At 45.4% G+C, this 57,671-nt stretch carries 50 protein-coding genes (1 of these 50 only partly in view); 17 read left to right on the top strand and 33 right to left on the bottom strand.

Annotated elements, in window-relative coordinates; all coding sequences use genetic code 11:
- Window positions 1–2 precede the first annotated feature (2 nt).
- Window positions 3–536 carry a bifunctional pyr operon transcriptional regulator/uracil phosphoribosyltransferase PyrR gene (gene pyrR / locus NCI00_RS23110; protein ID WP_114460445.1) on the top strand — a complete coding sequence of 178 codons (534 nt, stop codon included), beginning with the start codon at window positions 3–5 and terminating at the stop codon, window positions 534–536.
- A gap of 104 nt (window positions 537–640) precedes the next feature.
- On the top strand, window positions 641–979 hold the full coding sequence (locus tag NCI00_RS23105; protein WP_253531836.1) for a nucleotide pyrophosphohydrolase: 339 nt from the start codon (window positions 641–643) through the stop codon (window positions 977–979).
- 46 nt (window positions 980–1,025) lie between these two features.
- Here NCI00_RS23105 and NCI00_RS23100 read toward each other — a convergent pair whose 3' ends face one another.
- Entirely contained in the window at window positions 1,026–1,817 is a 792-nt protein-coding gene (locus NCI00_RS23100; protein ID WP_253531738.1) for a hypothetical protein, read from the bottom strand.
- A 252-nt stretch (window positions 1,818–2,069) separates the two neighbouring features.
- Between NCI00_RS23100 and NCI00_RS23095 the strand changes: the two genes are divergently transcribed.
- The 3 genes from NCI00_RS23095 (at window position 2,070) to NCI00_RS23085 (ending at window position 5,155) form a co-directional block, all read left to right on the top strand.
- On the top strand, window positions 2,070–2,582 hold the full coding sequence (locus NCI00_RS23095; protein ID WP_253531736.1) for an NUDIX domain-containing protein: 513 nt from the start codon (window positions 2,070–2,072) through the stop codon (window positions 2,580–2,582).
- A 399-nt stretch (window positions 2,583–2,981) separates the two neighbouring features.
- Complete coding sequence (locus NCI00_RS23090; protein WP_253531733.1) at window positions 2,982–4,361, top strand: sulfatase; 1,380 nt, start codon at window positions 2,982–2,984, stop codon at window positions 4,359–4,361.
- Window positions 4,362–4,504: 143 nt separating this feature from the next.
- A complete protein-coding gene (locus tag NCI00_RS23085) occupies window positions 4,505–5,155 on the top strand; it encodes a YggS family pyridoxal phosphate-dependent enzyme (RefSeq protein WP_253531731.1) in 651 nt (216 codons plus the stop codon).
- A 268-nt stretch (window positions 5,156–5,423) separates the two neighbouring features.
- Here NCI00_RS23085 and NCI00_RS23080 read toward each other — a convergent pair whose 3' ends face one another.
- Genes NCI00_RS23080 through NCI00_RS23070 form a run of 3 tightly spaced genes read right to left on the bottom strand, consistent with a single transcriptional unit; the run spans window position 5,424 to window position 6,964 of the window.
- On the bottom strand, window positions 5,424–5,747 hold the full coding sequence (locus NCI00_RS23080; protein ID WP_253531729.1) for a cupin domain-containing protein: 324 nt from the start codon (window positions 5,745–5,747) through the stop codon (window positions 5,424–5,426).
- 29 nt (window positions 5,748–5,776) lie between these two features.
- Complete coding sequence (locus NCI00_RS23075) at window positions 5,777–6,304, bottom strand: DinB family protein (protein ID WP_253531727.1); 528 nt, start codon at window positions 6,302–6,304, stop codon at window positions 5,777–5,779.
- Window positions 6,305–6,328: 24 nt separating this feature from the next.
- Window positions 6,329–6,964, bottom strand: coding sequence for a pyridoxamine 5'-phosphate oxidase family protein (locus NCI00_RS23070; protein ID WP_253531725.1), 636 nt, complete (start codon window positions 6,962–6,964; stop codon window positions 6,329–6,331).
- A 115-nt stretch (window positions 6,965–7,079) separates the two neighbouring features.
- Between NCI00_RS23070 and NCI00_RS23065 the strand changes: the two genes are divergently transcribed.
- The 3 genes from NCI00_RS23065 (at window position 7,080) to NCI00_RS23055 (ending at window position 10,652) form a co-directional block, all read left to right on the top strand.
- Window positions 7,080–8,513, top strand: a complete 1,434-nt coding sequence (locus NCI00_RS23065) for an amidohydrolase (protein WP_253531723.1) — start codon at window positions 7,080–7,082, stop codon at window positions 8,511–8,513.
- 9 nt (window positions 8,514–8,522) lie between these two features.
- Complete coding sequence (locus NCI00_RS23060; protein ID WP_253531721.1) at window positions 8,523–10,001, top strand: aminotransferase-like domain-containing protein; 1,479 nt, start codon at window positions 8,523–8,525, stop codon at window positions 9,999–10,001.
- A 63-nt stretch (window positions 10,002–10,064) separates the two neighbouring features.
- Entirely contained in the window at window positions 10,065–10,652 is a 588-nt protein-coding gene (locus tag NCI00_RS23055; protein WP_253531719.1) for an HD domain-containing protein, read from the top strand.
- Between the two features lie 85 nt (window positions 10,653–10,737).
- Here NCI00_RS23055 and NCI00_RS29635 read toward each other — a convergent pair whose 3' ends face one another.
- From NCI00_RS29635 to NCI00_RS23040, 4 genes are all read right to left on the bottom strand, one after another.
- Entirely contained in the window at window positions 10,738–10,938 is a 201-nt protein-coding gene (locus NCI00_RS29635) for a DUF7716 domain-containing protein (RefSeq protein WP_445508845.1), read from the bottom strand.
- 202 nt (window positions 10,939–11,140) lie between these two features.
- On the bottom strand, window positions 11,141–11,392 hold the full coding sequence (locus NCI00_RS23050) for a DUF2442 domain-containing protein (protein WP_253531717.1): 252 nt from the start codon (window positions 11,390–11,392) through the stop codon (window positions 11,141–11,143).
- The gene (locus NCI00_RS23045) at window positions 11,389–11,673 is read right to left on the bottom strand and encodes a DUF4160 domain-containing protein (RefSeq protein ID WP_253531714.1); all 285 of its coding nucleotides are present in this window, start codon (window positions 11,671–11,673) and stop codon (window positions 11,389–11,391) included. Before NCI00_RS23045 ends, NCI00_RS23050 begins: the two co-directional genes overlap by 4 nt.
- Window positions 11,674–11,813: 140 nt before the next feature.
- Complete coding sequence (locus NCI00_RS23040; RefSeq protein WP_253531712.1) at window positions 11,814–12,845, bottom strand: alpha/beta hydrolase family protein; 1,032 nt, start codon at window positions 12,843–12,845, stop codon at window positions 11,814–11,816.
- A gap of 147 nt (window positions 12,846–12,992) precedes the next feature.
- On the opposite strand from NCI00_RS23040, the gene NCI00_RS23035 reads away from it, so the two are divergent.
- Complete coding sequence (locus NCI00_RS23035) at window positions 12,993–13,589, top strand: Pycsar system effector family protein (protein ID WP_253531710.1); 597 nt, start codon at window positions 12,993–12,995, stop codon at window positions 13,587–13,589.
- Here NCI00_RS23035 and NCI00_RS23030 read toward each other — a convergent pair.
- The 5 genes from NCI00_RS23030 to NCI00_RS23010 form a co-directional block, all read right to left on the bottom strand.
- Window positions 13,586–14,707 (bottom strand): hypothetical protein, encoded by a 1,122-nt coding sequence (locus tag NCI00_RS23030; RefSeq protein WP_253531708.1) that lies wholly within the window; start codon window positions 14,705–14,707, stop codon window positions 13,586–13,588. The genes NCI00_RS23035 and NCI00_RS23030 overlap by 4 nt on opposite strands.
- A gap of 9 nt (window positions 14,708–14,716) precedes the next feature.
- Window positions 14,717–16,942, bottom strand: a complete 2,226-nt coding sequence (locus tag NCI00_RS23025) for a sensor histidine kinase (protein WP_253531706.1) — start codon at window positions 16,940–16,942, stop codon at window positions 14,717–14,719.
- A 20-nt stretch (window positions 16,943–16,962) separates the two neighbouring features.
- Window positions 16,963–19,170, bottom strand: a complete 2,208-nt coding sequence (locus NCI00_RS23020) for an ATP-binding protein (RefSeq protein ID WP_253531704.1) — start codon at window positions 19,168–19,170, stop codon at window positions 16,963–16,965.
- A gap of 161 nt (window positions 19,171–19,331) precedes the next feature.
- The gene (locus tag NCI00_RS23015) at window positions 19,332–21,395 is read right to left on the bottom strand and encodes a tetratricopeptide repeat-containing sensor histidine kinase (protein WP_253531701.1); all 2,064 of its coding nucleotides are present in this window, start codon (window positions 21,393–21,395) and stop codon (window positions 19,332–19,334) included.
- A 14-nt stretch (window positions 21,396–21,409) separates the two neighbouring features.
- Window positions 21,410–22,789: an ATP-binding protein gene (locus tag NCI00_RS23010; protein ID WP_253531699.1), complete on the bottom strand. Its 1,380-nt coding sequence runs from the start codon at window positions 22,787–22,789 to the stop codon at window positions 21,410–21,412.
- A 100-nt stretch (window positions 22,790–22,889) separates the two neighbouring features.
- On the opposite strand from NCI00_RS23010, the gene NCI00_RS23005 reads away from it, so the two are divergent.
- Window positions 22,890–26,006: a cyclic nucleotide-binding domain-containing protein gene (locus NCI00_RS23005; protein ID WP_253531697.1), complete on the top strand. Its 3,117-nt coding sequence runs from the start codon at window positions 22,890–22,892 to the stop codon at window positions 26,004–26,006.
- Between the two features lie 61 nt (window positions 26,007–26,067).
- On the opposite strand, the gene NCI00_RS23000 is transcribed toward NCI00_RS23005, so the two are convergent.
- From NCI00_RS23000 to NCI00_RS22975, 6 genes are all read right to left on the bottom strand, one after another.
- Window positions 26,068–27,003 (bottom strand): bestrophin family protein, encoded by a 936-nt coding sequence (locus NCI00_RS23000; protein ID WP_253531695.1) that lies wholly within the window; start codon window positions 27,001–27,003, stop codon window positions 26,068–26,070.
- A 173-nt stretch (window positions 27,004–27,176) separates the two neighbouring features.
- Window positions 27,177–30,539 carry an SNF2-related protein gene (locus NCI00_RS22995; RefSeq protein WP_253531693.1) on the bottom strand — a complete coding sequence of 1,121 codons (3,363 nt, stop codon included), beginning with the start codon at window positions 30,537–30,539 and terminating at the stop codon, window positions 27,177–27,179.
- Between the two features lie 44 nt (window positions 30,540–30,583).
- Complete coding sequence (locus tag NCI00_RS22990) at window positions 30,584–31,591, bottom strand: bestrophin family protein (RefSeq protein WP_253531691.1); 1,008 nt, start codon at window positions 31,589–31,591, stop codon at window positions 30,584–30,586.
- Window positions 31,591–32,223, bottom strand: a complete 633-nt coding sequence (locus NCI00_RS22985) for a TMEM175 family protein (protein WP_253531689.1) — start codon at window positions 32,221–32,223, stop codon at window positions 31,591–31,593. Before NCI00_RS22985 ends, NCI00_RS22990 begins: the two co-directional genes overlap by 1 nt.
- Window positions 32,224–32,382: 159 nt before the next feature.
- On the bottom strand, window positions 32,383–33,432 hold the full coding sequence (locus tag NCI00_RS22980) for an adenylate/guanylate cyclase domain-containing protein (RefSeq protein ID WP_166560041.1): 1,050 nt from the start codon (window positions 33,430–33,432) through the stop codon (window positions 32,383–32,385).
- Window positions 33,429–33,803 (bottom strand): response regulator, encoded by a 375-nt coding sequence (locus NCI00_RS22975; RefSeq protein WP_253531687.1) that lies wholly within the window; start codon window positions 33,801–33,803, stop codon window positions 33,429–33,431. The genes NCI00_RS22980 and NCI00_RS22975 overlap by 4 nt, the downstream gene beginning before the upstream one ends.
- Before the next feature lie 118 nt (window positions 33,804–33,921).
- Between NCI00_RS22975 and NCI00_RS22970 the strand changes: the two genes are divergently transcribed.
- Together NCI00_RS22970 and NCI00_RS22965 are read left to right on the top strand one after the other, a co-directional pair.
- On the top strand, window positions 33,922–35,076 hold the full coding sequence (locus NCI00_RS22970; RefSeq protein WP_253531684.1) for an iron-containing alcohol dehydrogenase: 1,155 nt from the start codon (window positions 33,922–33,924) through the stop codon (window positions 35,074–35,076).
- Window positions 35,077–35,218: 142 nt separating this feature from the next.
- Window positions 35,219–36,310, top strand: a complete 1,092-nt coding sequence (locus NCI00_RS22965) for a DUF6544 family protein (protein WP_253531682.1) — start codon at window positions 35,219–35,221, stop codon at window positions 36,308–36,310.
- 26 nt (window positions 36,311–36,336) lie between these two features.
- Here the strand turns inward: NCI00_RS22965 and fucP are convergent, their stop codons facing one another.
- Together fucP and NCI00_RS22955 are read right to left on the bottom strand one after the other, a co-directional pair.
- Window positions 36,337–37,554 (bottom strand): L-fucose:H+ symporter permease, encoded by a 1,218-nt coding sequence (fucP, locus tag NCI00_RS22960; RefSeq protein ID WP_253531680.1) that lies wholly within the window; start codon window positions 37,552–37,554, stop codon window positions 36,337–36,339.
- Between the two features lie 121 nt (window positions 37,555–37,675).
- On the bottom strand, window positions 37,676–38,467 hold the full coding sequence (locus NCI00_RS22955) for an L-fucose dehydrogenase (RefSeq protein WP_253531678.1): 792 nt from the start codon (window positions 38,465–38,467) through the stop codon (window positions 37,676–37,678).
- A gap of 578 nt (window positions 38,468–39,045) precedes the next feature.
- Here NCI00_RS22955 and NCI00_RS22950 point away from each other — a divergent pair.
- The gene (locus NCI00_RS22950; RefSeq protein WP_253531676.1) at window positions 39,046–39,888 is read left to right on the top strand and encodes a hypothetical protein; all 843 of its coding nucleotides are present in this window, start codon (window positions 39,046–39,048) and stop codon (window positions 39,886–39,888) included.
- A gap of 92 nt (window positions 39,889–39,980) precedes the next feature.
- On the opposite strand, the gene NCI00_RS22945 is transcribed toward NCI00_RS22950, so the two are convergent.
- From NCI00_RS22945 to NCI00_RS22930, 4 genes are all read right to left on the bottom strand, one after another.
- Complete coding sequence (locus tag NCI00_RS22945) at window positions 39,981–41,003, bottom strand: radical SAM/SPASM domain-containing protein (RefSeq protein ID WP_253531673.1); 1,023 nt, start codon at window positions 41,001–41,003, stop codon at window positions 39,981–39,983.
- 79 nt (window positions 41,004–41,082) lie between these two features.
- Window positions 41,083–42,009 (bottom strand): sugar phosphate isomerase/epimerase family protein, encoded by a 927-nt coding sequence (locus NCI00_RS22940; RefSeq protein WP_253531671.1) that lies wholly within the window; start codon window positions 42,007–42,009, stop codon window positions 41,083–41,085.
- A 91-nt stretch (window positions 42,010–42,100) separates the two neighbouring features.
- A complete protein-coding gene (locus NCI00_RS22935; protein WP_253531669.1) occupies window positions 42,101–42,529 on the bottom strand; it encodes a putative toxin-antitoxin system toxin component, PIN family in 429 nt (142 codons plus the stop codon).
- Window positions 42,513–42,731 (bottom strand): DUF8507 family protein, encoded by a 219-nt coding sequence (locus NCI00_RS22930; RefSeq protein ID WP_253531667.1) that lies wholly within the window; start codon window positions 42,729–42,731, stop codon window positions 42,513–42,515. Before NCI00_RS22930 ends, NCI00_RS22935 begins: the two co-directional genes overlap by 17 nt.
- 307 nt (window positions 42,732–43,038) lie before the next feature.
- Here NCI00_RS22930 and NCI00_RS22925 point away from each other — a divergent pair, with 307 nt between their 5' ends.
- A complete protein-coding gene (locus NCI00_RS22925; RefSeq protein ID WP_253531665.1) occupies window positions 43,039–44,259 on the top strand; it encodes a DUF418 domain-containing protein in 1,221 nt (406 codons plus the stop codon).
- A 114-nt stretch (window positions 44,260–44,373) separates the two neighbouring features.
- On the opposite strand, the gene NCI00_RS22920 is transcribed toward NCI00_RS22925, so the two are convergent.
- The 3 genes from NCI00_RS22920 to NCI00_RS22910 form a co-directional block, all read right to left on the bottom strand.
- Window positions 44,374–48,003 carry an ABC transporter permease/M1 family aminopeptidase gene (locus NCI00_RS22920; RefSeq protein ID WP_253531663.1) on the bottom strand — a complete coding sequence of 1,210 codons (3,630 nt, stop codon included), beginning with the start codon at window positions 48,001–48,003 and terminating at the stop codon, window positions 44,374–44,376.
- 43 nt (window positions 48,004–48,046) lie between these two features.
- The gene (locus tag NCI00_RS22915) at window positions 48,047–48,406 is read right to left on the bottom strand and encodes a four helix bundle protein (RefSeq protein ID WP_253531661.1); all 360 of its coding nucleotides are present in this window, start codon (window positions 48,404–48,406) and stop codon (window positions 48,047–48,049) included.
- A gap of 76 nt (window positions 48,407–48,482) precedes the next feature.
- Entirely contained in the window at window positions 48,483–49,364 is an 882-nt protein-coding gene (locus tag NCI00_RS22910; protein WP_253531659.1) for an ABC transporter ATP-binding protein, read from the bottom strand.
- A 154-nt stretch (window positions 49,365–49,518) separates the two neighbouring features.
- Between NCI00_RS22910 and NCI00_RS22905 the strand changes: the two genes are divergently transcribed.
- A complete protein-coding gene (locus NCI00_RS22905) occupies window positions 49,519–50,046 on the top strand; it encodes a GNAT family N-acetyltransferase (RefSeq protein WP_310586787.1) in 528 nt (175 codons plus the stop codon).
- A gap of 72 nt (window positions 50,047–50,118) precedes the next feature.
- Here NCI00_RS22905 and NCI00_RS22900 read toward each other — a convergent pair whose 3' ends face one another.
- Window positions 50,119–53,100, bottom strand: a complete 2,982-nt coding sequence (locus NCI00_RS22900; RefSeq protein WP_253531657.1) for a prolyl oligopeptidase family serine peptidase — start codon at window positions 53,098–53,100, stop codon at window positions 50,119–50,121.
- Window positions 53,101–53,327: 227 nt separating this feature from the next.
- Here NCI00_RS22900 and smpB point away from each other — a divergent pair, with 227 nt between their 5' ends.
- The gene (gene smpB / locus NCI00_RS22895) at window positions 53,328–53,765 is read left to right on the top strand and encodes an SsrA-binding protein SmpB (RefSeq protein ID WP_114069375.1); all 438 of its coding nucleotides are present in this window, start codon (window positions 53,328–53,330) and stop codon (window positions 53,763–53,765) included.
- 222 nt (window positions 53,766–53,987) lie between these two features.
- Here the strand turns inward: smpB and NCI00_RS22890 are convergent, their stop codons facing one another.
- From NCI00_RS22890 to NCI00_RS22875, 4 genes are all read right to left on the bottom strand, one after another.
- On the bottom strand, window positions 53,988–54,491 hold the full coding sequence (locus NCI00_RS22890) for a hypothetical protein (RefSeq protein ID WP_253531655.1): 504 nt from the start codon (window positions 54,489–54,491) through the stop codon (window positions 53,988–53,990).
- Entirely contained in the window at window positions 54,484–55,518 is a 1,035-nt protein-coding gene (locus tag NCI00_RS22885) for an AAA family ATPase (RefSeq protein ID WP_253531653.1), read from the bottom strand. Before NCI00_RS22885 ends, NCI00_RS22890 begins: the two co-directional genes overlap by 8 nt.
- Before the next feature lie 187 nt (window positions 55,519–55,705).
- Window positions 55,706–56,470, bottom strand: coding sequence for a bacteriorhodopsin-like (locus tag NCI00_RS22880; protein ID WP_253531652.1), 765 nt, complete (start codon window positions 56,468–56,470; stop codon window positions 55,706–55,708).
- Window positions 56,471–56,852: 382 nt separating this feature from the next.
- Complete coding sequence (locus NCI00_RS22875; protein WP_253531651.1) at window positions 56,853–57,044, bottom strand: hypothetical protein; 192 nt, start codon at window positions 57,042–57,044, stop codon at window positions 56,853–56,855.
- A gap of 283 nt (window positions 57,045–57,327) precedes the next feature.
- Between NCI00_RS22875 and metG the strand changes: the two genes are divergently transcribed.
- Window positions 57,328–57,671 carry the 5' portion of a methionine--tRNA ligase gene (metG, locus tag NCI00_RS22870; protein WP_253531650.1) on the top strand. Its footprint extends 1,720 nt past the window's final position, so only the first 344 of its 2,064 coding nucleotides appear in the window; its start codon is at window positions 57,328–57,330; its stop codon lies beyond the right edge, outside the window.

Here is a 57,671-nt window from a genome sequence, read left to right as displayed (position 1 = left end):
TAATGAATCAACGTCTTATATTAAGCAGCCCACTGTTTGAAATCATGGTCAGTCGTTTGTGTCAACAGCTCATCGAAAACCACGGAGATTTTGCCGATTCGGCGGTGTTGGGCTTGCAGCCGCGCGGAATTTTCTTTGCCGAGCGGGTCGTCACCGAACTGCGTAACATTACGGGCAAAAATATTCCGTTGGGGTATTTGGATGCTACTTTCTACCGCGATGATTTTCGCCGCCGCGAGCAGTTGAAGCCCAACGCCACCAAAGTCAATTTTGTGATTGAAGGAAAAAAAGTCATTTTGATTGATGACGTGCTGGCTACGGGGCGCATGGTCCGTGCCGCGCTGGATGCAATGCAAGCGTTTGGGCGTCCGCGCAAGGTGGAGCTGCTGGTGTTGATTGACCGTCAATACAGCCGAGAAATTCCCGTCGAGCCTGATTATACGGGCATGAAAGTCAATACATTGGACACCCAACGCGTGCAGGTAGAATGGCGCGAACAAGGCCACGAAGCCGACCGCATTTGGTTGGTAGATTAAGCCTTTTGGTGGCGTTTTTGCCGCCAAATATTTATAAGTACCACAATAATGTTTGTAAAAAAACATCCTATTCATCCGCTTTAGATGCTTACAGCATGACAAAATTGACCATCGAACAAGCCCAACAGGAAGTAGATAACTGGATAAAAACCTACGGCGTACGCTATTTTAGTGAATTGACAAACTTGGCCATTTTGACCGAAGAAGTAGGAGAAATGGCACGCATTATGGCGCGCACGTACGGCGACCAATCGTTCAAAAAGTCAGATTTAGATAAAAATTTAGCCGACGAAATGGCCGATGTGCTGTGGGTGCTGATGTGCCTTGCCAATCAAACGGGCGTAGATTTAACCGAGGCGTTTCAGAAAAATTTGGAAAAAAAGACAAAACGCGATGCCACTCGGCACCTCGAAAATGAAAAACTGAAATCTAATGACGAATGACAAATTTGGGGATGCTGACATCCTATTTCTGACTTCATGCTTCTGATTACTTACAGTCAAGAGCGTACGAATAGACTGTCTCTCTTAAGAGGTTGTCATTGGATTTAACCCTGATTATCTGGCGGATAGGGACACGCTTTGTGTTGTATTCATAGACAACATCTACACGTTGCCTCAATAGGTAATAATTCAATGGATTACGTTTGCTGTGGGCGCGTCCGTTGAGCATGTTGAGCACTTGCATCGCTGGCGAGAAAGTATAAATATTCACCTTGTCATCATAGTTGCCGTATTCGGCCACTAAGCTATCGGTGGTTCGATTGGCATACTTCAATACCCATTTTTTGACATTGGTCGCGGTGTCATATTCCCATTTTGAAGTGACTCCCGTATTGGATTTCATTTCTGAAACTCGCTGATTATCATTGTTATATACAAATTTTAGCGTGTCATCAATCACGGGCCCCGAGTTGAAAACCCTGAAGGAATAAATACTGGTTAGTGTAGTTGAATTGTCGTAGTTTAGCTCATAAATATAACTTCTGTCGCGGGTTTGCAGGTTGGTTTCCCGCAGGCGAATCAACAGGTTGTCTTTGTTATATTCAAATGTATACCGTTTTGTGACTTGATGGGGCCCACCCGTTGAATATTCTAGCATTCGGATAAGTTTGCGAGTTGAATCATATTCATAGGCCCGGTACAAAACGTTATTGATACGTTCAGCAAGTAAAATACAGGAGGAAATGGCGGTTGAATCGACGGCAGGGGTAGGGGGCACTTCATTTCCTTTGGGACGGCAGCCTTTGAAGGTACCCAAACCCATTAACAAAAGAAGCATTCCCCAATAAATAGTAGATTTATTAAACATATCAATTCAATAATAACGAAGTTGGAGCGTGACAAAAAAATGCGGCAAAAAAAATGCCAACTTAATTGTATACGCAGTTTGGGTATTTTTTTGAATCAAAAACAATTTAATTTCAAAAAATACCGTTCGAACAACGAACTTAATACATTGTAGCAAAAAAAGTGCCTGATTTCTAAAATCCCTTTTTTTATCAAGCAACAGCCATTTTTAACAACCTAAATCATGTCATCCTTTCAATTTTGTCCTAAGTGCGGAAATACCCTTGAAGCCGTCCAATTAAATCAGCGAGAGCGTTTGGTTTGCTCAGAGCGCTGCGGCTATGTTTATTGGGATAACCCACTCCCTGTGGTGGGGGCCATTGTAGAGTACGACAATGATACCGTCATTTTGATTCAGAACAAAGGTTGGCCTGCCGAATGGTTCGGGATTGTGAGCGGTTTTTTGGAAAAGGGAGAGTCGCCGGAAGAAGCAGTGTTGCGCGAAGTAAAAGAGGAAATAGGGCTGGAGGCCGAAATGGTGGAGCAGGTGGGCGTGTATCCTTTTTTTAAACGCAATGAGCTTATCATCGCTTATCATGTACGCGCAACGGGTGAGATTCGGATGGATGAAAAAGAGCTACAAGCTTATAAAGTGGTGCCAATTCATAAGCTACGCCCTTGGCCGTTTGGTACGGGCGTAGCCGTGAAGGAATGGCTGGCAAAGAGAAAAACAGAAAATGGCGAAAACAAAAATTAATTAACCCCGCCTAAATTCTCCCATACGAGGAGGGCTTTAATGCACTGATAACAGAATTTTAGCTTTATCTAAATACACGAAAACATACGCTATCCAGCTTTTTTTGGATTCCGCGCCGCGGCCCGCTCCATTTTAGTTTGTTTCAGTGGCCTTCGCAGCAACTCGACTTCCTGCTCTAAGCTAACCATTTGTTGAGTATCAGGGCTATAGGCTAAACCTTGTAAAGACAAAAACGTACTCACTCAGGTGTCACAGACTTGGGCTGAACAATCTTGGTGGTCGAAATGAAAAATTCTGAGGACGCCATCATAAATAATGGAAAATAACCCACGATAAAAAGGACAGAAGAGCCTTTTAAAAAGGTAATGAATAGTATAAACCTTTCTTGGGGTACGTAAAATGAATAAATCAACGATTTTCTTGGTTGTGGCTACCGTGGGTTTTTTGTTGAGTCAACAAAGTGTGGCCCAAACCAAGCGGCCCAACATCATCTTCATTTTGGCCGACGATTTGGCACAGGCAGATTTGGGGTGCTACGGCAATCCATTCAACGAAACTCCCAATATTGACCGAATTGCCAAAGGCGGTATAAAATTCACCCAAAGTTATTCGGCTTGTCCAGTATGCTCTCCTTCGCGGGCCGCTATCATGACGGGCAAGCATCCTGCTCGACTCAAACTGACCAATTTTTTGGTGGGCGAGCGTACCGATTCATTGTCGCCGCTGTTGCCTGCCAAATGGACAAAGTACCTTGGGGCATCAGAGATAACCTTGGCCGAGCGGCTCAAAACCCAAGGTTATCGTACTGGCTTTGTGGGAAAATGGCACCTAGGCGGTGGCGATTCGTTGGCTCCCTGGGGGCAGGGGTTTGATTATTCCCGAATGATTGGTAAAAATGGACTGGATTACTACAATTACGGTATTTATGAAGATAGTTTCCAAAAAACGTTTGAAGACAAAGGAACCACTTACTTAACCGATAAACTTACTAATTACGCCCTTGATTTTGTCAAAAAATCGGATAAAAACCAGCCTTTTTTCCTTTACCTCTGCTATTCGGCACCGCACGTATTTCTGATTCCCCGGGGCGATAAAGTGAGCAAATACCTCAAGAAATACGAGAAATTTCAAGGGAAGTATAACCCCTATTACGCCGCGATGATTGAAAGCATGGACGATGGCGTCGGCGAAATTATGAAGGTGCTGGAGGCGCAAGGCTTGGCCGAAAATACCCTCATTATTTTTACTTCCGACAACGGCGGCGTGGGAATTCCTGAGCTGGGGCCCATTCCTACTACGGCGGGTAACCTGCGTAAATGGAAAGGATTTACCTACGAAGGGGGTATTCGAGTTCCTACCCTTATTTCGTGGAAAGGCACCCTGCCTGCGTCGCAGACGTGTGACCGGTATTTTATCAATACGGATTATACGCCCACGCTGCTGGAAATGCTCGGGCAAGAGCCCAACGTATCTCCTGACGCCAAAAGTTTTTATGCCCTGCTCAAAAACCCCAACGCCGCGTTTGACCGGGGATTAATTTTTTGGCATTATCCGCATTTCAGCAATCAACTTAGTCGACCATCGGGGGCGGTGCGGCTAGGAGATTGGAAGTTGGTAAAAAGCTACGAAACCAACGAAACGGCGCTGTTTAACCTCAGAAATGATGAATCCGAAACCACCGATGTCAGTAAAGCAAACCCTGATAAAGCCAAGGAGTTACACCAAAAGTTGACCGAATGGCTGACGAAGATTGATGCCAACATGCCCATAAAAAAATGAGCTGTTTTTCTGTTATTCGTTGTTATGTTTGGAATCGGGTTGAGAAGCGTTGCCGTAACTCGTCAAAACCTTTGCTTTTTCGATAAATCACTTTTTTTCAGCGCCTGAAAGAGGTAATTTTACGGGAAATGATTCAATGAGTTATGTCAATTGCCGAGAATATACAACGAATAAAGGCGGAGATTGCCCCCAATGCCCGCCTGATTGCCGTCACCAAAACCAAGCCCGTTGAAATGCTCATGGAAGCCTACGAGGCGGGCTTTAAGCGGTACGGAGAAAACAAAGTGCAGGAAATGGTGACCAAATACGAACAAATGCCCAAAGACATTGAGTGGCATTTGATTGGGCACTTGCAAACCAATAAAGTGAAGTACATTGCGCCGTTTGTGGCCCTGATTCATTCGGTCGATAGCTTTAAGTTGTTACAGGAAATCAATAAACAGGCGGCAAAAAACAACCGCATCATTGATTGCTTGCTTCAGATTTTTATCGCCCAAGAAGAAACCAAATTTGGCCTTTCGGAAGACGAAGCCAACGAATTGCTGGCGTCGGATGAATTTAAGGCTTTGAAAAATGTGCGTATTGTAGGACTTATGGGGATGGCTTCTAATACCGAAAACGAAGACCAAGTTCGCCATGAGTTCAGGGGATTGAAGCAGTTTTTTGACAGCCTCCGGGCGTCTCATGCTTCAATGACAGAATTGTCGATGGGCATGAGCGGAGATTATCTCCTCGCCGTACAAGAAGGCAGCACGCTGGTGCGCGTAGGCAGCGCTATTTTTGGCTCAAGATAACATAACCGTCAGACGGGTGTATTTTGAGTAGTTGTACCCGTCAGACGGTTGGAATTTAAAAACCGTCAGACGGGTGTGTTTTGAGTAGTTGTACCCGTCAGACGGTTGGAATTTAAAAACCGTCAGACGGGTGTGTTTTGAGTAGCTGTACCCGTCAGACGGTTAGAATTTAAAAACCGTCAGACGGGTGTGTTTTGAGTAGTTGTACCCGTCAGACGGTTAGAATTTAAAAACCGTCAGACGGGTGTGTTTTGAGTAGTTGTACCCGTCAGACGGTTAGGACGGGGCCGAAAAACAGGACCCAAGTCGAAAAATCTTCACTAAATGTCGTGAATTTGTGGGCGGCGTAGGCGGGTACGAATAAAAAATCGCCCGTTGTGACGTCGGTGGTTTTGCCTTCCAATTCAAAAGTAGCCTCGCCGGTAGCAATAATATACACCTCGTCGCGGTCGTGCGGGGTTTGCTTATCGACAAGATGAGGTTTATACAACTCTACTTCCAACGTACCGTTTTGAAAAAACAACAAGAACTCTTTGTGGTGTTGGCTTAACTTTTCGCTGGCATCGGCGAGGCTTACTTTGTTGGCGAACATGGCTGTATAGGTTAAAATAATGTTGAAATCTACGCTTGAATCAAGGGGAAATAACGCTCCTTCAGAACCTTCAAGTGGTGAATCGGGTGCCCAATCAGCACAAATCCCAACGCCAACGGACTGATGCGTTGGTTGAAACTAATGCCTTCGCGGTGCAGCATTTCGGGGCTGAAACTTTTGAAAAGAGCAATCGTGGATTGACGCACCAACGAGAATTCCTCCAATAAATCGTCGATACTGCGTTGGTTGGCCGTTGTATTGGCCCCAAACAACTCTTCGTCGTAACCGGGAAGCGCAGTTTTATCGTTGCGGGCAAAGCGCATGGCCCGGTACGACATAATGCGCTCGTTGTCAATGAGATGTTGTAGAATATCTTTGGCTGTCCACTTGCCTGGAGCGTACACTTGGTCGCCTAGTTGAAGCATGGCCTGCCGGATGCCCTCATCATGGTATAGATTGGCCGTTTGTTTGAGTCCTTCCACCACGTCGATGTCGTCGGCGAGGAGGATATAACGGTCAAAAAATTGGGGCATGTGCTGAATATCAGAACGTTTCATATTGATTATTTCTGTTTGTAACATTTAGGATAAATGACTCAGATGCTCAGGCAAAGGTACATTTTTACTGAAATCATCGGCAATGGGAATCCCTCGACCGCTCCGCAACGGAATCAAGCCCGACCAAATCTGTAAGTCCAAATCCTCTTTTTCGTCGTTGGGCATTCCAGTGCGGGTCTTGGCCGATGCTTCCTCAATTTTGAAACCCAAAACGGTCGTTTTTCTTACTTCGCTTTCGGTCATGGGGCGGAGATACTCCCAACTGTTCGGAACCATTTTTTCGGTAATCCATTTCAAAACTTCTACTTTTTTATCGTATTCTTCAATTTTTTCAGCGTTAGAAAACAGGATAACCGAACGATAATTAACGGAGTGGCTAAAGGCCGATTTTGCCACCACGAGCGCATCGGTCAGCATCACCGTAATGCACACTGGAATGCCTTTTTCGATTTCACGAATGAAATGACTGCCCACCGAGCCGTGCAGATAAAGCACGTTTTCGTAGCGGGCAAAGGCCGTCGGAATGGAAAACGGTTGGCCATTGATGACACAACTGACGGTGCAAAAAAGCGCTTCGTCCAGAATGGAATAAACGGTTTCTTCGTCATAATGCGCGCGTTTGGCGGAGCGACTAGGGATGGTACGGGGAGTGGGCTGCATGGGTTGAGTATTTGGCTTTTTTTTGACAAAATTATACCTTTACTGGATTGCTATACGTATCCACTTTTGACAAATTAAGTAGTCCACTTTTTTTACCTAAAACTAAAAACCGACGATGAGAAAGTATTTTGCATTTGTCTTATTTCCGCTCATGGGGAGTGTGTTAGCTCAAACGCCGCCCAATAAAGCCCACGAAAACGCCATCAAAGAAATCAACCAAAAAGAAAAAATGTATGGTGCGATGGCCAAGCAGATTTGGAACTACGCCGAGGTCGGGTATCAGGAAGTAAAAAGCTCCGCATTGCTTCAGCAACAACTTCAGAAAGAAGGCTTTAAAGTGCAGGCTGGCGTGGCCGATATTCCTACGGCGTTTGTGGCGACCTTTGGCGAAGGAAAACCCGTCATCGGAATTTTGGGAGAATTTGACGCCTTGCCGGGCCTTTCGCAAGACTCCATCCCTGTCAAAAAAGCCATTGGCGGTATTGCAGGTCATGCTTGCGGGCACCATTTGTTTGGCGTGGGTTCGATGGCGTCGGCGATTGCCGTCAAGAATTGGCTCGTTCAATCAGGGCACAAAGGTACGATTCGCTTTTATGGAACACCCGCCGAAGAAGGAGGCTCGGGAAAAGCCTACATGGTGAGAGAAGGTTTATTTAAAGATGTGGACGTGGTATTGCATTGGCACCCAGGCGATTCCAACAGCGCCAGCTCGTCGTCGTCCTTGGCAAATAAATCGGCTAAGTTTCGTTTTAGGGGCATTTCATCCCACGCGGCGGGAGCCCCCGATCGTGGGCGCTCGGCCTTGGATGGAGTAGAGGTAATGAACTACGCGGTCAACATGATGCGCGAACATATTCCTTCGGCTACCAGGATTCACTACGTCATTACCAACGGCGGTAAAGCGCCCAACGTCGTTCCTGATTTTGCCGAAGTGTATTATTATGTAAGGCATCCAAGTCGTCAGTACGTGGCCTCTATTTGGGAACGCCTCCAAAAAGCGGCGCAGGGAGCGGCGTTGGCCACTGGTACTACCGTAGAGGAGGAGGTCATTGGCGGAGTATACGAACTGTTGCCCAACGATGTGTTGGCCCAAACCATGCACAACAACCTCAAAGCCATCGGTGGGCTAAAATACACCCCCGAAGAAATGAAATTTGCCGAACAAATCCTCCCCACACAAGGCATGGGGATTCGGGAGATATCCTCGGCTGAAAGAATAGAATCCCTAGAAAATGAGGGACTTACGAGCGCATCTACCGACGTGGGTGACGTAAGCTGGAACGTGCCAACGGTGGGTCTGCGCACCGCCACTTGGGTGCCGGGCACCCCCGCGCACAGCTGGCAGGCGGTAGCTGCTGGCGGAATGAGCATCGGGCGGAAAGGCATGATAGTAGCCGCCAAAACCTTGGCCACGACAGCCATTGATTTGTTCCAAAACGAAAAAACCATTGCCGATGCCAAAGCCGAATTTGAAAAACGGCGGGGAGCTGATTTTAGCTATAAAGCATTGCTCGGCGACCGCAAACCAGCGTTGAATTATCGTGATTAAAAAGCCAAAATGATTGCTTATCAAACCCTTTTGGCCATTGACAAAACGTCAAAACTGCCCGCGTATCTCCAACTGGCGAACCAGCTGATGAATTTGGTTCGCGGGGGAGAGTTGCGGGCGGGGCAAAAACTCCTCGGGACACGCCAATTGGCGCAGTTTTTGGGCATTCATCGTAAAACTGTGGTGCAGGCCTACGACGAATTGTTGGCGCAAGGATGGCTCGAAAGTAGAACTGGCAGCGGCACTTATGTCGTGGAGAATTTGCCCGAAATAAAACCGCAACAACTGGTTGATGGGCAACAAGAGCGCAGAAACCCCACCAAAACAGCGGGGTTTTCTTTCGAAACATTGCCGCATTTATGGCGCCCCGTGTTGGTTTCAGGGCAGGAGCTTCATTTAGACGACGGCTTCCCTGACCCTCGGTTGGCCCCGCTAAACGAGCTAACGAGGGCGTATCGTAGCAATCTTTTACAGGGGAATCAGTACGTGCGGCTAGGGTATGGAGATACCAAAGGCTCGGTGTGGCTGCGGCGGGAGCTTGCTCTGTATCTGAACGAAACCAGGGGTTTGAAAATCACCGAAGAGAATGTGTTGATTACGCGCGGCACGATGATGGGGCTGTATCTGGTGGCCACAGGTTTAGTAAAAAAAGGGGATAATGTGGCGGTAGGAGCACTGAGCTGGTCGGGGGCCAACATGAATTTTTTGCAGGCGGGGGCAAATCTGCTCCAACTTCCCATTGATGAGCACGGATTGGTGGTGGAAGAGTTGGAGCAACATTGTCAAAAACGGCCCGTTCGTTTGGTGTATCTTACATCTCATCATCATTATCCTACGACCGTTGCCTTGCGGGCCGACCGCCGCCTGAAACTCTTGCGCTTGGCCGAAGAATACGGTTTTATCGTTTTTGAAGATGATTATGACTACGACTTTCATTATTTGAGCAAACCGCTTTTGCCATTGGCGAGTGCCGACCCTGCGGGTACGGTGCTGTACTGCGGCTCATTTACCAAGGCTATTTCGCCCGCGTTTCGGGTGGGCTATTTGGTTGGACCCGAAAATGTTATCAATCATTTGGCCCAATTGCGGCGCATTATTGACCGGCAGGGGGATTTGATTTTGGAAAACAGCTTTGCCGAATTGCTCCAAAACGGCGTTATTCAGCGGCACCTGCGTAAGTCATTGCGCGAATACCGCGAGCGGCGCGATGTATTTTGCGAATTACTGAAAACACAGCTGGGCGATTACCTTGATTTTCAGGTTCCTGACGGCGGTATGGCCGTATGGAGTAGGTTTAGTAAAGAAATTAATTTGGAACTTTTGTCCGAAAAAGCCTTCAAAAAAGAACTGGTTTTTTCAAACGGAAAACACCATAATTCGCCTGGTAATGTACTGAATTCCACCCGTTTGGGTTTTGCATCGTCGACGGTAGAAGAACTTGAAAAGTGTGTGAATATTTTGAGAAATATAATTTTGAAGGGGGCATAAAACGTTAATAATTGGAAATCTCAATCTTTTCCTAAAAATTGTACCTTTATTTTTTCGGCACCAATGAATATTGAAGACGTAGAAAATTATATACTTGAAAAGCTTCGTAAAAGCCTTTCGCCTACGCTCTATTATCATGGGGCTCATCACACCGACGATGTTGTGGCTTCGGCGCTTAAAATCGCGGAAGCGGAGGGGATTGTGGATGAAGAATCCTTGATTTTGCTCAAAACAGCGGCCCTTTATCATGATTTGGGCTTTATTACTACTTACCGCTGCCACGAAGAGGAAGGTTGTCGCATTGCGCGGCTTATGTTGCCTCATTTTGGGTACGATATGGTTCAGATTGAAAAAATTTGCGGAATGGTGATGGCCACCAAAATTCCGCAAACTCCCCATACGCACTTGGAACAAATCATTGCCGATGCCGACCTTGATTATTTGGGGCGCGATGATTTTTGGCCGATTGCCAACTCCTTGTACGAAGAACTTCGCGAACGGGAAATGGTGCCCGATATACAGGCTTGGAACAAAATTCAGGTGAGTTTTCTAACGGCGCATACCTACTGGACCGCGTCGGCCCAAGCAGGGCGAAATGCGCAAAAACAGGCTTATCTGGATGAACTCACTGAGATCATAAAAACGTATTGATTGAAAATACTTAATCATTTGGTTTTAGGTAGTTATGAAAAAACTGTGCATTCGGTATTATATAGTGTAAAACGTACCATTGTTTTCAATTGAACGTGATTGGTAAATACGCATCATTCTTCGCATAATAAATGACAGCTTCGCATTTTTGTTGTAGTGTTGGAGTTTTGCCATTTCGGGCGTAAGACCACACTTGTATTATTTTAGAAATTAGATTTACTTCTAAAAAGTAGGTATATCCGTCTATTTCAGTTGTGCTGTTATATTCTTCATCATTCTCAAAGATGACTTCAATAGTCTCTGAGATTTTTGTCTAATTTTCTGTTTTTTTATAAATATAACTGATTCATTATCAGTCGATTCAAGATTTTGGATGGTTTGTTGGATAGAACTTTTAAAACCTATTTTCATAATCGTTACAGTTTCTCACTTTTCTGCTGTTTTGCTTTCAGGATTTACTTCATCATCAATAATTTCGATGTATTTTGCTATTCATTTTTACCAAGTAGCTGTGAAACGTGGTAAACTTCATCACAATCCACAAACGAAAACATAACCCCGTCAATGATTTGCCATGCTTTACGCTGTTGAGCTGATAGTTTTTCGATAGAAGGGAAAGGAGTTAAGGGCGTTACTATTTTCCGCCCGTCCAAAAGTTCTACCGACATTTTGCCCTGTGGTGTAAAACCTATTTTTTTGATTGTAGGCTGTATTCCGATGTAGCCTTGTAAGTGTGTCATATCCTGCGAATGTTTAAAATATCTACTTTTTCACCATTCTTAAATCGTTCAATCTGTTCCAAGATTTGCGGTAAAAATTCCGTAATAACTTCTAAGGCTGTACTCATTTCTGAACTTGTCAAATCTCCTTGTTCAAAAGCTTCTATTCCGTTCTCTATCCAAATCTTAGCGGCTCGTTGATAACCTTTCTTACCTTTAATAACGTGCAAATGTAAACGCTCTTGTAAATCATACGAATAAAAAAAGAACTGTAAAAATCGGTAAATTATTAGTTTAGGCATATTTATCTTTCATTTATTGTATCAACCATTTTGAGAAGGCAAAAAAGCAAAAAGGATAACATGCTCCCAAACACTACGTTTTTGAACTTCTCGTTCCTATTCCAAGGTCTTATGCTCACCATAAGACCTTGGAATTATAACTACTTCACGGGGTTGGGCGGTGTGAGGTGCGGCGCCAGAAAACGGTAAATTTCCTCGCGTGACTCACGGGCCAATTTGGTATCAATCCGGTTGAAAATGTGCCCTCCTGGAGCGTCCTGATAAATTTTATAGTCAAATTTCTTGCCGTGGGCTTTTAGTGCGTTGATAAGCCCTTCTACTTCCAGCACATTTACGTCTTCATCGTTGGTATTGGTATGCACCAAAAGCGGGGTTTTGAGCTTGTGGGCATTCCACATTGGCGACCGCCGCCGGTATTCGGCCACGTTTTCGGAGGCATCCTTGCCGAGGTGAGTTGCGGCCGCAAATTCATTGCGATAGGTCTGGGTTTTGTACCCCATCCTGGCAATCAAATCACTGACGGGCACACCCGCATAGGCCACGCGGTAGTCTTCTGGATGGTCAAAAATATTCATGAGCGTAATCATCCCGCCGTGGCTCCAACCCATGATTCCTACCCGCTCGGCATCTACCTGCGGCATGTTTTCGACGGCCCAACGTTTGCCTGCCAATACATCGTCGTTTTCGTAATCGCCATAATCAATTTGGCGGTGAAACACGCTGCCGTAGCCCGTACTGCCTCGGTATTCGGGGGCAATGACGATGTAGCCTTGGTCAATCAATTCCTTGACAATGTGCGCATTAGATGTATTAAAATCACCGTGTATTCCGCCATGAATGAGTACCATGAGCGGCAGTTTTTTGGAAGAAGAAAATTTCTTTGGGACAAAAGTGTACGCAGGAATGACCACGGGATTGTTGGCACCCTGTCCCGTCGGATTTCTGACCACGTGCGGGGGCTTACTGGCGTAGCGTACCTTGTCGATGATGGCTATATCGCCCAATTTTTGATACCAAAGTAAGTCGTCGATGTTTTTGGTCAGGGCTTGGTCGCTAAAACGAATGTTGTCTTCGAGTGCTTTGAGGCGGTCGGCGAGGTCGGTTGGGGGAGTTTGGGTCATCGCCGTTTTGAAAATGAAACTCAAGAGCAAAATAAAGTAATATTTACGCATGGGCATAGAGGGTTTGTTGATGAAAATAAAAGGGAAAAATAGTAGGTCGACGATGAAAACAACGCGTGTATTCTTCATTGATGGCTATAAGTAAATATATTCTTAAATTGCGTATTCACAAAATTAGCATAGACACAATCGACATTTATGGAGCAGGAACCGATGGAGTTTGCCAAACCTGAAAAAATCAAGGACAAAACCAAAAAAGAGAAAAAAAAGAAAGCTGACCGGACCGTTGAAACGATGTACCGCTCCACCTTGGCCAATCACATGCAACTGAGCACCTTGGCCGATCAGAAAGCGGGCTTGCTGGTGTCGGTCAATGCCATCATTATTTCGATTATGGCCTCCTTTATGGTGCGCGAATCGTTTGACAACGCTTACCTGATTATACCTACGTGCCTGCTCGTGGTGGTGTGTTTGTCGACCATTACGGTGGCGCTTTTGGCGACGCGTCCTTCGGTAAAGTCCCAATCGCAAAAACTGGGTGCGGAGCATGTGCACAAGATGGATTTGCTGTTTTTTGCCGATTATACGGCCCTCACGTTGGAAGAATACCAAAAAGCGATGAAAGAAATGATGGTCAAAGAAGACCGATTGCACGACAGCCTCATCAAAAATATTTACGCCCAAGGCAAGGTCATGGAGCGTAAATACCGACGCATAAAAATCGCCTACACGATTTTTATCTTTGGGTTTCCGATGGTGTTGATTTGTTATCTCATCACCTTGTATTGGGCTTAGTTGCCGTTTTTGATGGTGGGTTTGGTGCCGTATTCTACGGTAAATACCTCTTTGATTGATTTGGGATTGTCGATGGTTTTATAAAACTCGTCGAGGTAGTTGATGGTGCGCTTGATGTAGCCTTTGTCGAGCTGAGGATTGTTTTCGTACAAGGCGTAAATCTGCGGTTTTACCCGCCTGAAATTATCAAATACCTGCTGATACACCGCGGTTGAATACGTGATGCCTCGGTAAATGCGCTGCCGTACTGAGTATAGGTTAAGGGCTTGGGGCGGGCGGGCGTATTTGGCTTCAATAATGCCCGAATGGTCAAAATCATAAGGAACCGCCGTGATGTAAGTGGTTTTGTCCAGCAGTTTGATGTTGTGCAAATACGGCACCGACCAGTCTGAATTACCAATCATGTATTCAAAAACCGCCACCGTAGCCATGCTGACCGAGTCGATGAGGTACATAGGAATTTGTTTTCGGTACATATTCTTGGCTTTGTTGCGTTTGGCCAGAAAAGTTTCATCTTCGAGCAAAAACGCAAATCGGGTTTCGGTTTCGCGTTTGCCAGCCGAATCTTTATAAGTGACCCTGGCCAAACGGGCGTCAAAACTATCGTCGGTGAGTAAGTTATACATTTTATAGACCAAATATTCCTGAAAAATGTACTCTTCATTTTGGCAATGCGTCACCAGTTTCAGTAGATTCTGACGCTCAAAGATGGTGTTTTTATCTTTCTTGCTGGGAATATTTAGCAACAACGGAGGAAACGTACAGTTGGAGGGAGAGCGCCGAAAATTTCCCCGTACCTTCACCCTGATATTAAGGGCTACTTCCCCTTTTTTCTTTCGATTGTATTCCAATTTTGCCCATCGGTAAGGCTGCTTGGCATTTTTCCGGTCTTTCATGAGGGAGCTGAAATTGGTCGTGAGATTAAGCTCCAACATATCTTCTTTTTTGAAGAGAGGCCCCAGCTTGACCTTGGTGGAATCTTTGGGTTCTTTTTGCGTAAAGCCCTGAAAACTAAACAGAAACAGGGCGACGGCGATGAGGCTACGGTAGAATGAATGAGTCACGGAGAAAGAGCGTTTTTGGTTTTGGCTGATGTACTTTCGGATAAATGATTGCAAAAGGTAAAATTACGTTTTTTCGTATGGCAATTTAATCACAAACGTGGTACCTTCACCTTCTGTGCTGATGACGTCGATACTGCCGCCGTGGCCTTTGGTGATGATGTCGTACGCTAAACTCAGACCCAAACCCGTGCCTTCACCGGTGGGTTTGGTGGTAAAAAAGGGCTGGAAAATCTTTTCTTTGACCGCGTCAGGAATGCCCGTTCCGTTGTCTTTTATCTTGATTTCAACCCGATTCCCCTTTTTTCGGGTAGAGACAGTAACCATTGGGTGATAGGGAGCCGACAAATCGGTCGGGTTTGCCCCATTTTTTTGCTGAACGGCATAAAAAGCGTTGTTGATTAGATTCAGTAATACGCGCCCGATGTCTTGCGGCACCACCTTGATGGGGGGCAGGTTTTCGTCAAAATCTGTTTTGAAATCGGCGTTAAATCTACCCGCCGCGTTGCCTTTGTCTTTGGCGCGGAGGCCGTGGTAGCTCAAGCGCAGGTATTCATCGGCGAGGGCGTTGAGGTCTGTGAGTTGTCGTTCGCCTGAGCCCATACGCGAGTGTTCGAGCATTCCCTTCACGATGGAAGAGGCACGTTTGCCGTGGTGGTTGATTTTCTGTAAGTTTTGTTCAATATCTCCCAAAAGTTCCGCCTCCAATTCATCGGCTTGTGCTTCTTCGCCTTTGGTCTTTTTGTCTTCTTTGATTTCTTTCAGTTCATCCAACAATTCGATGCTTATCTCCGAAAAATTATTGACAAAATTCAGTGGATTTTGAATCTCGTGGGCAATCCCCGCCGTCAGCTCGCCCAAGCTAGCCATTTTTTCTTTTTGAATGAGCTGATTTTGGGTGGCTTTCAGTTCTTCCAACGATTCTTCCAACTGCGCCGTACGCTCTTTTACCTGCCGTTCGAGGGTTTCGTTTTGGACGGCCAGCAAGTGCTGTTTTTCCTGTTCTTGGGCTAAGGTCTTCTTACTGAGGTCATTGTTTTCGCGAAGTTTCTCAATCAACTCTTTGTTGGTTCTGGAAAAACTGATGGCCAAATACAGCGAAATGCACAAGGGAACGCACAAAACCGCAATTTGGTATGTAATAATACCGCCCAACCATTGCTCAAAAAGTGGGTTGGGACCATGGTTTTTGAGGAATAAATTAAGGTAAAATAACAAAAACATCACCAGCGAAATCCCCATTCCAATCATGATGAGCCGCGCTCCTGGTTGGTGGCGGCGTAGTGCCAAGGCCGTGACTCGAATAACCTCGGCGGTCATCAACAACTCAGTACCTAACTCGGCCCAAACTGAGCCCAACGAATAAGGAGTAAATAATGAAATAACCACCAATACCCCAAACACCACAATCAACCAAAACAGAATGCCTGTGGGCTGATGGTAAATCTCATAAATGGCCCGAATCAAAAACAGATAAGCAATGGGAAAGGCAATGGTCTGCACAAATTCGGCTACGAAGTAGTCGGAAAGGTTCTCAAAATAATCGAACGTCAACGGGATGCAGAGAAAAGCGAGGCCCAAAAAAAAGGTCGTAAATGAAAAATATAGGTTGGCGCGGCGGGTAGGGTAGAGTAAGTAAAATGATAAATGCAGAAACGTAAGTATAAAAAACACGCCTACCTGAAACCAGCCGTAGTAGGTTTGGTGGCGTTGATATTTATTGACATCGCTGGCGTAGGATGTTTCGATAACGGTGGCCTTGAGGCAGTGGTTTTTGCTGAAACCAACGCGGTTGTAGAAAGAACTGTGTTCGTATGCAACCCGAATAGAAATCTGAACAAATGGAAAACTCACTGAATAGGGGAGGCCAATGACGTTGGTCTTGAAAATATTGACGGCTCGGGTGGCTTTGGAGTCGGTGCTGACGGTGCCGATTTTGCGGGCGGGCAGTCCGTTGATGTAAATTTCAGAAGCCACGCTCTGGCTAATCAGCAGGGTGGTCAGCTTCTGGGCCACCAGAGGCGAAAGCTCCAGCGTAGTTCGAAACCAGCCGATATTCTTTTGCGTCAGTTGGGGAATGTTGCCCACATCGTCGGTGGGGTTGACATCCGACCATCCACTGTCGTCAAACTCGGGGTCGGCCCAAGCGGGATTATCTCCCGCGTGCCATTTCCAATTTTTGTCGAGCACAAAGCCTTTTTGGGGCAGGGTATCGATGGTGATAATGCTTTGGGCGGCAACGTGGAAAAGGGGAATGAACAGAAATAAGATAACGAATAAGCGATTTTTCATGGGTTGGCTGTTAATTATTCTCAAACGGGTAATTTAACAATAAATTCCGTTCCTTCGCCTTGGTGGCTTTCCACGTCAAGTGTACCGCCGTGGCCTTTGGTGACGATGTCGTAAGCCAGACTTAATCCTAGTCCAGTACCTTGTCCGGTGGGTTTGGTGGTAAAAAAAGGTTGGAAAATTTTATCCTGAACTTCTTCAGGAATGCCCGTTCCGTTGTCTTTGACGTGTATTTCGACCCAATCTGCCGCATTTTTGTCGGTGATATACTGTGTACTGACCCACACCGCAGGTTGATAGTTTTGGGATAAGTTTGCTGCTTTTTTTTGCTGAACGGCATAAAAAGCGTTGTTGATAAGATTGAGTAAAACACGGCTTATATCTTGCGCAACAACGTTGATTTTAGGCAGATTTTCGGCAGCTTCAAGGTTAAAATCAGCATTAAAACACTTGTCTTTTGCGCGTAGCCCATGATAGGCTAAGCGCAGGTATTCGTCGGCCAAGGTGTTGATGTCGATGGGCTCTTTCTTGCCTGAGCCTGTGCGGGAGTGTTCGAGCATTCCCTTCACGATGGAGGACGCGCGCTTGCCGTGGTGGTTAATTTTCTGCAAATTTTGCTCAATATCCCCCAAAAGTTCCGTTTCCAGTTCGTCGTCTTTTGGCCCTTCGCCTTTTGCCATTTTCTCTTCTTTTATCTCGTGCAATTCTTTCAAAAGCTCAATGCTGACTTCTGAAAAGTTATTGACAAAATTTAATGGATTCTGAATTTCATGGGCAATCCCCGCCGTTAGCTCACCCAAAGAGGCGAGTTTCTCGGACTGGATGAGTTGGTCTTGGGTGGTTTTGAGGTGTTCGATGGATGCTTTGAGCTCAGTGGTCCGCTCGGCTACCTGCTTTTCGAGGGTTTCATTTTGGACCGCCAAAATGTGTTGTTTTTCTTGTTCTTGCGCCAGGCTTTTGGCCGAAAGGCTTTCCAGTTCTTGAATTTTTTTACGCAACGACTGATGGGTACGGGAGTATTCGCGCACCAAAGAAAATGATAAGCCCACGGGGATGCTGAAAAGCATCACAAAGATGAGCAGCATAGCGATAACCACGACAAATTCTATGTAGCCGTTTTGGGTGTTATTAAAACCTACAAAAGCCCCCGCAATGGCAAAAAATACAATGGCTAAGACCAGACAGCCCGCCGCCACAACCAGCGAATAAATCGGCACTTTGGCGTTGGAGTCTTTGCGTCGTTCGGCCAAGATGCTTACGCGGATAAAATCCATGAAAATCAGCAGAAAAGGGGGCCATACCGCCAGTCCATACGGTACATCTACTTCCATGGCCATGCACACCAAACTTACCGCTATCAATATCGCCTGTATAAAGAAAAAATACCTGAAGGGTTGATGTAGGTAGTGATAAAGCGATACGTTGATGAGGATTACGCCCAGATAAAACGTGATGAAGGTGGTCAACTCGCCGATTTGCTGATGGCTTGAACTTTGCAGTTGGTTTTCTAAACTTTCAGCCACAAATGCAAGCGCAAAGGTAAGCATGGTAAACCCAAGGGTGAGACTTACCGTTTTTGAGCGGTTTGAACGATAAAACAAAAAATGTAAAATACTGAAAACCAGAAAAAGACCGATGCTAAAAAAAAGAAAACCTGAGGTTCGGCTGGAGGTTTTGCGAATCCAAGAGCCGAGGGTTTGTGTTTCAAAAACTTTAAGCGTAAACGTTTCTTGATCAGAGCCAGGGTAGTAAAAATTGCCTTTGGTAAATGAAAACCGCACCGCGATGGTGTGTTGGTTGGTATCTGACAAACTGAATGGTATGACTTTGGCAATGGAGTACGTCACTTCTTGGGAAGGAGAGCTGCTCACAACCCCCAAGGTATCTAGGAGCTTTCCGTCCAAATAGATTTCGGCGGCGCCTGCCTGCCGAATATAAAAACATAGGGGTTTATTGACCAACAAAGCATTGACGCGGATAGGGCGCCGCAGCCATCCGAGCTGCGCTTGGCGTATTTGGGGCAAATGGTGAATGCTTTGGTCGAGCTGAATGTCAGACCATTTTTGGTCATCAAATGTCGGTAGCGCCCATTGAGGGTTGTCGCCAGCGTGCCACTTCCAATATTTACTCAAAGTGCTGCCATTCTCAGAAACGGGACGTAGCGCGGGCACTTGCTGTCCAAAAATCTGACTGCAACATAAAAGCACGAAAGAAAGGAAGGCATACTTCATTCAAAAAACGCCGTTTTGAGTTGGAAATGGGTTGTTTTTAGACAAATGTAATGAAATACGAGGAGGATTGTTTTATGGCCCGACGGTTTTAGGACGCGGATAAGGTTAGAATTTCTGAAAAATGAAGAGATAACGTGGGCGCACATATACAAAGCGATTTTTTAGTGAATCGGCAATTGTACCACAAATGTTGTACCCTCATTTTCTACACTTTCTACTTTCATTGCCCCTCCATGTCCTTTGGTTATGATATCATACGCCAAGCTCAGCCCTAGTCCAGTGCCTTCGCCCGTAGGTTTGGTGGTGAAAAAGGGTTGAAAAATTTTTGCTTTTGTGGCCTCCGACATGCCGTTGCCGTTGTCGGTGACGCGGATTTCAATATGGCTATTGGTGGCGGTGGTGGTGACGGTCACCTTGGGCCTATACTTATACTCGTCAGACGGTTTATTAACGTCGGCAGCGTTTTGAACGCTGCCGACGTTGACATTTTGAACATGGCCGACGTTGACCGCATAAAAAGCATTGTTGATTAGATTCAATAATACCCGTCCTATTTCTTGCGGGATGACTGGGATTTTTGGGAGGTGTTCATCCGCAATTAGCTCATAATCAGACTCAAAGTTCTGGTTTTTTGCTTTCATGCCGTGATAAGCAATGCGGAGGTATTCATCGGCCAGTTGGTTTATATCAGTCAGTTCGCGCTCGCCTGTCGATGTACGTGAATGCTCCAGCATCCCTTTCACAATGCTCGACGCCCGTTTGCCGTGAAGGTTGATTTTTTCTTGGTTTTGGATAAGGTCATCCACTAATTCATTTTCTAATTCTTCGTCCCTTTCTTCTTTGCCCTTCAACCTTTCAACTTTTAGCTCCTTGGCTAGTTCAATGCTCAGTTCGGAGAAATTATTGACGAAGTTTAACGGATTCTGAATTTCGTGGGCAATTCCCGCCGTTAGCTCTCCCAGAGAGGCTAGCTTTTCGGATTGGATTAATTGATTTTGGGTGGCTTGCAGCGCAATGAGGGCTTTTTCGGCTTTCTCATGTTGGCGATTTATTTCTTCTTTTTGACGGTGTAAAAGATTGTTGGCTTTTTGTTTTTGGCGATTGTTGCGGAATAGAATAAACGCCAATAATGCCACCACGCCCAATATGCCCGACAAAGCATACACTTGGAGTTGACGCTGAAAAGCGGCTTGATTGGCTTCAATCCGCCGTTTGGTACGTATTTCCCGTTCTTCTTCTTCGTAGGCCAGCTTTTTGATTTGACTGTTTTTTTCTTGTATGGTGAGGCTGTCTTTGGCAGCCATTGCTATTTTAAAGTAATGAAAAGCTTCGCGCTGGTTGTTTTTTTGTTCATATACTTGCGACAACAGGGTGGATGCCTCAATAAGCGTGGGCAGGTGGTACGCGTGGTTCCCGTTTTCTTCGATGGCTTTTTTCCCGTAAAAAAGGGTGGAGTCCAACTGATTTTTGTCCTTGTACACTGTTGCTAATCCCTGATACGCCCGTGCATTGACCCCTGCAATGTTGAATTTTTGATTCCAGACCAGCGTTCGGCGGTAGTAGACCATCGCACTGTCGGTTTGACCAGAGGCGGCATAAGCAGTTCCTAAAAAATAAGCCGAAGAAGTAACGTAGGTCGGTAACTGGTATTTTAGCCCAGTTTGATAGGCCTGATGTAGATAAACGAGTGCGGTATCAAGGCGGCCCATTTCTTGGTAAATCACGCCGAGCGTTAAGTGAATGTCGGCAACGGGGTGGGTTTTTTGGATGATTTTTGCTTGTTCGAGGTATTCAGCCGCCTTTGTATTGTCTTTGCTCATGGTATAAATGAACGCAATGTTGGCCAAAATGACGGCGGTTTCTTGGGGCGTTCCGAATCTTTCAGCAAGGCGTCGGGTTTCCATCAAGATGGCAAGGCCACTTGCGTACTCGTTGGTATGCGCCAAAATAAATCCTTCTGCAATACCGACGGCAATCTTTCCTTTCACAAAATCAAGGCGATTGGCCAGGGCTTTTGCCTGCCGGGCATATTGCAAGGCCACATCGGAATCAATAGAGGTATAACAGCGGGTCAGTTCGACCAGAAGCAAGACCTTGTTGGTGTCTTCTTTGGCTTGGGTCAAGGTTCGTTTCAGACTGTCGGCAAGGAGTGGGCTAATGTTGGGTTGAGAAAAAGCCGCGTGCGTGATGAGCGACAACAAAAATAGACCAAGCCACTTTTTCATGTTTGTTCTGACCTTTAGTTAATAGGTAACCTCACCATAAACGTAGTTCCTTCCCCCTCGATGCTTTCCATTTCCATTTCACCTCCGTGGCCTTTGGTTACGATGTCATAGGCCAATGAAAGTCCTAAACCCGTACCCTGACCCGTAGGTTTGGTGGTGAAAAAAGGCTGGAAAATCTTAGACTGCACTTCTTCAGGAATCCCCGTGCCGTTGTCTCTCACTGAAACATGTATTTCGTCTTCTATCTTTTTTGTGGTTACCCAAACTGTTGGCTCATAGTTGGCTAAGCCTAAGGCGTTTTTTTTATGAACGGCATAAAACGCGTTATTAATCAAATTTAAAAATACCCGCCCTAAATCTTGCGGAACGACTTCGATATTGGGAACCTGAGGGTCTAAATCGGTTATCAAATGGGCATTAAACGACTTGTCTTTGGCGCGTAAACCGTGATAGCTCAGGCGGAGGTACTCATCGGCGAGGGCGTTGAGATCTGTTAATTCTTTTTTGCCCGAGCCCGCGCGCGAATGTTGCAACATACCCGTGACAATGCTGGCGGCGCGCTTGCCGTGGTAGTTGATTTTTTGAAGATTCTGCACAAGGTCATTAAGGATTTCTTCTTCCAATCCAGTGTCTCGTTGGGCTTCGTCTTTGTCTCTTTCGCCTTTCAATTCTTCTACCAACTCGGCGGATACTTCCGAAAAATTATTGACAAAATTGAGTGGGTTTTGAATTTCGTGCGCAATCCCCGCCGTAAGTTCTCCCAAAGAAGCCAGTTTTTCGGACTGGATAAGTTGTTCTTGCGTGGCCTTCAGGTCGTCGAGGGCGTGTTGTAGCTCTTCTTTTTGCTGCATAATTTCGGCGGTCCGGGCCGCCACCTGCGATTCCAAATCCAGTTTTTTGGCTTCCAAAATCCGATTGGTTTCTTCTTCCTGTTCGCGTTTGAGTCGCTCTTCTTTGATGGCTTTATCAAAAGATTTTTGTTGGTTTCGGGCTACCAACGCCAAAATAAAACTGGCCGTAAGGGCAATGCCTTTGAGTGACTCAAAAAAATTATGGTGCTTTTTATGGAATTTCGGTACCCAATATTCGCCCAAATTATCAATCAAAAAAGCCAATCCCAATGGCACAATCATCCAGAGCAGCAAACGCGACGCGGAGCTTTGATTTCTTAATAAATAGGCTGGAATAGACGCAATGATTAGGAGAAGAAAAAAAACGGGGGGCGAGATAAAATCAGTACCTGCTGCCACTTCAACTGCCAACAAACCAAACGCCGCAAAGCGTCCGTATTTGAGGCGTTTGTCCCACTCAGGGAGGCGCTCTTTGGTCTGTAAAAATTTTTGAATAAATGGCAGTAAGAACAAAGCAACCATGAAGGGAGTGATAAAATTCATAGCTGAAAAAAGGTTTTGAAATGATTAAGCGTCATAAAACGACTCTTGCCGTTGTTTTTTCTCCAATATCTGTATTTTTGTCGAATATTGATTACTTTTTATGTCTTCAGCTTCCCTGTACCGTTCGTTAGGAGTTCGAGCCGATGAAATTCGTACCGTTGGTTTGTTCTTTTTACATCATTTTTTTCTGGGTTTCGGCACGATGCTGATCTACGTATCGGCCAACGTAATCTTGCTCGAAAACCACCCTGAGAGCAGTCTGCCGCTGGCCTATATGGCATCGGCAGTAGGGATGATGGTTATCGGAAAAGTGTATACCTATTTTGAGCACCACCTTCGACTCAATCAATTAGTTATCAGGGTTTTGTGGGCTGTTATTGTGCTTACAGCCGTTATTCTTCTGTTGGTCATATTTGGCCATTCGGTCACGGCGGCGGTGGCCATTATGGTGGGTTTTCGCGCTATTTATTTGCTCACCAATCTTGAATTTTGGGGACTCTCAGCGGTGGTTTTTGACGTGCGTCAAAGCAAACGCTTGTTTGGTGTAATCAGCGCTGGCGACATGCCCGCCAAGGCACTCGGTGGGATGCTGGCGGTCTTGATTCATGGTCATACCGAACTGATATTCATGCTGTTTTTGGCATTTGGTTTCTTTTGGGCGGCCATGTATACGGCAGTTTTGACTTTTCGTTCGCACCACGTAACCACCGCGCACGGCAGTGCGGCTCCCATTCGGCGGCGCCCTATGCCCCGTCTAATCACCCAGTTGTTTGGCGGGAGTGAGTTGATTTTTGCCATGTGCCTTAGCCTTACCGCCGTTGCAATGATGGCAACGGGCGTTGAATACGCTTTTTTTATCAATGTAAAATATAAACTTCACAGTCAGGCCGAAGTGATGACTTACCTCGGCGGCGTGCTGACTTTGACTTACTTGTTGGCAACGTTTGTGAAGCTGGTCGTGTCGCGGCAGACTATCGACTACTTTGGTATCAACAAAGTACTGGCGTTGCTGCCCGTAGGTGGCTTGGGGGTGGCGGCCAGTTTGGGCGTTATTTTCTTGATGGGATATGATGAATCGGTTCAATTGGTGGCTTATTGCTTTGTGTATCTGGGTTTTGAAGTAGTACGAAGAGCACTTTTTGACCCCGTTTTCTTGGTGCTTTTTCAGCCGCTTTCTCCCCACCAACGCTTGCGCGGACATACCCTTGCCAAGGGGTTTTATGAACCGTTGGGGCTTGGTTTAGGGGGGCTGATGCTTTATTTAAGTCACCATTGGTGGCAGGGAGGACAGTGGTTTTTGGTGGAAGAAATTGTGGTGGGGGCGGTTTTTGCGCTTTGGTTTTTGCGCCGTACCTACCTTCAGTACGTGGCCACGTTGCAGGAAGCACTCAGTAAGCGATTTGTGGCCGCCGAAGATTTGGCAATTCCCGACGAGGCCATAAAAGCGGTGTTGAAGAATCTTCGCAGCGATAAACCCAAAGAAGTCATCAATGCGGTAGAATGGCTTAGTAGCACGCCGGCGCACGGGGTTCCGCACTCTAAATTGCACGATTACATCACCGAACTATTTACCCACCGCGACGACCGAGTACGGTTGGTGGCCCTCGAAGCCGTCGATAAACTGGGGCTAGAACTAAAGCCAGCGCAATTAAAGAAGTTGGCTCTGGAAGATTATTCTCCTCTTATTCGGGAAGTTGCCGCGCGGATTGTGAGTAAAAATACCCCGTCAATTGGTAATGAGTTGTTATATACGCCCGACATGGCCGTTAGGAAAGGGGCTATTTTGGGGCTTTTGAATAATGAGCCAAACCATTCTTTTGCCCTGACCGCGCTAGAAGCCATGCGTCAGAATTCCAACGCTAACAGCCAACTAGCTAGTCTGACAATTGTACGTTCTCTGAAACTGACGCGCTACATTGACTTTGTTAAAGCGTCGTTTGAACATCCTGACGCCGAGGTTGTTCGGGCTGCCATCGAGACCTCTGGGGTATTGCCAAGTGAGGTATTGAGCGCTCAACTGGTAGATTTTCTGTCGGAAAAGAACTATTGGCGCTTGGCCGCTAAGAGCCTGGCCAGTGTAGAAAAAGAAGCGTTGCCGCTCTTGACCGAACGACTCACAAAAATTACATCACCTGATTTGGAACGGCGCATTGTGGCGGTGTGTGCCCAAATGCAGTCCAAAGAAGCGTATCGGTTGTTGTTACAATTGCTTCAACGGCCGCATGTTTCGGTAAGGACAGCGGCTTTGCACGCATTGCGAAATTTTGATACTTCAAAAGAGGCATCGTTGTTTGAAAAACTACTTCACGAAGAACTCTTGCTGGCTCAGCGCCTACTTCACGGACAGGCAGAACCCATTGAGGCTGATCTTAAGAATAGCCTTATGTATGAACAAGAGGTGACGATTCAGCGTATTTTTGGCCTTTTGATGCAGCGCTATGACCCCGATTTGATTGCCAGTACCCAAAACAGCGTGCTGCACAGCTCGCGCGAGCGGCGTGCGAATTCGCTTGAATTACTCGAAAACAGCGTGCCCCGCCAGGTGTACGGGAGTTTGCACGCGTTGCTCGATGATGTGTCGGATGCGGAGAAAATCAACCGAATTGATGTTCAAATGGGGGTGTTTTCAGCAAAAGATTCCATTAAAGATTATATTCTTCAACAAGGGACGCGGCACTTTACGGACTGGACCATTCGCCTTACCTTGCGTGGTGTATCGCCCGCTCAATTATTCAATTATCCCGATTTACAACTCATGAGTCATTCATCTGCCACCGCCAAAGTTTCAATTACGGAGCGTGTTATGGTCTTAAAAAATACCGATCTTTTTGCCGAAACTCCAGAAAACGTATTGAGCAGTATTGCGCCAATCATGAAGGAAGTGAACTACCTTGAAGGGCAGACCATTTTTGAAAAAGGCGATTTAGGTACGAGTATGTTTGTGATTTATGAGGGCGAAGTGGGCATCTACGACGGGCAGGTACAACTAGCTACTTTTGGCCGGGGAGATGTGTTTGGGGAGCTGGCATTGCTAGATGCCGAACCGCGCTCGGCGGCGGTGGTTTCCCTATCTGATGTTCAACTTTTTCGGGTAGACCAAGCTGATTTCTACGATCTTATGGATGAGCGAGGAGAAGTATTGCGTAACATCATCCGGATTCTGTGTCAGCGTATTCGTAACCAAAATACCAAGCTGAGAATGATGGCGGCGAAGTAAGTGCTATTTTTCACCATATAAGACATTATATGGTGAAAAATAGGGAGTATTGCTTCACAGCTTAAAAAAGGAAACCTTTAACAGGTTCGAGTTTTACGGGCAAATCGGTCTCGCCCAATTGCTCCTTCAAATCGCGCTCAATGGTGTTGCATAGGGCAGTCATCGGAATGTCCTGAATTCCGTTTTCGAAGGGTGCTTCATTGATTTCTCCCACGCGATTCATCACCGAAAACACAAAACAAAGGATAAAACTTACGGGAGCAACCATGTAATCAACCTCCATTTTTTTTAAATCACTCACCAAACAAATGGGAAGAACAAAAATGAAGGTGTACAAAAAGAGCCTCGTGAAATAGTGATAATTGCGCGGTAAGGGCGTGTTTTTGATGCGTTCGCAAGCGCCTTGCCAGTTGTTGAAGGTGGCTAAGTTGGGCTCCATCGTAAAATTGTCAACAATATCCAGCGCGCCTGTTCTCATGCCTTCTCTCAGGCGAATTCCCTGCGTGTTGAGGAGGATGTTGGGCTTGTTTTGGGCCTTTAAAAAGGACTCAAATTCTGCTGGACTGAGTAAATGCTGTAACTCACTCCACTGAGTTTGCCGCCTCAAATGAAGGCGCAAAGCGTGCGCAAAGGCAATCTGACGATGCACCATTTCTTTTTTGTAGGCTTGGGCGGCTTCTTGGCTTATTTTACCGAGGGCGGTGGCGTTGTCGGCATTGGCGATTACCTGCCGGGCAAAAATCCGACTGTTATTGATGATTCCGCCCCATATTGTTCGGCCTTCCCACCAGCGCGCGTACGCACTTTGGTTTCGAAACGCGATAAAAATGGCCAGTGCCGAGCCTAGAATAGCCGCTACACTAAATGGGAGAACAACTTCGATGGCGCCGTATTTGTGCAGCAGCCAAATAATAATTGAGACAAAAAGGGTAATGCTTGTTTCGTAACGAATGTTCCAGAAGACAATGCGGAGGTCAAAGTTTTTCCTGAGAATCATGGGGTTGAGCGAGATGGTTTTGGTGAAGGGTTGTCGGTTTTACTTTTTCAAGTACGTCATTTTCATGAGCGTAAAGGTATTAAAGGTTGGTTGATAATCCTTCCTAAATGGTCAATTCTACGCAAAAAATGACTTTTTGGGGATATTTTTGGGGGTCGCAAAAGGGCGTCAGGCTACCCCAATAAACCCAGCAAATCGTCTCTCGAAAATGATTTTAGGATGGATTCATCGGATTTTAGTAAGTTTCCAGCCAATTTGGTTTTTGATTCCTGCAATTTCACGACTTTTTCTTCAATCGTGTTGGGGCAAATCAGCCGTACCGCAATGACATTTTTGGTTTGCCCGATGCGGTAACTGCGGTCAATCGCTTGGTTTTCGACGGAAGGGTTCCACCACGGGTCGATGAGGTACACGTAATCAGCTTCGGTCAAATTGAGCCCCGTGCCGCCCGCTTTCAAACTGATGAGAAACACGCGTACGGTGTCGTTGTTCTGAAATTCATTTACTTTGGTGGCGCGGTTTTTAGTTTGTCCTGTAAGGTATTCGAAGGCAATTTCTTTGGCTTCCAGCTCTTTTTTTACCAAATCAAGCATGGAGACGAATTGTGAAAATACCAAGATTTTGTGCTGAGATGATTTGTTCTCAATTTGCTCTACCAATACCTCAATTTTCGCCGAATGATTGCCTTTAAACTCTTCGTCTTTTAGCAGCGCGGGCGAATTGCAAATCTGACGTAATTTGGTCAGGCCCGTCAGTACGTGCATACTGCTGCGGGTGAGGTCGTCTTGGGTTTTGCCCAAAATATACTCCCGCAATTCTTTCTCGCAAGCATCATAAACCTTGCGTTGCTCTTCGCCCATTTCGCAGTAAATCACCATTTCCGTTTTGTCGGGAAGTTCGGTGGCTACCTGTTTTTTTGTTCTTCGCAGAATAAAAGGCTCAATTCGTTTTTGCAGTTCATTGGACCTTTTGCGGTCTTCAAACTTGTCGATGGGCATCGAATAAATGGCCTTAAAATATTGTTTGCTCCCCAACAACCCTGGGCAGGCAAAAGAAAGTTGCCCGAAAATATCAAAGGTATTGTTTTCAATCGGTGTACCCGTGAGTACCACTTTGTTGCGGGATTGGAGCATCCGAACGGCTTTATAGCGCTGCGATTCGGGGTTTTTGATGGCCTGCGATTCGTCCAAATAAATGTAATTGAACCGGTATGATTTCAGAAAATGAATATCGGAAAGCACCATGCCGTAGGTCGTCAAAATCACTTCGTAGCGGTCAAACTCACCGACAGATTTCAGCCGATTGGGGCCATAATGCGTAAACAACCGCATGGACGGCGCAAATTTGGCAACTTCGTCTTGCCAGTTGAAAAGCAGCGACGTAGGCACCACAATCAGGTTGGTGGTGTTGGGGCGCTTGGTACGTTGCGAAAGAATAAAGGCGATGATTTGGATGGTTTTCCCCAAGCCCATGTCGTCGGCCAGGCACGCGCCAAAATTATGCTCGTCCAGAAAATTTAACCAGTTGAGCCCCTGCCGCTGATAGTCGCGTAGGGTGGCGTTAAGCTCGGGTGGTACAGGTACTTCTTTGAGGTTTTTGAGAGAAGAGAATTTTGTCGAAAAAAAAGCCAGTTCGTCTTTTACTTCTTGGCTTAAGGATTCATTTTCAAAGAGTTGGTCAATTTGTGTAAAATTATTCTTCGGAATTTTTAGGACCTCTTCTTCCACTTCGCCCGCCTGAAAAAAGGCGGCAATTTTCTTCATCCATTCGTCCGGCAAAATGCCCATTGTACCGTCGTCGAGTTGTACAAATTTACTTTTATTACGAATGGATTTATGCAATTGTTTTAACGACGCTTTTTGCTTGCCGTACTTGATTTCTAGCGATGTATCAAACCAATCCGTACCACTCACAACGCTGATAGAAACCCGTGCTTTGTGCTGATTGAGTCGGTTATTGGTTAATTCATTAAATCCTAAAATGGTAATATTCTCATTTTTCCACACCTGAAAGGCTTCCAAAAACCAATCCTCATCCAAGAGCCGATTTTTGTGCAGATAGAAATAATCCATCTCCTGAAGCTGCTCCTGAAAATCAGGATGCTGTTGCACGACCACCGCCGTAAACTGAATTTCTAGCTCCTCATCTCGCTCAATCTGAAAGACATTGCCGTTTTGGTCCGTATCATAAATTTGTTTGCGGGACGAAACTGGAATCTCGATGCTGCCGTACTTGACCACGGGCGTTAGCACTACGTAATTATTGCGGTCGGAGAGGTAAATGATTTTTTCAATGGTGGTTTCGGCCTCACGTTCAAGGAGTTGCTTTTGAGTGGCGGGGCGGAGGTAGGCGTATCGGATGCTGATTTGATGTTCGAGTTCGGCAAGAATAGTCTCCTTAAACTCATCGTATTTGGAAGCATGAATGAGCAAAATAGGGTTGCTTTTTTTGAAAAACTGAATTACGCGGAGCATATCGGGGTTGCTGACCAAATACAAGGTTTCGCCGATGTGGACAAAATAATCGTATTTCAAGGTCAGGTTTTTTAACGGATACGCCTTGTCATTCACGACCAGTTCGCTGGTGATTTCGTAAAACTGTTTGCGCTGGTCGACCGATAATTTTACGTCAAGCGCCGTTTTTCGCAGCTGAACTTTCACAATCGAACTGGCCGTGACGTTGTCAGATTGGCCAATTTCGTGGGAATAAACGTCCAGATTGAGCGGATTTTTAACGATTACTTTTAAGGCTTCGAGCACCGATGCCGATTTGTCGGTCGTAAAATGTTGCTGAAATTTTGAAATAGCGGTATAGAATTTCGCATCTTCCAGTTTTTCAGTTTTCCAGATAAGATTTAGCGGGTCTACGGGGCTAAAGGGGTTTTTGAGTTTGCCGTCGCGGCTTACTTGCCCTTCAAAAAGCTCCACCACAAACCGTTCGTAGTACTTATGTTTCCGAAACACAATGGCCATTTTGGAGTTAGATTTCTCATCGACGATGCCGGGCAGGACAAGGTTTTTTTGCGGCAATAAATGTTCTCGAAAATAATCGTTCGTGGCTTTGTTGAGTGGCAATAACTCTTTGATTTTCGGCTTGATTTCAAACGATTTATTGACGTATTCAACGTAAAAAAAATCATCTAATTCGGCTTCTTCTTCCAATCCATATTCTTTGGCTACTTGCTGCATTTTGGTTTTTCGCAAGTTGGTATCAAAGAAAATGCGCAGATACAGGCGGTCAATAATATTGTATAATACCTGTGCTTGGTGCTCGCATAATTTCTTTTTTTTGGCTTGGCATCCGCAGGAAATAACGACGGAATCGTTTAATTGTGAGACAGATACGGCAGGAAAAGCAAGTGTCGTCGACGAATGCGTAAACACCCCGACGTTGAGGTCGATGGTTTGGGGATGGATGTCAAAAAAGCCTCTGGCGCCCACGTCAAAGAAGTCGGCGCTGTGTTTTAGTAAATCTGAATAAGTGAGCGTGGCAATGGTGCTGTTTTCAAGAATATATTCGTGGGGATGTTCTCGCATGGGGGATGGTGACGTTGTGAAAAACGACGATGGTATGCCCTGTCTTACATTAAAATATTGTTTACTGCCTGAATCGCGGGGGGCAAATCGGTTTCGTCGAGCATTTCTCGCAGGTCTATTTCAATCGTACGGCTCATAGACGTAATAGGCACGTCATTGGAGCCGCCTTCAAAGGGGTTTTCGGTGCTTTCTCCTACTTTTTCCATGCTCGAAAACACCCACGACACCAGTACACTGAAGGGTACGGTCATCCAAACCATGTGTTCGCCCAACTTTTCAAATTCTTTCAACATTCCAAAAGGAACCATGAAAACAAAAAGGCGTACAAAGAAGAAGTTAATGGAGGCGAATTGACGCGGATAGGGGAAATTTTTGATGCGCTCACATTTGCCTTGCTGTTCGTAAAAGTTCACCAACAGGTTTTCCATTTCTACGTAATTCAGCGGGTCGATGTAGCCTTGTTGCTTCAATTCTCTTAACTGCTTTGATTGCAGGCTGATGATGTGCGTGGCGCGGTTTTTCTTGCTGAGTACGTAAGTCAATTCTTGGTCGGAGAGGTACTTGTTGAGTTCCTCGTCGAGTTTTTGTTCGTGTTCGAGAACCGAAAAAAAACGGCGGTATTCTTTGTTATAACTCTTGTTGGAATTTTCCCACGGCCGGGCTTCTCGCAACTGAAAACGCAGCGCCGTCAGCCAAGCCACATGACGGTATATCAACTGTTGGTGCAGCGCCTTGGCGTCGTCGTCGTGAGCATCGGGGGCGATGATACAATCCTTCACCATAATTCCCCAAGCCCGGCTGGTATTGACGATAGCGCCCCAAATTTGTCGGGCTTCCCAGAGACGATTATAAGTTTGAGTATTTTTAAAACCAACAATAAAAGCCGCCGCCGTGCCTACCAGCGTAATAGGCACCCACGGAACCGCCAGCCAATGCCAGTTGAGGTATTGGTACAAAGCGGTCGGTACGATGCCTAAAACCAGTAACACATAAATCTCACGGCGTGTCCAGAGCAAAAATTCTTTGAGTTTATAATGGCTTCCTGCGTGCATTACAGTTTGGATAATTTAGGGTTGAAGAGGCCGAGGGCGTAGTTTAACTGAATCAGAATGATAGCAATGATACTTACGTAGGTATTGATAAAACAAAGAGCAGCGGCTATGGTGTATAGACTTTGGGCCGTCAGGACTCGATTTTGCAGGGCGCTGTTGACAACTGGACCGTTGTTTTCTGGAAAATTGACGCAATGGTGTTTGTAGGCATAGTGCCAATGCGAATACAGCAGCGTGCCCAGCGCCAAAATATTCAGCCAGTAGATACCGATTGAAAGTCGGTTTGTGATGTGATTGCTTAAAATCCCCGTCGTAAAAGGTAATATTGAAACAAACATTAAAAAAAACAGGGAAATCCAGCTGAGGTTTCGGTCGTATTTTTGAATGTAATGAAACTGCGTAGATTGGCCAGTCCAAAAAATACCGAGCGTCATGAAACTCAAAAAATAGGTGAGTAACGTGGGCAAGGTATCGTAGAGCGCAGCAAGGAGTTTGCCGTCAGAAATCACCATCCCGCTCACGGGGTCTTTCATGTTGAAAACCAGAAGGGTCATGGCGATTGAAAAAACGCCGTCGCTCAGGGCTTCAATGCGTTGTACTCGTTGGCCGGCAATCGAATTGAAACGGGGCATGTAGGTAACAAATATTAACCATTACGTTAGTAAATATAACTACTAAATTAATATTGCATATTGTAGACAGGCTCGTCCAAGAGTTGGAAAAAAATAATCGGTTATTTCGTCTTTTCGGGCCAGGATATTTTTTTTGAATGGCTATATCAGTACTTGTTGTTATTCCAATACTTCATAAATCATCAGCGGGTTTGCCTTATTTTTCAAGATTACTTCTCCCACAGGCTGACAGTTGAAAGATTCTTTTACTTTATTGTAAGCCGCTTGTCCAATCACAATTTGGCCGGGCTTGGCTACTGACTGAAAGCGCTGGGCTACGTTGACGGTATCGCCAATGACCGTATAGTCGAGCCGCCGCAGCGAGACCGAACCGATATTGCCCGAAATCATTTCGCCAGAGTTGATGCCGATGGCTACGCGGGGCATGTAGGTGGTATGGTCGAGCAGATTTTCTTGAATGGCAGCAATGTGGCTACGCACGGCCAAGGCGGCTTCGATGGCGTGGTCGAGGTGATATTCGCCCCGAAAGACGGCCATGACGGCATCGCCCATAAATTTATCTACATGGCCCCCCTGCGCAATGATTTCTTTGACCATCACGTCAAAGTATTTGTTGATTAAGCGCACGACGGTATCGGGGTCGGCGTTTTCAGTAATGGCCGTGAAGCCGCAAATATCCATAAAAACGACCGTTGCCTCTACCGTTTCGTTGACCATGATGGCCGATTCGAATTCTTTTCGGCTCATAAAACTCAGCACATTCTCATCCACATACATCCGCAGAATGTTGTTTTCTTTGATGGCCTGGAGGGTATCGCGCAGTTGCTGAACGTGAACGAGGGTTTTCTGAACGGTCAGTTCTAAATCTTCAAAATTGACGGGTTTACACACAAAATCAAACGCTCCTCGGTTCATGGCGGTGCGGATATTGTCCATATCGCCATAAGCAGAAACCATAATTACTTTAATAAGTGGGCTCAACTCGCTCACTTTGCTCAGTAGCGTCAACCCATCCATGAGAGGCATGTTGATGTCGCTCAGCACTAAATCTATGTCAGGAGTTTCTTGTAGAAGTTTGAAGGCTTCCACGCCGTTGGGTGCAAAGACAAACTGGTAGAGACCTTCGCGGATTTGTCGTCTAAATTTTTGTTTGATCAGCAATTCCAAATCGCTTTCGTCATCTACGACGAGCATTTTGGCTTTATTCATAATGAGAGGGTAAGTTTCTGTTTGAGGTTGGCGAAGTCAATCGGTTTGGTTAGAAAATCATCGGCTCCGTATTTTTTGGCTTGGTTAAAATTTTCGTCGTCATTGTAGGCCGTTATCATCATCACCATTGGGGGGGCACTGGGGCGCTCCGTCCGAATCCGTTTCAACAGTTCTATTCCGCTCATGCCGGGCATATTGATGTCGGAAAGAATCAACACAATTTCCGAAAAATGGTCATTCAAATAGGTCAGGGCCTCTTCTCCAGAGTGGGCAAAATCAAAATTTAATTCACCGCTTCTGATTTCACGTCGAAAGCGTTGTTCAAAGAGCGTTTTTATGTCCTGTTCGTCGTCAACTACCAAAATTTTCATGAGAAGAAAAGCTAAAAGGGATGTTTTGCGAATGTAATAATACGAAAAATGTTGGAAACTAAAGTAGTGATGGATTAGTTAGTCAAACTAAATAGCGAGTTAAAAAATTTCATTTTTTATGATAAACTTTCAGTATCACAATCCAGTTCGAATCATTTTCGGAAAAGGCCAAATTGCGCAATTATCAAAGCAAATCCCCACCGATGCCACCATTATGATGACCTATGGCGGTGGGAGTATTTTCAAAAACGGCGTATACGAGCAAGTAAAATCGGCGCTTGCTGGGCACAAAACCGTTGAGTTTGGGGGCATTGAAGCCAATCCTACCTACGAAACCTTGATGAAAGCGGTGGAATTGGGGCGGGCCGAAAAGATTGATTTTCTGTTGGCCGTGGGCGGTGGCTCGGTGCTCGACGGTACAAAATTCATCGCAGCGGCCATTCCTTTTACGGGCAACGACCCTTGGCAAATTGTGGGCAATCGCGCTAAAATCACTACTGCGCTCCCGCTCGGGGCCGTTTTGACGCTCCCCGCTACGGGCTCAGAAATGAACTATTACGCGGTTATTAGCCGCAAAGAAACGCACGAGAAAAAGGGATTAGGGAATCCACTGGTGTATCCGAAATTCTCTATTCTGGACCCCGAAACAACGTTTTCGTTGCCGCCGCGTCAAATTGCCAACGGCATTGCCGATGCCTTTACGCACGTGATGGAGCAATACATGACCTACTCTGTACGGGCCGAAATGCAGGATCGGATGGCCGAAGCCGTGCTGCTGACGCTGATTGACGAAGGCCCGAAAATGATGGCTAACCCGACCGATTATGACGCCGCCGCCAACGTAATGTGGGCCGCAACAATGGCCCTCAATGGCCTGCTTGCGGCAGGGGTACCAACCGACTGGGCCACGCACCAGATTGGACATGAGCTGACGGCCCTGCACGGCATCGACCATGCACGCACGTTGGCGGTGGTGTTGCCGCATTTATTGGAAATCAAAAAAGATACCAAAAGGGACAAACTCATTCAGTACGGCAAACGCGTGTGGCAACTGACTGGTACCGACGATGAAGTAGTAGCAGGAGCCATCCAAAAAACGGCCGAATTTTATGAATCCTTGGGCATCCCGACCAAAGCAAGTGCGTATCCAGTTACTGAAGAGACAGTACAAGAAATCGTAAAACGATTTGTGGAGCGGGGGATGAATTTTGGCGAGCGCGCCGATATTACGCCCGAAGTGGTCGGTGAGATTCTGGAACTTAGCCTGAGCTAGAAAAACGGTATTTTGACCGCGGAGGTAGGGGAGAGCAAAATCAGGGTCAAAAGTTAATTTTGACCCTGATTTTGCTCAGTGTTTTTTGTTTGAAAAGGAAGTAAACTGAAATTTATAATCTTAACTTTTCAAAACAGAAGCCATGCGCTACTTCTTTGCCTTTATACTGCTTGTTCATGGCCTAATTCATTTAATGGGCTTTGTGAAAGCGTTTAAGTTGGCCGAAATCAGTCAGTTAACGCAAGTTGTTTCGAAGCCTAGTGGGGTGTTTTGGCTAATGGCAGCGGTGTTGTTTGCTCTTACTACGACATTGTTGATTCTTCAAAAACAAACATGGTGGATGGCGGCCGCCCCAGCAGTTATTCTGTCGCAAGCACTCATTTTTACGAATTGGCAAGAGGCAAAGTTTGGGACAATTGCCAACGTGATTATCCTTGCTGGTGTCGTTTTGGGCTATGCGGATTGGGGTTTCAATAGGATGGTAAAGAGAGAGTTAAAGGAGTTTCGGTCCACAACTCTGCCTGCCCCACAACCTGTACTGCCCGAAAGAGTCAAAATGCTGCCGCCTGTGGTACAAAAATGGCTGCATCGTTCTAAAGTAGTAGGTAAAGAAGAAGTGCAGGTGGTGAATTTGAAACAAAAAGGCGAGATGAAAACCAAGCCCGACGGCAATTGGATTCCGTTTGAGGCCGAGCAATACAACTCGGTCATTCAGCCGGGGTTTATTTGGCAAACTCGCATTCAAATGATGCCCTTGGTAACGATTTTGGGTCGCGATAAATACGAAAATGGTCGAGGAAATATGCTCATCAAAGTGCTGGGCTTGTTTGCCCTGGCCGATTCCAAAGGCCCATCCACTGACCAAGGCACGTTGCTGCGAAATTTGGGCGAGATTTGCTGGTTTCCCTCGGCGGCGTTGCGCGATTATATCCAATGGGAGCAGCTAGATTCTCTTTCGGCCAAAGCAACCATGACCTACGGTCAGGTGACCGCGTCTGGGGTTTTTCGTTTTAACCCCGACGGCGATTTGGTCAGTTTTGAAGCAAAACGCTATTATGACCGCAAAGAAGGTGCGACTTTGGAAGATTGGCTCGTCACTATAACTGGCTACAAAGAATTCTACGGTGTGCGCATCGGGTATCAAAGTGAAGTGACCTGGAAATTGAAAACGGGCGATTATACGTGGTTGAAGTTGGAAGTGACAGACATCCGATACAACAACCCGCGTAACTAATCGCCCGTTTTTAGCAATATGGAAGATTAATTCTTTGGCTTAGAGAAAACCAAACCAAACAACAAAATCACCGCGTAACAGATAATCGGGGTGAGGTAAGATTGTGCCACGTCGACGTCGGCGACCATTCCCATGATAGGAGGGAAAACTGCACCACCCACTACGCCCATCACGATAAACGAAGAGGCGCGTTGCTTGTGCTCGCCCAAATTGCGCAGCCCCAGCCCAAAGATGGTTGGAAACATGATACTCATAAAGAAATTGAGCATCATCAAGGCAATAAAGGAGGCCCATCCCCAGGTTTGAGAGATGATTAAACACATCACAATATTGGCTCCTGCAAAGATAGCCAACAGAATGTTGGGCTTAATAAACCGCATCAAAAACGTACCCACCGCACGGCCTCCCAACAAAAGTACCATGCTGAAAGAGAAATAATACCCCGCCTTTTCGTCGGTCATATCAGGGATGTATTTGACGGCATAGTTGATGAAGAAAGCCCACGTAGCGCCTTGGGCGGCTACGTTGAAAAACTGCGCAATGGCTGCCCAAATAAAGTGACGATGTTGGAATAGACCTTTTTTGGGCCCAGCGCTACCGCCTTCATCTTCTGAACTCTCGGATGTAAGGGGCGGTACTTTGATGAATGAAAAAGAAACCGCCACTGCGGTTACAACCAAACCAATGGCGATGTAGAGGTATTTAACGGGCGCTAAATCGACTACGACGTCGCCCGTAGGAACATTGCGTAAGATAATGTACGAACCCAATACTGGCCCAATGATGGCGCCTACCCCGTTGAAGGTTTGTGAAAGGTTGATGCGTTGCTCCGAAGTATCTTCATGGCCAAGAGCGGCCGAAAAAGGGTGAGCGACGGTTTCGAGCGTGGCTAAACCACAGGCCAGAATGAATAAAGCCAATCGAAAGAAATCAAAAGATTGGGCTTCGGCAGCGGGATAAAACATAAAAGCACCGATGGCGTACAGCGCTAAGCCTAAAATAACGCCGTTTTTGTAGCCATATTTTTTCATGAACATCCCCGCAGGGATACCCATTACGAAATAAGCTCCGAAGATGGAAAACTGGACCAAACCTGAATCGGCCAGCGATACATTCAAAACGGTTTGAAAACGACGGTTTAACAAATCTCCCATCGTGATGGCAATCCCCCATAGTAAGAAGAGGCTCGTCACGAAAACGTAGGTTGGGACGTATTTGGAGGTTAGTAAAGGGGCTTTTTTCATTAATAAAGTTAGTAAAGGGTTCAGGAATATTAATTGAAGGATTGTTTTTGTTACTCTGCTTGGATCAAAACTGTAAAACCGCGAATTGTAAAACTGCAAAATCACAAAATCACAAAACCGCTTACTGCAAACTGCTTACTGACCGGTCCAGATGCACATAGCCACCGTCCACGTGAATCAACTGCCCAGTGGTGTGGCTTGATTTATTGGAAAGCAAAAATACTACAGTGTGCGCAATCTCGTCGGTGGTGGTCATGCGGTTGCCGAGCGGTATCCGGCTGTTGATGTCGTTGAGGGTTTCTTCGGGATTGGGTAGGGTTTGAATCCATTTTTCGTACAATGGCGTCCACGACTCGGCCACAATCACGGCGTTGACCCGGATGCCGTATTTGAGTAATTCAACGGCCCATTCACGCGTCAGGGCGTTGCGGGCTCCGTTGGAGGCGGCATAGGCCGAGGTATTTCCCTGTCCGGTCTCGGCTACTTTGGAGCTGATGTTCACAATCGGTCCTTTGGTTTTGATGAGGTAGGGCAGGGCGTGCTGGGCGAGGAGATAATAATGCACCACATTTTTGTGCAACGATGCCATAAAGGCTTCATAGTTGCCTTTTTCGAGCCCAACGCCGTCGTTGACACCCGCGTTGTTGACCAATCCGTCAATGCGCCCAAAGCGCTCTACCGTGAGGCGTATGGCTTTCTCGCACTCGGCGGGGTTGGTGAGTTCGGCTTCAATGCCGTAAGCGATGCCGCCGAGGGCTTCGATTTTTTCGATTACAGCCTGATTGTCGGCCGCACTGCGTCCGATAATGACGGGAATGGCTTCTTCAACGGCTAAGGTGCGGGCAATGGCTTCGCCGATTCCTTTGGCTCCGCCCGTCACAATGATTACTTTTTCTCTAAGGTTCAGATTCACTTGATTAAAAAAGATTTATTTGAAGAGAATAATAACGGTCATAAGCGGCTTTACAATACAATTCTACTCTTTGATTCAGGGTCAAAACGAACGACTGCCTGTCGACAACACTGCTTCATGGGCGGGGTAATCGTTTTTCTTGCGTTAAAGTAGAATTGTACCAAAATCCTGCACAATAATACTACTAAAAACTACTTCGGAAACGACTTTTTGTACCTGTTGTCGTAATAACCTTTTTTTTATTGAAAAATCACTTCGTTTATACAAGGCCGTTCAGGGCTGCCCATGATGAATGAGTATTGACTTTCGGGTCTGAATGGAGCAGAAAGTTTTACTGTGTATTGAAGTTTATTTTTGGAATATAAAAAATAGCCTATTATGGTTTTATTTTCTGTTAAATATAAAAAAGTGACCGTTTGATAAATTTTATTTGAATTATAGGTATATTATTTTGTACAATTTAGCGTATTGTATAAATTTATAATACTGTAAAATGTGGGTATTTTGAAAAGATACTCCCCACCCAAAGGCAGTTATTCAGTAATTGTTCTTAATCCTTAAAACCAACTTTACCTAAAATGAAAACAATCCGTTTTGTATGCCTGCTGGCCTTGGTCGGCAGCATGTTTGTCGCATGTCAAAAAGAGGTATTAGATGCCTCTGCCCCCTCAACAACTCCCACCCACAGCGCGTTGAGAGAAGCCGTCGATTGTGATTGCGTAGAAGATTACGCCGATTCTAAGGTTACTTACAACTATGCAAGTGGGGTCATTGTAGAAGTCTGGAACGACGCCACCACTGTTTATTACAAAGTGTATCGTAATGAAGAGGGAGCACCCAATCCAGATCAAATTGGGAATCTATTTGTGGATGATGTAGTGCAAGGGGGCGGAGAAGACAATGTATACGAATTCACAAAACCCGTAGGTACATTGGAAGCATGTGATGAAGTAACAACAGCCCTAAGAGTAGTGGGCACGGGAGGAGAGCCAGTTGTGGCCTCTAATGTCTATAAAATCGTTACACTTTGTCCGCCGCCGCCACCAGTTTGTATTTATACCTACGATACAGGTTTTGGCGGTGAAATTAGAGGATTAGGCAAAGCCTGGTGGTATTATTACCCCGCAGGCTCGGGCGAGAAAATCATTTACGCGGGTCAAACCAAAGTAGCGGGTACGGTGGTTATTGATGGCGCGGGCAACTATACCATCACTTTGGCCCCAGGCTGGTCATTGAAAACTGGTGAAACCGAATCCGTAAAAATTCAGGGTTATACCACTGTTCCTGCCAGCCGACCCGCAGCGGGTCTGTTTTCAGGGCCTTCGAGCTACAAAGGCACAAGTTTGACGGGCTCGATTGCTCCTCAGCCGTTTTATGTGATTCACTTGGATTTGCAATATTGCACCTTGCAGGCGCCATAGTTTCGGCAATAATATATTTATGCAAACAGGCTGCCTTACTTCGGTAAAGCAGCCTGTTTGCTTTTTGGAATGCTATTCTCACCCCCCATAAATCACGCCCACACCTGTGTGCCTTCGGTGCAATTTTTGCACATTTCAATCTCCGAGCGTGACCGAATCAGGGTTTGGCGAAACTGACGGTAAGCGTCGCTTTGCCAAAGATTTTTGAATGTCGTTTCCGATACGTCACCTAATCGGTAGTGTGCGTCTTTATCAAAACAGCACGGAACCACCTTGCCGTCCCACGTGATGACGCACGAGTGCCACATCTTCCAGCAATGCCCGTCCAAACCGTTTTTGATTTGATACGTGCCATCGGGTTTTTGCGAATAACGCGAGTATTTATCAATGGTCGGAATCAGCGGGTCACCTTGTTCGTAATCGTAAATTTGGGCGGTTTTGAGGCCTAGTTCATCTACGCCCAACTCGTCGGCCAGTCGTTTTACGTCTTCGATTTGGTGTTCGTTGGGTTGTACCACCAAAAACTGAAAGACGACGTGCGGTGTTTTTGACTTCAGTTCGCGTTTCCATTTCAGGATGTTGCGGGTTCCGTCCAACACTTTTTCTAGTTTTCCGCCTACGCGGTATTGTTCGTACACATCCTGCGTAGTACCATCTATTGACACAATAAGGCGGTCGAGGCCACTTTCCACGGTGCGGCGGGCGGTGGCGTCGTTGAGATAATGGGCGTTGGTGGAGGTGGCAGTGTAAATGCCTTTTTTGGAGGCATATTTAACCAATTCCAAAAATTTGGGGTGCAAATAAGGTTCTCCCTGAAAATAAAAAATGAGGTACAAAAGCGTATCCGAAAGCTCGTCGATGGTCTTTTTGAATAACCCATCTTCCAACATTCCCGTAGGCCGGGTAAAAGACCGCAGGCCACTGGGGCACTCTGGGCAACGAAGATTGCAGCTCGTGGTGGGCTCAAAAGAAATGCTCATCGGCAAGCCGCGTTGGGTGGCTTTACCCGTCCATTTGGATTCGTAAAAACTATAAATCACCTTCAGGGCATTCCAGACCCGCTTGCGGGAGAGTTTGGACAAGAAATTGAGCCCATCGTTTAGGTTCTGGTTCATTTGCGAGGAGTGGAAATAAAAAAAACTTTCCGAAAGGTAGTACATCTTTCGGAAAGTTGCTTGGCATGGGTGATTTCTGCTACCCTAAAAACTGACGCAAATAGTTTCTACTGGTCAAAATCGCCTCTTTTACGTCGTCAATGCTACCTTCGTAGGCTTTGTCTTCGACTTCAATACATACAGGGCCTCGGTAGCGCACATCGGTCAGGGCCGCAAAGAATTTACGCCAATTTACATCGCCCAAGCCGGGGAGTTTTGGGCTGTGGTATTCAAGCGGATTGGCCATAATGCCCACCCGGTCGAGCTTTTCTTTGTAGAGCTTGGCGTCTTTGAGGTGGATATGATGCAGGCGGTCTTTGTAATCATAAATGGGTTTTGCTTCATCCATCATCTGCCAAATCATGTGCGACGGGTCGTAATTCAAACCCAAAATAGGGCTTGGAATGATTTCAAACATGCGGTCCCACACGGCGGGCGTGGTAGCCAAGTTTTTGCCGCCGGGCCACTCGTCGTCCGTAAAAAACATGGGGCAGTTTTCGATGCCGATTTTGACGTTGTGGGCTTCGGCCACCTGAATAATTTCGGGCCATACTTTACCAAACGTTTTCAGGTTTTCGGTAATGCTTTTGGACGGGTCGCGGCCGATAAACGTATTGACGTTGTGTAAGCCCAGCTTCGCGGCGGCTTTGATTAATTGCTTGATGTGTTCGCGGTAAAAAACGGCTTTTTCGGTATCGGGGTCCAAAGGGTTGGGGTAATAGCCTAGCGCTGAAATGGTTACCTGTTTTTCTTTGGCAAAATGAATGAGATTATGGGCGTAGATGGTATCGGTGAGTACGCGGTCAGCATCAATGTGTGTGACACCCGCATAGCGCCGGGCGTCGGCGTTGTTGGTGGGCCAGCACATCATTTCAACGCAAGAGAATCCGTGATTTGCGGCAAAATCAATAACGTGTTCATAGCCAAAATCGGCCAAAATGGCGCTTACAAATCCAAGTTTTAACATGTAGATGAGGGTTTATTTAGGAATAGTTTGGATTACAAATGAGATTATATTCCACCCGATGCACCAATGAAGATTCGGGGGCTGATAAGCATTAAAGTTGGGATAAAAGTTCGAGAAAGTTTTCCGCCTTCACTAAATTAATTGGTGGAAAAGAGATTGTGTTCACTACAGAAAAATGGCGGTCATTTGTTACTAAATAGTCTGCTTGAGAAGCTACATAGACGTCAGTAAACTTGTTATCATCGAAATCTTGCTCAATCAATTTCCATTGATAAAAAACATCTTGACGATGTATGTTGTCTAAGTGTAAAATTAATTCAAGGACGTCATTAACAGTTTGACTGTCGTATCGTTTAGCAATGACTTCTTCATACTCCGCAATGATTTCAGTATTAAGAGCCAATTCAAATTTGCCATCAATCAGCGCGTCAAAAATGAGGGCAAAAGGTGATTGAGCCGCCAATGACACCAAAAATACATTGGTATCCAGCACAACCCGTAATTTATTGCTTTTCCTCATTTAACCAATCTTGCATAGTTTGAGCTGTATAACCTTTTTCCTGCCAAATTTTGGTAGTATGTTGGCGTATACGGTCGGCGAAGAATTTGACTAAAACTTTTTTTAGGTCTTTAAGTTCTTCTTCCGAAAGATCGTAGGCGAATGTATTCAGCAATTCAACCTGTAAGTTTGTAAGCCTTTGCGGCGAGGCAGTGGTCTGCATCTTTTTAATTTTTTTATCAAATATACTTTTTTAAAAATCATCCTGATAGTAGTTTTTACTCAAATTTTGCGACTATCCGAAATATTGGCTTTCCAAACTTCGGCTATCAGTGCGTCTATCTATTACCTTATAGGCTGAAAAACTAATGGCGTTTGTTTGATATAATTTGCCTGCAACTTACTAAAAAGCCGTTGATGAAAAGGAATTGTGCTTCAAAAAAGGCGTTGCAATTATTCCCTAAGTCCGTAGGGGAGAAGTGCGGTTAAAATGTCTTTTGCCTACTATACAAGCCATTAACACAAATTTTATGAAAACAACAGCCATTGCTCCCAAGGAGCGCATTCTACTCATTGACGGTCTGCGGGGTTTTGCCCTTTTAGGAATTCTTATTGCCCATATTACGTATTGGTTCAACGCAGGGCCGACCCCCAACGATATTTTTCAGAAATATACCAACGACATCGGTTTTCAAATTGCAGGGGCCTTCGAAGGGATTTTTATTTCGGGGAAATTTTACACCTTTTTTTCCTTTCTGTTTGGTTTAAGTTTTGCGCTGCAAATGGAGAGCAAAAGCTTTACCATCGGGCGGTTTGTGTGGCGTTTGTTTATTTTGGGATTGATTGGTTTGGCGCACAGCCTGCATTGGCGAGGCGACATCCTGAGCATTTATTTTGTCGTAGGTTTGTTCATGATTTTGTTTCGCAATGCTTCCGACAAGGTGTTGATTATCGCATCGTTATTGCTGATTCTTAACCTACCGATTCGCATCCGTGATGGATACCGGTTTTTCTACCCAACCCCGCCGCCGACGGCTCAGCAACAAAAACAAAATGAACAAAAAAACAAGTCGTATTGGGATACCGTAAAAAAGGGCGATTACCGTGAACTCCTCACGGTCAATGTGCCCGCCATTGTCGATAAATTTGACTTTCAGTTTGACAGTGGTCGTATTTACATTACGCTTGGTTATTTTCTGTTGGGTTTGTTGGCAGGGCGACGCAAATGGTTTGCCAAATGGGAGGAGCACCGATTGTTTTTTAAAAAATGGCTTAAAATCAGCGGCTTTGCTACCTTGGGTATCATTGCGGTGGCGGTTCCGTTGGGAATTTTCTTTGGCAGTGGCGAACCAAAACCGTGGTTTAACCTCCTGATGAGCGCGTTATATGATGTCCATTGTATGCTGCTGACGATTTTCTACATCGTGGGTATGACGCTTTTATTGCAAAAGAAAAGTTGGCAGGGAGCGTTGCAAAATTTTTCGGTTATCGGCAAAATGGCCCTTACTTCGTATCTAAGTCAGACCCTGATTGGGATAATTCTTTTTTACGGGGTAGGTTTCAACCTGATGGGCGAGGTAAACCCTTGGATTTGCTTGCTCATGACGATTCCAGTCTTTGTCGGGCAGATTATTTTTAGCCGTTGGTGGCTTTCAAACTACACCTACGGGCCAGTCGAGTGGCTCTGGCGTTCGCTTACGTACTTGCGTTGGCAGCCATTAAAACGCGGCGATTTGGTCGCTGAGTTTTAAACTCAACGTGCCGTCGGGTTCTCAAACCCGACGGCACGTTGGCAAAAATTTAAAGCATGGGTATTTATAAACGAGTAAAATTTTATGGGGCTTCCCGCCCAGAAAGCCTCCTCTCTACAACCCCTCCACCGTCGTCACATTATCATCGGAAATTCGGTCGATAAGCTTGTTGTACGGGTCGATACCTGCTTTTTTGGGTTCGCCTTTGACGGTAAATTCGAGCGTGTGCTCGCCGGGGGTAAGCCAATGTTTTTTGAGGTACAGCGGCACTTTTTTCTTCATGCTTTTGGCATTTTTACCTTCTTCCGCAAAGATACCGATGTCGATATAATCGCGCCCTTTGCCCGTACTTATTTCCTTTCCTTGCTTGTCGTAGTAGAGTTTTTTGGCCTGTACGGTGAGTTTTACCTTGTACTCGTTGCCTTTTCCTTTGGTGGCTTCGGCTTTGGTAATTCGGTTTTCGTACAAGGCTATTTTCTCAAAACTATCTTCGGCAAAATACTGCAAGGAATCAGGCACGACTTTCCGTAGCGCCGCAAACCATTTACCAGAAGTTGGATACGGAGGTTTTTCCAGAAACGCGTTTTCGTTGGCAAAATCACTGAGGGCTTTGTTCATGTTTTTTTCTCCAATCAAATCCTGCAAAGCGTAGAGTACCAACGAGCCTTTGTCGTACCATACATAAGAGCGGCTGTCGTTTTCGAGGAGCGTTTCTTCAAACTTGCTCTCGTTAGAACGCCCGCGCAGGTAGGCATCTAAGCAGTACTTGAGGCGGTTTTGCATGGCATCTTCGCCGTATTCTTTCTTCAACACCATGAGCGAAGAGTATTCGGCCATGGATTCTGAAATCTGATTGGCCCCGCGTGTATAACTCGGACAAATCTGGTGCCCCCACCATTGGTGCGCTACTTCGTGGGCGGTCACGTAGTAGGCGTAGTCGGTGTCGTTGGGGTCAGAAAAATCGGCTACCCAGCCAAAACTTTCGGTGTAAGGCACGGTATTAGGAAACGATTGCGCAAAACTTGCATAGCGCGGAAACTCAATAATCCGCATTTCGCTGTACTGATACGGTCGATAATTGACGTGATTGTACGCCAACGCATCCTTTACGCCTTTGATGAAATGGCCTAAATTCTTCTCGTGGCCGGGGTGATGATAAATCGCAATTTTGATTTCCTTGCCGTCGGGGGCTTTCCAAACATCTTTTTTGACTACGTAGCGAGCCGAACAAACGTTAAAAAATAAGTCCATCAGCCCTTCCTGTTTGAAGTGAAAATACCGCCGTCCCTTTTCGGTCCACTCTTTTTGGAGGTAGCCGGGCATGATAGCTATCTGGTCGGGTTCGGTACTGACCGTGCCTTCAAAGGTCACCAAATCGGCATCGTCGTTGAAGAGCAACGTACTCAACCCAAAAGCATCGGATTGCGTAGGCAAGGTATATTTCTTTTCGGGCAAACCGTATTTTTTGCGGTACTTATCTGAGTCAATTTTGTCGCCACCATAACCCATTGAAGGAAAGATTTGAAGATCAAAAAATGTCCCATTCTCAACAATTTCACGACTCAAACCGCTGTTTTCAAAACCCCGATTTTCGGCACGTACAACCACCTCCATTTTTACGGTATCACCCGGTTGCAGCGTCTGGGGAAGACGATAAATTTGATACTTTAACTCTTTGTCATCCAGAATGATTTTTGGGGCTATTCCGTTGATGGTCAACTTTTTGATGTCAGTGTGGGCGATGGGGCTACCCATGTTCAGGTGTAGCGAATCAATAGGCACTTGGGTTTTGTTGACGAGCGTAAATACACCTTGGGCATCACACGCCCGCTCATTCGGAAAAAGGTCAATATTCACCTTCACGTCTATCACTTTAGGTTGGGGCGTACGCTCGTACTTTTTGTATTTCTTCTCATAATTTGCGCCTTGTTGTCGCCCCTCCTCAATTCCGACGTATTTGTTCAGGATGCTCACGTTGTAATAAATGTACGCACTTGCCCCCAGCCACAGCACCGTAAAAAGCGTGAGCCATGCGTATGATTTGCCGCTGAGACGCTGCTTCATCAATTGCCAACGGGCTTTGAAAGCATCTTCAGACCCTCGGTTCCAAAACAAATTGCCCACCACCAGAAGCAAAGCCCCTAACGCCAACCAGTTGAAATGAAACCAGAAAAGGGGCTTGGCAAAATGCCCAAACCCATTCATGTCCGAAATGCGGTAGTTAGGGAAATAGCTAAAAAACAGTAGGTTGTAGTTGATTTCGGCAAAGCTCTGAATGCTACCCAACAAAAACCAAAGCCCGATGGTAAGAATGTGTCCGAGAAATTTTTGATTGACCAAAATATGCATAAAAAAGGCCAACATCGCCAATTCGATGTATTCGGGAAACTCAATCAAATACAAGTCGGTGAAATACTTATCAAACTCAAAGTTGAAATAACCTTTGATAATCTGATTAGCGACTCCGCTGACAATCACTAAGTTAGCCATTACAAATCCCACTAGTACAATGGCCAAAAACTTAGAGCCGTACACCATCCAGTTGGGTACGGGCAACGAATCCGAGATAAGATTGTACTTCACCGACTTGTCTCGATGCACTACCTCTCCCGTGTAAAAAATCAAGATAATATACACGAACAAGCCATAGTTGAAGTCTTTGACCTCAATCATGTAGTAGGTTAGTGGCAATGAGGGGGTTCCGAACTGTGGAAAACCAAACCATCCATCCGTAAACAGAAAAAACAACGCCCCAACCATGATGGCAATAAAGTACGGGTCACGGATAATCTGCCCGAACTCCAACCACGCTTGGCTGAACATTTGGCGAAGAAAGATGCTGCTTGAATAGATTTTGTCGGCCACGGGCAAATCTGCCAGCGACAAACGGGTGGTTGGACGCTCTTCGTCTTTTTGTTTCTTACCAAGTTTTACCGACAGAAACCGCTGAAAACTAAACCGATACAATACGCCTAAAAATACTAACAATCCCAAGCCCGTCCATATCAGGCGGTTGTAGAGGAGATTTCCTACGAGTGGGGCGGTGAGGGTATTTTGTTCAAAAGGAGTCCAGTATTTAGTTGCATTGTTGAAAGTGGTTAGCCCAAAGGGGTCAATCAAATCCACGAGGTTTTTGTTTTCCAAATCACGGGTCAAAACGGTGGAAAGGAGATAGGCAATCAGCAGCAAAATACCTCCCGAGTAGATGATAAACACCTTGCGCGTGAGGGCTACCAAACTAAAAAACAAACAGCCCGTAAACAGCATGTTGGGTACAACAAATAGTAAATAGGGCTGCAAATGATGCCATAGATTGACGGGAGCAAAGCGGCTGGCATTTTCGGCCAGTCCGAGCAGGGGCCCTAAAACGCCTCCCAGCATGATGCCTAATACCATGCCGAAGCAAACAAACAAAAGCGTGACAAATGACCCCAAAAAACGCCCCAATAAGTAGCCTTTTTCGGTAATGGGAAAGCTGAAAAAGTAATCTTTGGTGCCAAATTCTACATCGCGATAGATGGGTACGCCCATGATGGCGGAGCTGATTAAGCTGGCAAAAATGGAGATGATAATCAGCATCTGTGAGATGGCGTAGGGCGAATTGAGGTTGGCTTTTTCAGAAGCGGGACCGCTGCCGTAAATAATATTCAGGAACATGAACAAAAACAGCAGGCCAAAATACAGATAAGTAGCAGGGCGCTTGAAGCGATATTTTAACTCAAAAAGGAATATTTCTTTGAACATAATTTTAGGAGTGAGGAAAGAGGAGTGAGTAGCGAGTAGTTTTTTACTTTGATGCTTCGATTGCGTGGGTGTACGCATTCAAAAGTTTTGCTACTTCCTCCAGTTGATTTTGTAAAACCATTGTATCGGCATAAGCCAAATCTTGAGATAAGATTAGATAGTAGTGCGTTTCGTCCAAAGAACCTTGTGCAATATTCATGAATTTTATTTTATCTGGTTTTGTCCGTTTACGGTAGCCTTCCGTAATATTGGCAGCTACTGAAATTGAACTACGACGCATTTGTGAGATTAAACCAAACAATTCTTCTTTGGGAAAAGTACGAGTGAGTTGATAAACTGCCAAAACAAGTTGATGGGCTTTTTGCCATACAATTAATTCTTTAAATCCTTTTGATTTTTCCATTGTATCATTCAATGTTGTCAAGTTAAAACTCTATTTTATTCTCGCTACTCACTTCTCTCTTCTGGCTTCTAAAAAACTACACCGCCAATCCCACTCGCTTTGTGATTTCGGAGAAATAAACGTCTTCCAAATCGGCAGTGGTGAGTTCAAAACTGCTAAGTGGCTCATCTGAAATCACCCTTATTTGGGTTTTACCCATTTTCAAAGACGTAGAAATAACCTCATAATTGGCCTGATGATGCTCTAATTCTGATTTATCAATCATTTTTTTCCACACCTTACCGCTGATTTCTTTCACTAAGTCGTTTGGATTGCCTTGTGCAACCACTTCGCCGAGGCATATAATGGCCATGTCGGAACACAAGTTTGTGACATCTTCTACAATGTGGGTCGAGAGAATTACAATCGTATTTTCGCCGATTTCTGAAAGAAGGTTATGAAAACGATTTCTTTCGGCAGGGTCGAGACCCGCGGTCGGTTCGTCCACAATGATGAGTTTCGGATTGCCCAACAATGCCTGCGCTATGCCAAAACGTTGTTTCATCCCCCCCGAAAATGTCCCTAAATTTTTCTTTCTGACTTGAAACAGATTTACTTTTTGCAACAGCCCTTCCACAATTTCTTTGCGCTGTTTGGCATTTTGGATGCCCTTCAAACTCGCAATGTGGTCGAGCATGGTTTCGGCCGTTACTCGTGGATATACCCCGAATTCTTGGGGTAAATATCCCAGCACTTTGCGAACGTCTTCTTTCTGACGAAGCACGTCTAAATCGCCCAGCATAACGCTACCACTGTCGGCTTCTTGGAGCGTAGCGATGGTTCGCATGAGCGATGATTTCCCAGCGCCATTGGGCCCCAGCAGCCCAAACATGCCTTGATTGATAGTCAACGATACGCCTTTCAGCGCGTGTACTCCATTCGAGTACGTTTTGGAGAGATTTTGGATGGTTAGTTTCATAAAATATCTGTAAGGGTTGTTTTTACGAAAATAGTAAAAAGACATATAGAATCGGGATATTTTTTGGATTAAAGGCAACATAAGCAGATGAACGTCAAGCGGTAGTGCGTGAGTCAGATGTTTTCTTAATTTTGTTAAAAACAAAGTCATAACAATGATGCCTTATCATCTACGCCGTTGGCAACTAGGCGACGAACCGGCGCTGGCCAAATACGCCAACAATTACCGAATCTGGCGTAATGTACGTGATTCCTTTCCGCATCCTTATACGCTCGACGATGCTCACCATTGGATTGAACTTTGTGAAATGGAAAAACGCCCTACCGTCTTTGCCATCGACGTGGAGGGAGAAGCCGTAGGTGGGGTGGGAATCATCCTGCAAAAAGATGTTTTTCGTAAAAATGCCGAAATTGGCTATTGGCTGGCCGAACCCTTTTGGGGCCGGGGAATCATGGCAGAAGCGGTGAAAGAAATGACGGAATATACTTTTAGACACTACGAGGTACATCGACTGTATGCGGGAGTTTTTGAATACAACCGCGCTTCTATGCGCGTGCTAGAAAAGGCTGGTTATCAGTTTGAAGCGGTGTTGCGGCAATCTGTTTGTAAAGAAGATAAAATATGGGACGAACATGTTTATGTAAAGTTTAGGGAAGAAACAAACAACCCTGACAAGACGTGAATCTCATCAGGGCTATTGTAAAACACACTTACCAATAACAAATATACCAATAACGGTCAGCGCAGCGAGTGCTTAATCTTCAAAAATGCGGTTTTCCAAGTGTTTTTCTAAATCCAACCGAGGAATACCCTTTGACCACCATTCGGGTGCGGGTTTGCCTTTTAGTTGTGCATCAAAAAATTCCATCATTCTTACTGAATAATCTTTGCGGTTGGGTTGTTTTGCCAAGCCGTGGTTTTCGCCTTTGTACTGCATCATCACGACGGGCTTTTTGAGGCGGCGCAAGGCCGTATAAAATTCCACACCCTGCGTAAAGTCTACGGCACCGTCGGCGTCGTTGTGCAACAGCAACAGCGGCGTTTGTACTTTGGTGACGTGATAAATCGGTGAATTGCGGTGGTAGGCATCCCAGTTTTCCCAAGGAGCCACCAAGCGTCCTTGTGAGCCTTCAAAAATCTGGCCGTTGCTTGTACCGCTGTTTTTATAAATGAGATTATACATCGAAATCATGTCGGTCAGCGGTGCACCAGCGGCGGCGGCTTTAAACATATTGGTTTGGGTAATCAAGAAACTGGTCTGGTAGCCGCCCCATGAGTGTCCGTGAATACCCATGCGGGCTTCGTCAATTACGCCCGTTTTGAGCGCCGCTTTTACGCCCGGCAACACACACCAAACGGCCGACATACCTGGGTCGTTGAGTTTGTACACAATGTCGGGAATAAATACGGCGTAGCCGTTGGAGGTGTAGATGGCTGGGTTCCAGCCTGTTCCTGAGTAGCTTGGGTTAGAGAAGTTGTGCAGTGATTGCGAAAGTTTTTCGTAGTAATAAATGATGGTTGGGTATTTTTTACCCTGCTCATAGCCAGCGGGTAAAAACAGTGCCCCCTGCAACGAATCGCCTTTATCACTCACATAATCAACCAAACGCGTTCCTGCCGACCAAGCGTATTTGTCAAACAACGGCGCATTTTTGGTGAGTTGCTTTTCAGAAGTTAACTCCACACTGTTGCTCACAAAATACTGACGAGGCTTGGTGAAGGTTTCTCTTGAAAACACAAACACATCGGCTTTTTTGGCTTTGGTGAGGCTTCCGATGGCCGCATCTTCCCAAATCAACGGTTTGACAACCAACGTTTTGCCGTTTTCAATGCGCGCTAGACCACTCTTTTTGGTCCATTCGCCGTAGATGCGTACATAAATTGGTTTTTTCAAATCAATTCCTTTTTCTTCGGGGTCAAGTTGGTAGCGTTGCTCATAGCGGATTTTGTCGCGTTTGCCATTCTGGGTTAAATTGAAGGCTATTAGTGCTTTTCCTTTGGCGTCCTTCAAGTCGGTGGGCACTTGCCAGATGTCCCAGCCATCGCTCAACAGTACCGCTTTGCTATCGCTGCTCCAGCCGATGATGCCGTACGGTGGCGTTTTCTGGTTGTGGTCGTCTTCTACGTCAACAAAAGATGTCTTGATGTCTTGGGTAAGATTGCGCGATGTTTTGTTGATCATATCGTACAAGAAATAATGCGTGCCTTCCCAGTAGAGAAATTTGGTTCCGTCGGGTGAGGGTTGCGGGCTGGCCCAGAAGCTAGGCAAATAATGCTTCTCACGGATTTTGTCACGTTTGCCCGTTTTGAGGTCAACTAAATAAACATCGACATAATTTTGCCCGTCAAGGCTGCTTTCCAGTTCGTAGTTTGAATTGTCGGTTCCCAAGCCAAAGAGCTGTTTGGGCGCTGCCGATACGTTTTTGACGGTGCTGTCGGCCAATTGAATAAACTTCTTGGCGGCCACGTCGTACATCGACAGGTAATTCTGGTTTTTATCTTGTGTTTCCTGCACTTGCTGCCGCGATTGGAGGCGTTTGTCCTGCCAATGCCAAACGGTCACTTCGGGTTTTTCGGCATCGTCGGTTTTGGCGGCAACGGTGGTTTTGGTGGAATCCGTTTTAAGTTTTGCCAATGCTTTTTGTAAATCGTCAAGGGTTTTGAGGGTGGTATCGGCCTTGATTTTGGCTAGTTTTTCGACGTCAGAAAGTTTTTTAGTGCTGTCCTTCTTGGCTTCGGCGGTTTTTTTATCATCTTTCTTTGCCAGTTCTAGTTTATGAATTCCGAAGAACAAACGCGTCAAATCTTCTGACCAATAAGGCGAACGGTTGGGGCTAACGGTCATTCCTTTCGGAAAATTAATGCTGTCGGTTTTGGGTTCATACGCGGTCAACTCGGGCATGGTTCCGAAGTTTTTGATGCCCAATACGCCAACGCGTTCATTTTTGTATTTTTCATCCTTCGTACTTTTTAGCAAGGCCAGTGCATCGCCCTTTTCGGTCCAGTTGAGCGACTGATAACGGGCTTTGTCATTGTCCATCGTAAGGGTTACGCCGGTGGTCATGTTGCGGAGTTGTACGCCATTCCCTGCCTTTTCGTTGGCATCAATGGTCAGGGCCAGCCAGTTTCCAGATTTGTCAAACGCCATTTCCGACACGTTTCCTATGTTTTGGGTTTTGCTCGTGGCAAGGTCAAACAATAATAAATCGGAGCCTTTGGCGGCATCGCTGCTTGGAGACCCGGCGGGTGCACCTCCGCCCGCTGCCGTAAGCGACAACGCCAAATGCGTCGCTTTTTCGCCGTTGAAGGCAAAGGATTTTACGCGGTCAAATTCAGTTTTTTTGTTGGATGCCAGTTCTACCAAAAATACTTTGTCTGGAATCGGCTTGCCGCCGGGCTTAGCGGCGGCTTTCTTGTCTTTGTCTTTTGCAAACACCTTGAACGCAATCCACTTGCTATTGTCCGAAAAACTCATCTGTGCAAATGTCGGCGCACCGATGGGGTACACGTATTTGGTGGAGTCGGTTGTTTTTTGGATGATGAGTTCGGCGTCGCTTTCATACGTACTCAGCACGTATGCATACCACTGACCGTCGGGGGATAGCTGGGTGCCGCCAAAACCGGGTATTGCTTTCCACGTCAGCACGTCTTTCCACGTCATCGCTGGCTTGGGTTTAGGTTGGGCAATGGCGAATGTGCTGAGGAAGAAACCAAGTAGCACAAAGAGTTTTTTCATAAAAATTTGGAGTTTAGAAGGGATGAATTAAGAATTTTGAACAAATGTAAGCAAGAGCAGCGTTACTTGGCAAAGCAATTATTTCGCAACTTTTGCGGATGAAGATAAAAGAAAGGAAATTGTTATCTTCGCACCCTTAAAAAATTAAAATAGAAGCGAGGAGTGAGGCTAGAGAAGCGAAAATTACGGACTTCTTTCCTGCTTTCTTCTGGCTCTTTATCGTAGAAATGAGCAGAACCATCAATATAAACAACCGCCGTGCTTCGTTTGAGTACTTCTTTTTGGAGACGTACACGGCTGGAGTGGTGCTGACTGGCACCGAAATAAAATCTATCCGAGAAGGGAAAGTCAACCTGACCGATGCCTACTGTATTTTTCAGGATGGCGAATTGCTCGTGCATCATTTGCACATTTCGCCTTACGAAAAAGGCACTTACGCCAACCACAATCCGACGCGTGACCGCAAGCTGTTGTTGAAAAAACGGGAGCTGAAAAAATTGCAGTTGAAGCTAAAAGACCAAGGATTGACGGTAGTGCCGACGCGTATTTTTATCAATGAAAAAGGCTTAGCCAAAGTAGACGTTGCCCTTGCCAAAGGGAAGAAACTCTACGACAAACGCGAAACCATCAAAGAACGCGACCTCAAACGCGGTAATGACGAGTAGGGGTAGACCCGTAGCGGCTGCATTTTGTGAACCACAAAACAGAAAAATAAAAAATGTAAATGTAGGGGCAGGCCTTGCGTCAGCCCTTCTTTTAAACCGCAAAACCGAAGAACGGCAAAATTCTAAATATAAAACCGAATGCCGTAGGGGCCCGCCTTGCATTTTCCCGAAAGCCGAGAGAATGATTTTCCGTAGCTGCGGACGGTCGCAGATTCTCATAGATTAAAGAAACTGGCTCAAAAAAGCCTCAATCTTCACAAAATCAGGGGCTTGTTTGGTATGAAGTGCCTTCAAGAGCGCATGATACTTTTCATCATCTTCTATCTGTTGGCTTTTGAGGCTTTTTTGAAATTCCTTTTGTATCTCTGAAAAACCGAAATCGGCCACGTTGATGCCGACTTGGGCAGCATTAGAGAGGAGGAAAGTCTCAATGGCTTTGTCTAACACGACAAGAAAATGCTGAACACGATGGTCATCTTTTTGTTTAAAAAGTACCCGTTCGCCCCGTTCAATTTCTTCGAAATCTCTAAAATAGGGCGGAATTCGTTTGTCATTATCTACAAATCCTATTAAAATGACTGCATCACTCCGTTCTGCTTCCATTTCAACGGCAACTTGTCCAATACTAAGGGCATGGTTGACAAATTCAGGTTGTGAAAAAAGAAATTTAGCTAAAGCAGTGTCGGCATAACACTCAGGAATAATGCGAATTTCACGTTCAATCATTTGGCTCGAACTTTTTCAAGTTGAAAAATACATCATACCCAAAACGTTGAATGTCACTTAGTTCATCAGGAGTCAGCGCTTTGACGTGGGTCTGGTAATCTTTGTAATACGTCAAATAAACGTTGAGTTGTGTATCGTCTAAGCTATCAATAAAGGTTTGCAATAAATAAGGGCTGTGCGTGGAGACAAAGTATTGGTTATCATCCTTCAAAATCATCCGTTCGGCCAATTCCTTCACATAGGGCGGGAAAGAATGCACCTCTGGCTCTTCAAAAATCAGGACGGAGTTGCTGTTGGATTCAATGGCAGCTAAATAAAAGATGAAGCGTTGGAAGGTGTCGGCAATGCTGGAGTAGGGGTATTGTGTAACGAAGCCATCTATGTTTTTTTGTAGTTTGAAATCTCTTTCATTAATTAAACTGACAAATTCTAAATTTTGCTCCTTGAGCATAGTTACAATTCTGGAACGTATTTCAGGGTAGTTAGTAACTATCTCAAAAAGGTTTTCTCCCGCAGGACTCGATAAATAACTTTTAAAGCTGCTGTCTTGAGGTGCATAAGAATTATACCTGTAATACTTGGTAAAAATATCCACTGTATTATTGTCATGATGCGGCTTTATCAGGCCTTCCATTAGATGACTATCGCTCCACTTTATTATACCCTCACGATTCAAGAATATTGAAGCAATGTCATGGTCGTAAGTCGAGATATTTATTTTGAATATGATAACTCCATTTAATTCACGTTCAAACGATAATGTTAAAAGAAACCTATCGTCAAGCCTTATTTCAATCGTATTTGAAAAAAATGAATCGAAGAATAAATCATCTGTTTTTTTCATTCTAACTAATTCATTCAAATTATCTTCAACAAAAACGGACGAAAACAACCCCAAAGCCTCTAAAATATTGGACTTGCCTACATTGGGCTTGCCAATAAACACGTTCACCCGTTTGCAATCGAGAGAAAGATGCTTGATGGACTTGAAATTCTTGATTTCGAGGTTTTTGATGAAATTATCCATACGTAAATAAGAAATAACGACAGGCTCAAAGTTAAACAATTCTCCTTTCTCGTACTATTTCGCCGTTGTGGCGGGAGGAAATTTGCAAGTAAAGCCCACACACGCAGATAGAAACAAAAAAGTGCAGCCCTAAAAAAAGGCTACACTTTTTTACCTTAAACCCTAACTCTAACTTCAAAAACAACAACTAAGCAACTACGCTCTTCACCTTGGCAGATTCGGTAGCATTTTTAGCGATACTATATACAACCAAACCAAAGCCGATTTTATTGACGGCGTCGGCAATGTTGTACGCCAAATCTACTGGTGAACTTTGGGTCAAATCTACTCCAGATACGAGGCCACTCAAGAGATTGCCCGGAAGCAACATGTAACCAATCGGATAGATAGCCCAGCCTACGAAGGTAAACCAACGCAGTACGTTGTAACCATCTTTTACCGCTTGACTGTCAGAAGCCGCGGCTACTTTTGAAGCCTCACCCATGTAAATTTCATAGATGATGGCGGCCCATCCAAGGGTGGAAATGACACCCCAAAGCACATTTGATTCAGGACTTACGGCTTCACCAATGTAGCCCGCAACCAGCATGAGAATTGAACCTAACAAAAGTCTGACGAGCATACCGCTTTTGGCACCCGCAGGGCGCAAAATCAGGTAATACTCAATACACATCAACGGCACCGTCAAAGTCCAGTCGATGTATCTGAATTGCGTAGGCGAGGTGTGGGTTTCGAGCCATACGCCCCTCATGTAAAAATAATGGACTGCGGCAATGAACGTAATCAAAGCAGATACCAGCAGCGAGGTTTTCCACTTGTCGGCCACAGTGCCGCGCTCAACGATAAAGAAAATGGATGCGGCCAACATTGACATGTAGCCCGTAAAAAAAGTAAAACCGATGTAGTCACCTGCAGCGAGTGCACCGTCTAAGAGAATGTTTAACATTTGCATTTTAATAAAAAGGTTTAGAGATGATACTGTTTGAGAATGATTGTTTCTCGTAGCATTAAAGAAAATGTTAAATTATTTTGTTTATTATTTTTTAAAATAAATTAAACAAAAAAATGAAAGTTTGCTAACGTATATTCTCTGTATGAGCCTCCTTGAATCATTACAGGAAAATAATTTATTGGAGGTGAAAAATCTGCCGTCGCATTTTTATTCTGTTAAACGTTTCGCCATACAAATGCTTCTATGAAGAAAATAAATGGGCTTATTTTTCTTCAATATTTATAGTGGTTCATTTGTTCTTTCCGTTTCGAGATGTAAGGCTTTTTTGGGCAAAATAGGTGGTTAGTTCCTGATTTATATCAAGTTGTCTTGTTTGGGGTGATTATGGATGGTCGGTGTCGGTCGAGTGTTGGATGACCGAACGAATGACAAAAAAGCTTGCCAGCGCTAAAACAATGTACAAGACATAGGGGACTTGAATCATGCGTTCAATCTGATAGCCAGTGTTATGGAAAACCACAAATACTACCATTGAAACGTATAGATATGGTGATGCTATTTTTAGAAATTTCATATTTTTTCTTTTTTTTATAATGAACAAGATAAACGGAGTGTTTTTGGGATTTGTTTAATAAATAAATGAAATTATTAAACAAAATATTCAATTTTTAACGATTGGCGTTTACGAATGGAGCTTTCGATTTTGAACGTATACAGTCAGGGTACTTTATATATATGTATTGTGAGGGAAGAGGGGCATGAGTATTACACCAAGGATTCGGTGGTTTGCCGCAAAAACGCAAACCATCAAACTAATTTTACTAATTTTGCCCCCTCAAATTTGACATTTTATCATTATGAGTAAAAGATACACCGTTACGGCCGCCCTCATATATGCCAATGGACCCATCCACATCGGGCATTTGGCGGGCTGTTATGTACCCGCCGATATTTATGTGCGCTATTTGCGGGCCACAGGTGCCGAAGTGGCGTTTGTGAGCGGCACTGACGAGCACGGCGTGCCCATTACAATCCGCGCCAAAAAAGAAGGCCTGACACCCCAGGCCGTCGTCGACAAATATTATACCCAAATCAAGCAGTCGTTTCTGGATTTTGGGATTTCGTTCGATGTGTATTCACGCACAAGCCTGCCCATTCACCACGAAACGTCGCAAGAGTTTTTTAAAACCATTTACGACAA

It is taken from the genome of Runella salmonicolor, assembly GCF_024158025.1.
GTDB lineage: Bacteria > Bacteroidota > Bacteroidia > Cytophagales > Spirosomataceae > Runella > Runella salmonicolor.
This window is presented reverse-complemented; position numbering and strand designations above follow the sequence as displayed.

What these genes read in the sequence shown, in the direction of transcription:
- NCI00_RS23045 (WP_253531714.1), bottom strand. Translation starts at nt 11,673, where the DNA reads ATGCCTAAACTAATAATTTACCGATTTTTACAGTTCTTTTTTTATTCG.
- NCI00_RS22905 (WP_310586787.1), top strand. Translation starts at nt 49,519, where the DNA reads ATGATGCCTTATCATCTACGCCGTTGGCAACTAGGCGACGAACCGGCG.
- pyrR (WP_114460445.1), top strand. Translation starts at nt 3, where the DNA reads ATGAATCAACGTCTTATATTAAGCAGCCCACTGTTTGAAATCATGGTC.
- NCI00_RS22920 (WP_253531663.1), bottom strand. Translation starts at nt 48,003, where the DNA reads ATGTTCAAAGAAATATTCCTTTTTGAGTTAAAATATCGCTTCAAGCGC.
- NCI00_RS22910 (WP_253531659.1), bottom strand. Translation starts at nt 49,364, where the DNA reads ATGAAACTAACCATCCAAAATCTCTCCAAAACGTACTCGAATGGAGTA.
- NCI00_RS23090 (WP_253531733.1), top strand. Translation starts at nt 2,982, where the DNA reads ATGAATAAATCAACGATTTTCTTGGTTGTGGCTACCGTGGGTTTTTTG.
- NCI00_RS22940 (WP_253531671.1), bottom strand. Translation starts at nt 42,009, where the DNA reads ATGTTAAAACTTGGATTTGTAAGCGCCATTTTGGCCGATTTTGGCTAT.
- NCI00_RS23095 (WP_253531736.1), top strand. Translation starts at nt 2,070, where the DNA reads ATGTCATCCTTTCAATTTTGTCCTAAGTGCGGAAATACCCTTGAAGCC.
- NCI00_RS22995 (WP_253531693.1), bottom strand. Translation starts at nt 30,539, where the DNA reads ATGCGAGAACATCCCCACGAATATATTCTTGAAAACAGCACCATTGCC.
- NCI00_RS22950 (WP_253531676.1), top strand. Translation starts at nt 39,046, where the DNA reads ATGAAAACAATCCGTTTTGTATGCCTGCTGGCCTTGGTCGGCAGCATG.
- NCI00_RS22925 (WP_253531665.1), top strand. Translation starts at nt 43,039, where the DNA reads ATGAAAACAACAGCCATTGCTCCCAAGGAGCGCATTCTACTCATTGAC.
- NCI00_RS22880 (WP_253531652.1), bottom strand. Translation starts at nt 56,470, where the DNA reads ATGCAAATGTTAAACATTCTCTTAGACGGTGCACTCGCTGCAGGTGAC.
- NCI00_RS22975 (WP_253531687.1), bottom strand. Translation starts at nt 33,803, where the DNA reads ATGAAAATTTTGGTAGTTGACGACGAACAGGACATAAAAACGCTCTTT.
- NCI00_RS23065 (WP_253531723.1), top strand. Translation starts at nt 7,080, where the DNA reads ATGAGAAAGTATTTTGCATTTGTCTTATTTCCGCTCATGGGGAGTGTG.
- NCI00_RS22970 (WP_253531684.1), top strand. Translation starts at nt 33,922, where the DNA reads ATGATAAACTTTCAGTATCACAATCCAGTTCGAATCATTTTCGGAAAA.
- NCI00_RS23075 (WP_253531727.1), bottom strand. Translation starts at nt 6,304, where the DNA reads ATGAAACGTTCTGATATTCAGCACATGCCCCAATTTTTTGACCGTTAT.
- NCI00_RS23085 (WP_253531731.1), top strand. Translation starts at nt 4,505, where the DNA reads ATGTCAATTGCCGAGAATATACAACGAATAAAGGCGGAGATTGCCCCC.
- NCI00_RS23015 (WP_253531701.1), bottom strand. Translation starts at nt 21,395, where the DNA reads ATGAAAAAGTGGCTTGGTCTATTTTTGTTGTCGCTCATCACGCACGCG.
- NCI00_RS23025 (WP_253531706.1), bottom strand. Translation starts at nt 16,942, where the DNA reads ATGAAAAATCGCTTATTCGTTATCTTATTTCTGTTCATTCCCCTTTTC.
- NCI00_RS22965 (WP_253531682.1), top strand. Translation starts at nt 35,219, where the DNA reads ATGCGCTACTTCTTTGCCTTTATACTGCTTGTTCATGGCCTAATTCAT.
- NCI00_RS22900 (WP_253531657.1), bottom strand. Translation starts at nt 53,100, where the DNA reads ATGAAAAAACTCTTTGTGCTACTTGGTTTCTTCCTCAGCACATTCGCC.
- NCI00_RS22930 (WP_253531667.1), bottom strand. Translation starts at nt 42,731, where the DNA reads ATGCAGACCACTGCCTCGCCGCAAAGGCTTACAAACTTACAGGTTGAA.
- NCI00_RS22945 (WP_253531673.1), bottom strand. Translation starts at nt 41,003, where the DNA reads ATGAACCAGAACCTAAACGATGGGCTCAATTTCTTGTCCAAACTCTCC.
- NCI00_RS23050 (WP_253531717.1), bottom strand. Translation starts at nt 11,392, where the DNA reads ATGACACACTTACAAGGCTACATCGGAATACAGCCTACAATCAAAAAA.
- NCI00_RS23010 (WP_253531699.1), bottom strand. Translation starts at nt 22,789, where the DNA reads ATGAATTTTATCACTCCCTTCATGGTTGCTTTGTTCTTACTGCCATTT.
- NCI00_RS23070 (WP_253531725.1), bottom strand. Translation starts at nt 6,964, where the DNA reads ATGCAGCCCACTCCCCGTACCATCCCTAGTCGCTCCGCCAAACGCGCG.
- NCI00_RS23035 (WP_253531710.1), top strand. Translation starts at nt 12,993, where the DNA reads ATGGAGCAGGAACCGATGGAGTTTGCCAAACCTGAAAAAATCAAGGAC.
- NCI00_RS22990 (WP_253531691.1), bottom strand. Translation starts at nt 31,591, where the DNA reads ATGCACGCAGGAAGCCATTATAAACTCAAAGAATTTTTGCTCTGGACA.
- NCI00_RS22890 (WP_253531655.1), bottom strand. Translation starts at nt 54,491, where the DNA reads ATGATTGAACGTGAAATTCGCATTATTCCTGAGTGTTATGCCGACACT.
- NCI00_RS23005 (WP_253531697.1), top strand. Translation starts at nt 22,890, where the DNA reads ATGTCTTCAGCTTCCCTGTACCGTTCGTTAGGAGTTCGAGCCGATGAA.
- NCI00_RS23060 (WP_253531721.1), top strand. Translation starts at nt 8,523, where the DNA reads ATGATTGCTTATCAAACCCTTTTGGCCATTGACAAAACGTCAAAACTG.
- NCI00_RS23040 (WP_253531712.1), bottom strand. Translation starts at nt 12,845, where the DNA reads ATGCGTAAATATTACTTTATTTTGCTCTTGAGTTTCATTTTCAAAACG.
- NCI00_RS23080 (WP_253531729.1), bottom strand. Translation starts at nt 5,747, where the DNA reads ATGTTCGCCAACAAAGTAAGCCTCGCCGATGCCAGCGAAAAGTTAAGC.
- NCI00_RS23000 (WP_253531695.1), bottom strand. Translation starts at nt 27,003, where the DNA reads ATGATTCTCAGGAAAAACTTTGACCTCCGCATTGTCTTCTGGAACATT.
- NCI00_RS23055 (WP_253531719.1), top strand. Translation starts at nt 10,065, where the DNA reads ATGAATATTGAAGACGTAGAAAATTATATACTTGAAAAGCTTCGTAAA.
- NCI00_RS23100 (WP_253531738.1), bottom strand. Translation starts at nt 1,817, where the DNA reads ATGCTTCTTTTGTTAATGGGTTTGGGTACCTTCAAAGGCTGCCGTCCC.
- NCI00_RS23020 (WP_253531704.1), bottom strand. Translation starts at nt 19,170, where the DNA reads ATGAAGTATGCCTTCCTTTCTTTCGTGCTTTTATGTTGCAGTCAGATT.
- NCI00_RS22935 (WP_253531669.1), bottom strand. Translation starts at nt 42,529, where the DNA reads ATGAGGAAAAGCAATAAATTACGGGTTGTGCTGGATACCAATGTATTT.
- NCI00_RS22980 (WP_166560041.1), bottom strand. Translation starts at nt 33,432, where the DNA reads ATGAATAAAGCCAAAATGCTCGTCGTAGATGACGAAAGCGATTTGGAA.
- NCI00_RS22875 (WP_253531651.1), bottom strand. Translation starts at nt 57,044, where the DNA reads ATGAAATTTCTAAAAATAGCATCACCATATCTATACGTTTCAATGGTA.
- smpB (WP_114069375.1), top strand. Translation starts at nt 53,328, where the DNA reads ATGAGCAGAACCATCAATATAAACAACCGCCGTGCTTCGTTTGAGTAC.
- NCI00_RS22915 (WP_253531661.1), bottom strand. Translation starts at nt 48,406, where the DNA reads ATGGAAAAATCAAAAGGATTTAAAGAATTAATTGTATGGCAAAAAGCC.
- NCI00_RS22885 (WP_253531653.1), bottom strand. Translation starts at nt 55,518, where the DNA reads ATGGATAATTTCATCAAAAACCTCGAAATCAAGAATTTCAAGTCCATC.
- fucP (WP_253531680.1), bottom strand. Translation starts at nt 37,554, where the DNA reads ATGAAAAAAGCCCCTTTACTAACCTCCAAATACGTCCCAACCTACGTT.
- NCI00_RS22985 (WP_253531689.1), bottom strand. Translation starts at nt 32,223, where the DNA reads ATGCCCCGTTTCAATTCGATTGCCGGCCAACGAGTACAACGCATTGAA.